54 protein-coding genes and 1 tRNA gene (1 of these 55 cut by a window edge) are annotated in these 57,351 nt (G+C 69.0%); 43 read left to right on the top strand and 12 right to left on the bottom strand.

The annotated features are described in order from the left end of the window. The 14 genes from pta to DTO57_RS09680 form a co-directional block, all read left to right on the top strand. Positions 1–164 carry the final stretch of a phosphate acetyltransferase gene (gene pta, locus DTO57_RS09745; RefSeq protein ID WP_114118360.1) on the top strand. Its footprint begins 1,942 nt before the window's first position, so 164 of the gene's 2,106 nt are visible here — the last part of the coding sequence; its start codon lies off the left edge, out of view; it ends in the stop codon at positions 162–164. Between the two features lies 1 nt (position 165). Further along, complete coding sequence (locus DTO57_RS09740; protein WP_114118043.1) at positions 166–1,359, top strand: acetate/propionate family kinase; 1,194 nt, start codon at positions 166–168, stop codon at positions 1,357–1,359. A gap of 51 nt (positions 1,360–1,410) precedes the next feature. After that, a complete protein-coding gene (locus tag DTO57_RS09735) occupies positions 1,411–2,151 on the top strand; it encodes an HAD family hydrolase (protein ID WP_114118042.1) in 741 nt (246 codons plus the stop codon). After that, a complete protein-coding gene (locus DTO57_RS09730) occupies positions 2,148–4,613 on the top strand; it encodes a glycoside hydrolase family 65 protein (protein WP_114118041.1) in 2,466 nt (821 codons plus the stop codon). The genes DTO57_RS09735 and DTO57_RS09730 overlap by 4 nt, the downstream gene beginning before the upstream one ends. 34 nt (positions 4,614–4,647) lie before the next feature. Further along, positions 4,648–7,551 (top strand): DNA polymerase III subunit gamma and tau, encoded by a 2,904-nt coding sequence (locus DTO57_RS09725; protein WP_114118040.1) that lies wholly within the window; start codon positions 4,648–4,650, stop codon positions 7,549–7,551. 15 nt (positions 7,552–7,566) lie between these two features. Continuing rightward, positions 7,567–8,160 carry a recombination mediator RecR gene (gene recR, locus DTO57_RS09720; RefSeq protein WP_114118039.1) on the top strand — a complete coding sequence of 198 codons (594 nt, stop codon included), beginning with the start codon at positions 7,567–7,569 and terminating at the stop codon, positions 8,158–8,160. An 86-nt stretch (positions 8,161–8,246) separates the two neighbouring features. Beyond that, on the top strand, positions 8,247–9,551 hold the full coding sequence (locus DTO57_RS09715; RefSeq protein WP_114118038.1) for an aspartate kinase: 1,305 nt from the start codon (positions 8,247–8,249) through the stop codon (positions 9,549–9,551). 76 nt (positions 9,552–9,627) lie between these two features. Continuing rightward, positions 9,628–10,083 (top strand): GNAT family N-acetyltransferase, encoded by a 456-nt coding sequence (locus DTO57_RS09710; RefSeq protein WP_114118037.1) that lies wholly within the window; start codon positions 9,628–9,630, stop codon positions 10,081–10,083. 209 nt (positions 10,084–10,292) lie between these two features. Beyond that, a complete protein-coding gene (locus DTO57_RS09705; protein WP_114118036.1) occupies positions 10,293–11,351 on the top strand; it encodes an aspartate-semialdehyde dehydrogenase in 1,059 nt (352 codons plus the stop codon). Positions 11,352–11,418: 67 nt separating this feature from the next. Further along, positions 11,419–12,864: a malate dehydrogenase (quinone) gene (gene mqo / locus DTO57_RS09700; protein ID WP_114118035.1), complete on the top strand. Its 1,446-nt coding sequence runs from the start codon at positions 11,419–11,421 to the stop codon at positions 12,862–12,864. Positions 12,865–13,011: 147 nt separating this feature from the next. Then, a complete protein-coding gene (locus DTO57_RS09695) occupies positions 13,012–13,674 on the top strand; it encodes a thymidine kinase (protein ID WP_114118034.1) in 663 nt (220 codons plus the stop codon). A gap of 9 nt (positions 13,675–13,683) precedes the next feature. Further along, a complete protein-coding gene (gene galE, locus DTO57_RS09690; RefSeq protein WP_114118033.1) occupies positions 13,684–14,703 on the top strand; it encodes a UDP-glucose 4-epimerase GalE in 1,020 nt (339 codons plus the stop codon). Between the two features lie 214 nt (positions 14,704–14,917). Then, entirely contained in the window at positions 14,918–15,313 is a 396-nt protein-coding gene (locus DTO57_RS09685) for a helix-turn-helix transcriptional regulator (RefSeq protein ID WP_114118358.1), read from the top strand. Positions 15,314–15,323: 10 nt separating this feature from the next. Further along, entirely contained in the window at positions 15,324–15,737 is a 414-nt protein-coding gene (locus DTO57_RS09680) for a VOC family protein (RefSeq protein ID WP_114118359.1), read from the top strand. Positions 15,738–15,816: 79 nt separating this feature from the next. Here DTO57_RS09680 and DTO57_RS09675 read toward each other — a convergent pair whose 3' ends face one another. After that, the gene (locus DTO57_RS09675; protein WP_114118032.1) at positions 15,817–16,674 is read right to left on the bottom strand and encodes a dihydrodipicolinate synthase family protein; all 858 of its coding nucleotides are present in this window, start codon (positions 16,672–16,674) and stop codon (positions 15,817–15,819) included. Between the two features lie 201 nt (positions 16,675–16,875). Between DTO57_RS09675 and DTO57_RS09670 the strand changes: the two genes are divergently transcribed. The 4 genes from DTO57_RS09670 to DTO57_RS09655 all read left to right on the top strand — a co-directional run bounded on the left by DTO57_RS09670 (position 16,876) and on the right by DTO57_RS09655 (position 20,093). Next, complete coding sequence (locus tag DTO57_RS09670; protein ID WP_162785730.1) at positions 16,876–18,138, top strand: MFS transporter; 1,263 nt, start codon at positions 16,876–16,878, stop codon at positions 18,136–18,138. Further along, on the top strand, positions 18,135–19,136 hold the full coding sequence (locus DTO57_RS09665) for a nucleoside hydrolase (RefSeq protein ID WP_114118030.1): 1,002 nt from the start codon (positions 18,135–18,137) through the stop codon (positions 19,134–19,136). The genes DTO57_RS09670 and DTO57_RS09665 overlap by 4 nt, the downstream gene beginning before the upstream one ends. Positions 19,137–19,266: 130 nt before the next feature. Then, on the top strand, positions 19,267–19,419 hold the full coding sequence (locus DTO57_RS09660; protein ID WP_114118029.1) for a ribbon-helix-helix protein, CopG family: 153 nt from the start codon (positions 19,267–19,269) through the stop codon (positions 19,417–19,419). Then, positions 19,416–20,093 carry a hypothetical protein gene (locus DTO57_RS09655; RefSeq protein ID WP_114118028.1) on the top strand — a complete coding sequence of 226 codons (678 nt, stop codon included), beginning with the start codon at positions 19,416–19,418 and terminating at the stop codon, positions 20,091–20,093. Before DTO57_RS09660 ends, DTO57_RS09655 begins: the two co-directional genes overlap by 4 nt. Before the next feature lie 459 nt (positions 20,094–20,552). On the opposite strand, the gene DTO57_RS09650 is transcribed toward DTO57_RS09655, so the two are convergent. The 6 genes from DTO57_RS09650 to DTO57_RS09625 are packed head-to-tail and all read right to left on the bottom strand — an operon-like array spanning position 20,553 to position 27,260. Then, positions 20,553–21,131, bottom strand: a complete 579-nt coding sequence (locus DTO57_RS09650; RefSeq protein WP_114118027.1) for a CoA-binding protein — start codon at positions 21,129–21,131, stop codon at positions 20,553–20,555. Positions 21,132–21,165: 34 nt separating this feature from the next. After that, entirely contained in the window at positions 21,166–22,500 is a 1,335-nt protein-coding gene (locus tag DTO57_RS09645; protein ID WP_114118026.1) for an O-acetylhomoserine aminocarboxypropyltransferase/cysteine synthase family protein, read from the bottom strand. Then, on the bottom strand, positions 22,497–24,443 hold the full coding sequence (gene acs / locus DTO57_RS09640; protein WP_114118025.1) for an acetate--CoA ligase: 1,947 nt from the start codon (positions 24,441–24,443) through the stop codon (positions 22,497–22,499). Before acs (DTO57_RS09640) ends, DTO57_RS09645 begins: the two co-directional genes overlap by 4 nt. Continuing rightward, on the bottom strand, positions 24,443–25,252 hold the full coding sequence (locus DTO57_RS09635; RefSeq protein WP_114118024.1) for an ABC transporter permease: 810 nt from the start codon (positions 25,250–25,252) through the stop codon (positions 24,443–24,445). The genes acs (DTO57_RS09640) and DTO57_RS09635 overlap by 1 nt, the downstream gene beginning before the upstream one ends. Beyond that, entirely contained in the window at positions 25,249–26,322 is a 1,074-nt protein-coding gene (locus tag DTO57_RS09630; protein WP_114118023.1) for an aliphatic sulfonate ABC transporter substrate-binding protein, read from the bottom strand. Before DTO57_RS09630 ends, DTO57_RS09635 begins: the two co-directional genes overlap by 4 nt. Then, positions 26,319–27,260: an ABC transporter ATP-binding protein gene (locus tag DTO57_RS09625; RefSeq protein ID WP_114118022.1), complete on the bottom strand. Its 942-nt coding sequence runs from the start codon at positions 27,258–27,260 to the stop codon at positions 26,319–26,321. Before DTO57_RS09625 ends, DTO57_RS09630 begins: the two co-directional genes overlap by 4 nt. A 128-nt stretch (positions 27,261–27,388) precedes the next feature. Here DTO57_RS09625 and DTO57_RS09620 point away from each other — a divergent pair, with 128 nt between their 5' ends. Both DTO57_RS09620 and DTO57_RS09615 read left to right on the top strand, forming a co-directional pair. Further along, entirely contained in the window at positions 27,389–28,078 is a 690-nt protein-coding gene (locus DTO57_RS09620) for a FadR/GntR family transcriptional regulator (protein WP_114118021.1), read from the top strand. Between the two features lie 13 nt (positions 28,079–28,091). Next, positions 28,092–29,324 (top strand): alpha-hydroxy acid oxidase, encoded by a 1,233-nt coding sequence (locus tag DTO57_RS09615; protein WP_114118020.1) that lies wholly within the window; start codon positions 28,092–28,094, stop codon positions 29,322–29,324. Between the two features lie 127 nt (positions 29,325–29,451). On the opposite strand, the gene DTO57_RS09610 is transcribed toward DTO57_RS09615, so the two are convergent. Next, positions 29,452–29,525 (bottom strand) — tRNA-Pro (locus tag DTO57_RS09610). Between the two features lie 119 nt (positions 29,526–29,644). On the opposite strand from DTO57_RS09610, the gene DTO57_RS09605 reads away from it, so the two are divergent. The 14 genes from DTO57_RS09605 to DTO57_RS09540 all read left to right on the top strand — a co-directional run bounded on the left by DTO57_RS09605 (position 29,645) and on the right by DTO57_RS09540 (position 43,266). Further along, positions 29,645–31,309, top strand: a complete 1,665-nt coding sequence (locus tag DTO57_RS09605) for a GspE/PulE family protein (protein WP_162785729.1) — start codon at positions 29,645–29,647, stop codon at positions 31,307–31,309. Positions 31,310–31,428: 119 nt separating this feature from the next. Continuing rightward, positions 31,429–32,550: a type IV pilus twitching motility protein PilT gene (locus tag DTO57_RS09600; RefSeq protein WP_162785728.1), complete on the top strand. Its 1,122-nt coding sequence runs from the start codon at positions 31,429–31,431 to the stop codon at positions 32,548–32,550. Beyond that, positions 32,547–33,770 carry a type II secretion system F family protein gene (locus DTO57_RS09595; protein WP_114118017.1) on the top strand — a complete coding sequence of 408 codons (1,224 nt, stop codon included), beginning with the start codon at positions 32,547–32,549 and terminating at the stop codon, positions 33,768–33,770. The genes DTO57_RS09600 and DTO57_RS09595 overlap by 4 nt, the downstream gene beginning before the upstream one ends. A gap of 8 nt (positions 33,771–33,778) precedes the next feature. Then, on the top strand, positions 33,779–34,978 hold the full coding sequence (locus DTO57_RS09590) for a hypothetical protein (RefSeq protein ID WP_162785727.1): 1,200 nt from the start codon (positions 33,779–33,781) through the stop codon (positions 34,976–34,978). Positions 34,979–35,013: 35 nt separating this feature from the next. Next, entirely contained in the window at positions 35,014–35,439 is a 426-nt protein-coding gene (locus DTO57_RS09585) for a type IV pilin protein (protein ID WP_229730385.1), read from the top strand. A gap of 70 nt (positions 35,440–35,509) precedes the next feature. Further along, the gene (locus tag DTO57_RS09580; RefSeq protein ID WP_114118015.1) at positions 35,510–35,920 is read left to right on the top strand and encodes a type IV pilus modification PilV family protein; all 411 of its coding nucleotides are present in this window, start codon (positions 35,510–35,512) and stop codon (positions 35,918–35,920) included. Further along, entirely contained in the window at positions 35,917–36,534 is a 618-nt protein-coding gene (locus DTO57_RS09575) for a type II secretion system protein (RefSeq protein ID WP_114118014.1), read from the top strand. The genes DTO57_RS09580 and DTO57_RS09575 overlap by 4 nt, the downstream gene beginning before the upstream one ends. Next, a complete protein-coding gene (locus DTO57_RS14385; protein WP_162785726.1) occupies positions 36,512–39,121 on the top strand; it encodes a hypothetical protein in 2,610 nt (869 codons plus the stop codon). The genes DTO57_RS09575 and DTO57_RS14385 overlap by 23 nt, the downstream gene beginning before the upstream one ends. Continuing rightward, positions 39,118–40,128, top strand: a complete 1,011-nt coding sequence (gene pilM, locus DTO57_RS09565; RefSeq protein WP_114118013.1) for a type IV pilus assembly protein PilM — start codon at positions 39,118–39,120, stop codon at positions 40,126–40,128. Before DTO57_RS14385 ends, pilM begins: the two co-directional genes overlap by 4 nt. Beyond that, positions 40,118–40,816, top strand: coding sequence for a PilN domain-containing protein (locus DTO57_RS09560; protein WP_114118012.1), 699 nt, complete (start codon positions 40,118–40,120; stop codon positions 40,814–40,816). The genes pilM and DTO57_RS09560 overlap by 11 nt, the downstream gene beginning before the upstream one ends. After that, positions 40,813–41,391 carry a hypothetical protein gene (locus tag DTO57_RS09555; RefSeq protein WP_114118011.1) on the top strand — a complete coding sequence of 193 codons (579 nt, stop codon included), beginning with the start codon at positions 40,813–40,815 and terminating at the stop codon, positions 41,389–41,391. The genes DTO57_RS09560 and DTO57_RS09555 overlap by 4 nt, the downstream gene beginning before the upstream one ends. Continuing rightward, positions 41,384–41,851: a hypothetical protein gene (locus tag DTO57_RS09550; protein WP_114118010.1), complete on the top strand. Its 468-nt coding sequence runs from the start codon at positions 41,384–41,386 to the stop codon at positions 41,849–41,851. Before DTO57_RS09555 ends, DTO57_RS09550 begins: the two co-directional genes overlap by 8 nt. Then, positions 41,848–42,606: a prepilin peptidase gene (locus DTO57_RS09545; RefSeq protein ID WP_229730384.1), complete on the top strand. Its 759-nt coding sequence runs from the start codon at positions 41,848–41,850 to the stop codon at positions 42,604–42,606. Before DTO57_RS09550 ends, DTO57_RS09545 begins: the two co-directional genes overlap by 4 nt. A 57-nt stretch (positions 42,607–42,663) precedes the next feature. Then, positions 42,664–43,266, top strand: a complete 603-nt coding sequence (locus tag DTO57_RS09540) for a GTP pyrophosphokinase (RefSeq protein WP_114118008.1) — start codon at positions 42,664–42,666, stop codon at positions 43,264–43,266. Here the strand turns inward: DTO57_RS09540 and DTO57_RS09535 are convergent, their stop codons facing one another. After that, positions 43,267–44,187 carry a metallophosphoesterase gene (locus DTO57_RS09535; RefSeq protein ID WP_114118007.1) on the bottom strand — a complete coding sequence of 307 codons (921 nt, stop codon included), beginning with the start codon at positions 44,185–44,187 and terminating at the stop codon, positions 43,267–43,269. Continuing rightward, complete coding sequence (locus DTO57_RS09530) at positions 44,160–46,850, bottom strand: transglycosylase domain-containing protein (protein ID WP_114118006.1); 2,691 nt, start codon at positions 46,848–46,850, stop codon at positions 44,160–44,162. Before DTO57_RS09530 ends, DTO57_RS09535 begins: the two co-directional genes overlap by 28 nt. A 109-nt stretch (positions 46,851–46,959) precedes the next feature. Between DTO57_RS09530 and sp36 the strand changes: the two genes are divergently transcribed. Together sp36 and DTO57_RS09520 are read left to right on the top strand one after the other, a co-directional pair. Then, entirely contained in the window at positions 46,960–47,181 is a 222-nt protein-coding gene (sp36, locus tag DTO57_RS09525; protein WP_114118005.1) for a Sp36 family protein, read from the top strand. After that, complete coding sequence (locus DTO57_RS09520; RefSeq protein WP_114118004.1) at positions 47,181–47,648, top strand: RidA family protein; 468 nt, start codon at positions 47,181–47,183, stop codon at positions 47,646–47,648. Before sp36 ends, DTO57_RS09520 begins: the two co-directional genes overlap by 1 nt. A gap of 93 nt (positions 47,649–47,741) precedes the next feature. Here DTO57_RS09520 and acs (DTO57_RS09515) read toward each other — a convergent pair whose 3' ends face one another. Beyond that, complete coding sequence (gene acs / locus DTO57_RS09515; protein WP_114118003.1) at positions 47,742–49,712, bottom strand: acetate--CoA ligase; 1,971 nt, start codon at positions 49,710–49,712, stop codon at positions 47,742–47,744. 222 nt (positions 49,713–49,934) lie between these two features. Between acs (DTO57_RS09515) and DTO57_RS09510 the strand changes: the two genes are divergently transcribed. The 7 genes from DTO57_RS09510 (at position 49,935) to tmk (ending at position 56,332) form a co-directional block, all read left to right on the top strand. Then, positions 49,935–50,951, top strand: a complete 1,017-nt coding sequence (locus DTO57_RS09510; protein ID WP_114118002.1) for a TadA family conjugal transfer-associated ATPase — start codon at positions 49,935–49,937, stop codon at positions 50,949–50,951. Then, positions 50,948–51,862, top strand: a complete 915-nt coding sequence (locus tag DTO57_RS09505) for a type II secretion system F family protein (protein WP_114118355.1) — start codon at positions 50,948–50,950, stop codon at positions 51,860–51,862. The genes DTO57_RS09510 and DTO57_RS09505 overlap by 4 nt, the downstream gene beginning before the upstream one ends. A 44-nt stretch (positions 51,863–51,906) precedes the next feature. After that, positions 51,907–52,071, top strand: a complete 165-nt coding sequence (locus tag DTO57_RS09500; RefSeq protein ID WP_114118001.1) for a DUF4244 domain-containing protein — start codon at positions 51,907–51,909, stop codon at positions 52,069–52,071. Continuing rightward, positions 52,068–52,406 (top strand): TadE family type IV pilus minor pilin, encoded by a 339-nt coding sequence (locus DTO57_RS09495; RefSeq protein WP_229730383.1) that lies wholly within the window; start codon positions 52,068–52,070, stop codon positions 52,404–52,406. The genes DTO57_RS09500 and DTO57_RS09495 overlap by 4 nt, the downstream gene beginning before the upstream one ends. Positions 52,407–52,410: 4 nt before the next feature. Beyond that, entirely contained in the window at positions 52,411–52,728 is a 318-nt protein-coding gene (locus DTO57_RS09490) for an Rv3654c family TadE-like protein (protein ID WP_114118000.1), read from the top strand. A gap of 88 nt (positions 52,729–52,816) precedes the next feature. Continuing rightward, positions 52,817–55,648: a type I DNA topoisomerase gene (gene topA / locus DTO57_RS09485; RefSeq protein ID WP_114117999.1), complete on the top strand. Its 2,832-nt coding sequence runs from the start codon at positions 52,817–52,819 to the stop codon at positions 55,646–55,648. Between the two features lie 69 nt (positions 55,649–55,717). Next, positions 55,718–56,332, top strand: a complete 615-nt coding sequence (tmk, locus tag DTO57_RS09480) for a dTMP kinase (RefSeq protein ID WP_114117998.1) — start codon at positions 55,718–55,720, stop codon at positions 56,330–56,332. Between the two features lie 10 nt (positions 56,333–56,342). On the opposite strand, the gene DTO57_RS09475 is transcribed toward tmk, so the two are convergent. Next, positions 56,343–57,215, bottom strand: a complete 873-nt coding sequence (locus DTO57_RS09475; RefSeq protein WP_229730382.1) for a carbohydrate kinase family protein — start codon at positions 57,213–57,215, stop codon at positions 56,343–56,345. Positions 57,216–57,351: the final 136 nt, after the last annotated feature.

The following is a 57,351-nucleotide window of genomic DNA, read 5'->3' as shown; positions in this document are numbered from 1 at the left end:
GCAACAACACCTACAAGGCCGTGCAGCGCTCGGCCGGCGCCGTCGCGATCGGCCCCGTGCTGCAGGGCCTCAACCGACCCATCAACGACCTGTCTCGCGGCGCGCTCGTCGACGACATCGTCAACACCGTCGTCATCACCGCCATCCAGGCACAGGAGAGCTGACATGTCTGTCGTCCTCGTCGTCAACAGCGGCTCGTCGTCGTTCAAGTACCAGCTCATCGAGATGGACGGCGAGCGCGTGCTCGCGTCCGGCCTCGTCGAGCGCATCGGCGAGGCCGCGGGCCACGCCGAGCACAAGACCGCGGGGGAGCCGTTCGAGATCGAGCGCCCCATCCCGAACCACACGGCGGGCTTCCGCCTCATGCTCGACGCGTTCGCGAACCACGGGCCCTCGCTGACCGAGCACGCGCCCGTCGCGGTCGGCCACCGCGTCGTGCACGGCGGTGCGCGCTTCTTCGAGGCGACGCTCATTGACGACCTCGTCGAGATCAACATCGACGACCTGTCGTTCCTCGCGCCGCTGCACAACCCGGGCGCGCTCCAGGGGATCCGCGCCGCGCGCCGCGCGTTCGACGCCGTGCCGCACGTCGCCGTCTTCGACACGGCGTTCCACCAGACCATGCCGCCGGAGGCATATACCTACGCGCTCGAGCGCGAGACGGCCGAGAAGCACCGCATTCGCCGCTACGGCTTCCACGGCACGAGCCACAAGTTCGTCAGCGAGGCGGCCGCGGCCTACCTCGGCCGGCCGAACTCCGAGCTCAAGCAGGTCGTATTCCACCTGGGGAATGGAGCGTCGGTGACGGCCGTCGACGGCGGCCGTTCCGTCGACACCTCGATGGGCTTCACGCCGCTCGAGGGGCTCGTGATGGGCACGCGCACGGGCGACATCGACCCCGCCGTGCTCATCCACCTGCAGCGCCGCGCCGGCCTCACGACCAACGAGCTCGACGACCTCGTGAACAAGCGCAGCGGACTCGTTGGCCTCGCCGGCGCGAACGACATGCGTGACCTCACGGCGCGCGCGCAGGCGGGCGAGGCCGAGGCGCAGCTCGCGATCGACGTGTACACGCATCGCCTGCGTGCCTACGCCGGTGCCTATCTTGCGCAGCTCGGCGGCGCCGACGTCATCAGCTTCACGGCCGGGGTCGGCGAGAACGTCGCCCACATCCGCGCTGCGGCGCTGCGCGGGCTCGAGTTCGCGGGCGTCGAGATCGACGCCGAACGCAACGAGAACGCGAAGCGCGGCGAGATCACCCGGATCTCGTCCGACGCCTCGCGCGTCGCGGTGCTCGTCGTGCCAACGGATGAGGAGGTCGAGATCGCGCGCCAGACGTTGGCCGCGGCGCAAGAATGACCCCTATGCTGGGCACCAAGGCAAGCTGACTCCTCCGACGGGAGAAAACCCGTGACTGACCACCTCGCCACCAGGCTGACGAACTTTGACGCCGTGCTCTTCGATCTCGACGGGGTGATCACCCCGACGGCCGACGTGCACATGCGCGCCTGGCAGACGATGTTCGACGCGCTCTTCGCCGCCTGGCAGATCTCGCCGCCCTACACCGACGACGACTACTACGCGTACATCGACGGCAAGAAGCGCTATGACGGGGTCTCGGCGCTGTTGCGTAGCCGCAACGTCGAGCTGGCGTGGGGCCACCCCGACGATCCGCCCGAGCACGACACCGTGTGCGGCGTCGGGAATCGCAAGAACGGCGCGTTCCTCGCGGTGCTCGAGCGCGAGGGCATCGCCCCGTACCCCGGCTCGCTGGCCCTCGTGATCGAGCTGCAGGCAGCCGGGATCCCCGTCGCGATCGTGTCGAGCTCGAAGAACGCCCGGCCCGTGCTCGAGGCCGCCGGCATCATCCACCGCTTCCCCGTGATCGTCGATGGCGTCACCGCCGAGACGAAGCACCTGCCGTCGAAGCCCGCGCCCGACGTGTTCCTCGAGGGCGCGCGCGAGCTCGGCGTGGATCCGGCCCGCACGGTCGTCGTCGAAGACGCGATCGCCGGCGTCGAATCGGGCGTCGCGGGTGGCTTCGGGCTCGTCATCGGCGTCGATCGCGGCGCCGGGGCCGATGCCCTCCGCGCCGCGGGCGCGCACCTCATCGTGAATGACCTCTCCGAACTGCTGGAAGGAACCGAATGATCGACCGCGAACGCTTCCCTGTTGACCCCTGGCGGCTCGTCGAGACGCGCTTCGACGAATCGGATCTCGGGGTCACCGAGACCAACTTCGCGGTCGGCAATGGCTACCTCGGCATGCGCGCCGACTACCCCGAGGGGCGTCACGCGCACGAGTACGGCACGTACATCAACGGCTTCCACGAGACATGGCCGATCCGTCACGCCGAGAACGCCTACGGCTTCGCCGAGGTCGGCCAGACGATCGTCAACGTGCCCGACGCGAAGATCATGCGCGTCTACGTCGACGACGAGCCGATGTCGATCGACATCGCCGAGATCACCGAATACGAGCGCAGCCTCGACTTCCGTGACGCGACGCAGAACCGCCGGATCCGCTGGACCACGCCCTCGGGCAAGGAGGTCCTGCTCGAGTCGCGGCGCATGGTGTCGTTCGAGGAGCGCCACCTCGCCGTGCTGCAGATGAAGGTCACGGTGCTGAACGCCGACGCGCCCGTCGTCGTCAACTGTCACATCATCAACCGCCAGGATGGCGAAGACGTCTACGGGGGCCGCCCCGCGGCCGCGCACGCCGCCGGCACCGCCGGGGTCGCGGATCCGCGAAAGACCGAACAGATCTCCGAGCGCGTGCTGATCCCGCAGGAGCACTGGCAGGTCGGCTCGCAGTCGACGCTGTCGTACCGCACGGCGTCGAGCGGCATGACCCTCGCGGTCGTCGCCGACCACGTCGTCGACACCGAGAACGAGTACGAGTCGCGCGGCCTTATCGAGCCCGATATCGCGAAGAACGTGTTCCGGATCAACGCGAAGGCCGGCGTGCCGATCACCGTCACGAAGTACGTGTCGTACCACACGTCGCGCGGCGTGCCGGCGGCCGAGCTGATCGACCGCGGCCGCCGCACGATCGACCGCGCGTTGGTGTCGGGCATCGACGAGATCATCGCCCGCCAGCGCAGCTGGCTCGACGCGTTCTGGGACCGCTCGGACGTCAAGATCGAGGGCCACGACGATCTGCAGCAGGCCACCCGCTGGTGCCTCCTGCAGGTCGCGATGGCGTCGGCACGCGCCGACGGCTGGGGCGTGCCCGCGAAGGGCATGACCGGGTCCGGATACAGCGGTCACTACTTCTGGGACACCGAGATCTATGTGATGCCCTTCCTCGACTACACCTCGCCGTGGTGGGCGCGCAACGCGCTCCGCGCGCGGTTGGCGATGCTCCCGGCCGCGCGCCGGCGGGCGGCGCAGGTCAACGAGGCAGGCGCCCTCATCCCGTGGCGCACCATCAACGGCGAGGAGGCATCGGCGTACTACGCCGCCGGTACCGCGCAGTACCACATCAACGCCGACGTCGCCTATGCCCTCGTGAAGTACGTGCGGGCGACCGGCGACGAGGAGTTCCTCGCCAACGAGGGCATCGACCTGCTGGTCGAGACTGCCCGCCTCTGGCAGACGCTGGGTTTCTGGCGCGACGAGTCGTTCCACATCCACGGCGTCACGGGGCCCGACGAGTACACGACCGTCGTCAACGACAACCTCTTCACGAACGCGATGGCGCGCTTTAACCTGCGCGCCGCGGCCTACGTCGTGCGCGAGCTCGAGCACCGCGACCCCGCCCGCTATCGCGCGATGGCCGATCGCCTCTCGCTCGAGCCGGACGAGGCCGAGCACTGGGCGGCCGCGGGGCACGCGATGCACATCCCGTTCCACGAGGACTCGGGCATCCACCCGCAGGACGCGCTCTTCCTCGAGCGCGAGATCTGGGACGTCGAGAACACCCCCGTGTCGCAGCGCCCGCTGCTGCTTCACTTCCACCCGCTCGTGATCTACCGCTTCCAGGTGCTGAAGCAGGCCGACATCGTGCTCGCCGAGTTCCTGCTCAGCGGCGAGTTCACGCAGGCCGAGAAGCTCGCCGACTTCGAGTACTACGACCCGCTGACGACGGGCGACTCGACGCTGTCGGGCGTCGCGCAGTCGGTCATGGCGGCCGAGGTCGGGTACCAGGATCTGGCGCGCGACTACTTCGAGCACTCGCTGTTCGTCGACCTCGCGAACCTGCACAAGAACTCGTCTGACGGCGTGCACATCGCCGCGGCCGGCGGCGCCTGGATGAGCCTCGTGTGCGGCTTCGGCGGCATGCGCGACGCGGGGGGAGAGCTGAGCTTCGACCCGCGCCTTCCCGCCGACTGGCCGGAGCTGTCGTTCCCGCTCGCGTGGCACGGCACGACGATCGACGTCTCGATTCGCCGCGAGGAGATCGAGGTCTCGGCGCGCGAAGAGGGCACCGGATCCGGTGTGCCGTTCGCCGTGCGCGGCGCGCGTTACGAGGTCGCGCCGGGCGAGACCGTCGTGATCGAGCTTGCCGACCAGGGCCCGGTCCGCGAGGGCAAGCCGACGCTGCGCCGCCCCGTGCTCGACGACGGCACCCGCCCGAACGCGATTGTGCCGCCGTGGATGGAGGAGCTCTGACTCGTTTGTCGGACGTCCCCCGTAGGCTGGATTCGTGAGCACAGCCCTGTATCGCCGCTACCGGCCCGAGACCTTTGCCGAGATGATCGGTCAATCGCAGGTGACCGATCCGTTGATGACGGCTCTGCGCAATGACCGCATCGGTCACGCCTATCTGTTCTCGGGCCCGCGCGGGTGCGGTAAGACGACGTCGGCGCGCATTCTGGCGCGTTGCCTGAACTGCGCCGAGGGTCCGACCGACACCCCGTGCGGCGTGTGTCCGAGCTGCGTCGAGCTCTCGCGCGGCGGCGGCGGTTCGCTCGACGTCGTCGAGATCGACGCGGCGAGCCACGGTGGTGTCGACGACGCCCGCGACCTGCGCGAGCGGGCGATCTTCGCCCCCGCGCGCGACCGCTACAAGGTGTTCATCATCGACGAGGCCCACATGGTCACGTCGGGCGGTTTTAACGCGCTGCTGAAGCTCGTCGAAGAGCCGCCGCCGCACGTCAAGTTCATCTTCGCGACGACCGAGCCCGAGAAGGTCATCGGCACGATCCGCTCGCGCACCCACCACTATCCGTTCCGGCTCGTGCCGCCGGCGGTCATGCTCGAGTACGTCGAGAAGCTCTGCGCCGAGGAGGGCATCACGCCCGACCCCGGCGTGCTGCAGCTCGTCGTGCGCGCCGGCACCGGCTCGCCGCGCGACACGCTGTCGATCCTCGACCAGCTGATCGCCGGATCCGAGGGCGCCACCGTCTCGTACGCCCGCGCCGTCTCGCTCCTCGGCTACACGCACGGCGAGCTGCTCGACGAGGTCGTGAACGCCTTCGCGGCGGGCTCGCCCGCGGCCGCCTTCGCGGCGGTCGATCGCGTCGTGCAGACGGGGCAGGATCCGCGGCGCTTCGTCGACGACCTGCTCGAGCGGCTGCGCGACCTCATCGTCATCGCCGCCACGGGCGACCAGGCAGCCACCGTACTGCGAGGCCTGCCCGCCGACGAGCTCGAGCGCATGGCCGGTCAGGCCGCGGCGTACGGCGTCGCGCGCCTCTCGCGGGCCGCCGACCTCGTGAGCGCCGCGCTCGACGGCATGGTCGGCGCGACGTCGCCGCGCCTGCAGCTCGAGCTGATGATCGCGCGCGTGCTGACAGCGGATGGGGCTGTGGGGTCTCCTGTTGTTGCTGCTGGTGCCGTGCCTTCGCCTGCTCCTGCGGCTTCGTTGGCGGCTGGGCCCGCGGCGACTCCCGTTGCCGCACCCGCGACTTCTTCCGTGGCCGCTCCGGTCGCGGCTCCCGAGGCTGCTCCGGTAGCGGCCCCGACGGCTGCGCCCGCGGCTCCGACGGCTGCGCCCGCGGCTCCGACGGCTGCGCCCGTTGCGGCACCGGCCGCCGCGCCTTCGGCTGCCCCCGTGGTCGACTCGGTCGCCGCTCCGACGCCCGACGCAGTAGATGCTCCTACGGCAACTCCGGTCGCGGCGCCTACGGCAGCTCCGGTTGCGGCACCGACGGCTGCTCCGGTAGCAGCTCCGACGGCTGCTCCTGCGGCTGTTCCGGTCGCTGCTCCCGCGGCTTCGCCCGTTGCAGCACCGGTCGCCGCCCCTTCGGCTTCGCCTGCGGCGGCACCTGGTGCAGACGCGAGCGAGGTTCCCGCGCAGGCACCGACCGCCGACGCAGAGCCGGATGCTCAGACTCAGGCCGAGCTCGCGTCCGAGGCCGGCCCCGAATCCACCGCACCGCAGGCTCCCGCCGGCCCGCCCGAGTCCGACGAGGTCCCGGGCGCCGCCTGGGCGACCGCAGCACCGGGGCAGTCCGCGGAGGCGGCCCCGCAGTCAGAACCCGCGCCGAGCGAGGCCGAGCAGTCCGAGCCCGACCAGTCCGCGCCCCCGTCCGTGCCGGAGGAATCCGCGCCGGTCGGCGAGCCGCCCGCCGACGAGTCGGCGGAAGAGGAGCCGGCGGATGACGCCGCGCCGGCCGCGGATCCGGAGCCGTTCACGGGCGAGTCCCTGCGCGCCGCATGGCCACGGATCCTCGCGGATGTCGAGAAGTCGAACCGCGCGACCTGGCTCGTGCTGCAGGCCGCGGCGCCCGCGGGCGTGCAGGACGACATCGTCCGCCTCGCGTTCACGAACCCCGGCGACCTCGCGCAGTTCAAGACGCGCGCCGCCGACGGATCCGGCCCGAGCGCCGACCTGCGCGACGCGATCGAGAAGGTCTTCGACATCCGCGTGCGCTTCGTCGCGAAGCACATCCCGGGAGACGGCGGCCCCGGTGGATCCGCGCCCGCACCGCAGGGACCGCCCGCCGGTGGTGGCGCCGCCGCGCAGCCGGCCCCCGCCGCACGACCCGAGCCCCAGGCGGCACCGACAACGGGATGGGCCGTCGCACAGATCCCCGGAGCCGCACCCGCGGCCGCACCCGAATCGGCCGCGGCCGCGGCGCGGGCCGCCGAACCTGGCGCGGCCCCCTCGGGATCCGCGGCACCGTCGTCGCACGCGTCTTCCGCGCCCGCGGAGACCGTGTCCGCGCCTGCCGGCACCGGATCCGCGGCCCCCGCGTCGGTCGCGACGGCTCCCGCCGCCCCCGCATCCGCCAGCCCGGCATCGCTCGCGACCGCTCCCGCATCCGCGCCGGCCGCAACCGCACCCGCTGCTCCCGGATCCGCCGCCCCGGCCTCGCTCGCGACGGCACCCGCGGCGCCGGCCGCCCCCGGATACGGCGCCCCCGCCGTCGCGCCGCCGCCGTTCTCGGGCGGCGCGGACGCGATTCCGGACGACGAAGTGCCGCCGGATCCGTACGACGAGTACCCGCCGGAGGAGCCCGCCTACACGGGCCCGACGGTGCAGTCTCGTCAGATTCAGCTTGACGAGGGCGTGCAGCGCTACGGCGAGGCCGTCGTGCGCCAGAAGCTCGGCGCGACGTTCCTCCACGAGGAGGACTACACGCCTCCGACGCGGTTCCAGTAACCAGAAAGACCACCCATGTACGACGGAATCGTCCAGGAACTGATCGACGAGCTCGGGCGTCTGCCCGGCGTCGGCCCGAAGTCGGCCCAGCGCATCGCGTTCCACATTCTGCAGACGCCGAGCTTCGACGTCTCGCGCCTCGCCAAGCTCCTCGCGGAGGTCCGCGAGCGCGTGAAGTTCTGCGAGCGGTGCGGCAACGTGTCCGAGGCCGAGCTGTGCGCAATCTGCCGCGATCCGCGCCGCGACCAGACGCTGATCTGTGTCGTCGAAGACGCGAAGGACGTCTCGGCAATCGAGCGCACGCGCGAGTTCCGCGGGCTTTACCACGTGCTCGGCGGCGCGATTAACCCGATGGCGGGCGTCGGCCCGAACGAGCTGCGCATCCGCGAGCTCATGACGCGCCTCGCCGATGGCACGGTGCAGGAGATCATCCTCGCGACGAACCCCAACCTCGAGGGCGAGGCGACCGCCGCGTACCTCAGCAGGCTCATGGGCGACATGGAGATCGCGGTGACGCGGCTCGCATCCGGCCTCCCCGTCGGCGGCGACCTCGAGTACGCCGACGAGGTCACTCTCGGCCGCGCCTTCGCGGGCCGCCGCTCGGCATAGGCCGATTCTGAGCTTGCCGGTCGCACGGCATAAACTAACCAGGCGCGCGATTCCGCGCGCATTCTGATCACTCCAGGAGCGTCATAGTGGCATTGATCGTGCAGAAGTTCGGTGGTTCGTCGGTCGCGGATGCGGAGAGCATTAAGCGCGTCGCGAAGCGAATCGTCGACACCCGCCGCGCGGGCAACGACGTCGTCGTGGCCGTCAGCGCGATGGGCGACACGACCGACGACCTTCTCGACCTCGCCGGCGCCGTCGCCCCGACGCCCGCCCCGCGCGAACTCGACATGCTGCTCTCGAGCGGCGAGCGCATCTCGATGGCGCTCCTCGCCATGGCGATTCACGGCATGGGCTACGAGGCGCGCTCCTTCACGGGCAGCCAGGCGGGCATGATCACGACCGCCGAGCACGGCCACGCCCGCATCCTCGACGTCACGCCCGTGCGCCTGCGCGAGGCACTCGACGAGGGCGCGATCGTCATCGTCGCCGGCTTCCAGGGCTTCAACCGCGACACCCGCGACATCACGACCCTCGGTCGCGGCGGATCCGACACGACCGCCGTCGCGCTCGCCGCGGCCCTCGAGGCCGACGTCTGCGAGATCTACAGCGACGTCGACGGCATCTTCACGTGTGACCCCCGCGTCGTGCCGCTCGCCCAGAAGCTCGACACCATCGACGCCGACGAGATGCTCGAGCTCGCCGCCAACGGCGCCAAGGTTCTCTACATCCGTGCCGTCGAGTACGCTCGCCGCCACAACGTCCTCATTCACGCTCGCTCGACCTTCACGTCGAACGAGGGCACGTACGTTCTCGGCAAGGGCATGACCGCGCCGAACCACTCCAAGGGAGAAGAAATGTCCGACGTCATCGGTAAGGAAGAGCCCGTCGTCGCGGGCGTCGCGATCGACCGCAGCCAGGCGAAGATCACGCTCGTCGGCGTTCCCGACGTGCCCGGATCGGCGTCGGCGATCTTCACCCGCGTCGCGAAGACCGGCGCGAACATCGACATGATCGTGCAGAACGTGCAGTCGGCGAGCCGCGGCCGCACCGACATCTCGTTCACCCTCCCGAAGGAGGAGGGCGCGGCCGTCGCGAAGCAACTCCAGGCAGAGCAGGATGACCTCGGCTACGAGCAGGTCGTGTTCGACGACCAGATCGGCAAGCTCTCGGTTGTCGGCGCCGGCATGCGCTCGCACTCGGGCGTCTCGCTCACGCTCTTCGAGGCGCTCTCGAGCAACGGCATCAACGTCGAGATGATCTCGACGAGTGAGATCCGCATCTCGGTCGTCCTCCGCGACACCGACCTCGACGGCGCCGCCCGCGCCGTCCACACGGCCTACGGCCTCGACAGCGACATCGAAGCCACGGTCTACGCCGGCACCGGCCGCTAAACCGACTCGCGAAGACGCCGCCCCGTTCCGACGGGGCGGCGTCTTCGCGTTCCCGCCACCGGCTACTCTGGACCGCATGACTGCCGAGATCGCTATCCGCACCGTCACCTCCGACGATAAAGAGGCATGGGGCCGCTTGTTCCGCGGGTATCGCGATTTCTACGGCATGGAGCCGGACGAGCGTGTGATCGAGACCGTATGGGGCTGGCTGACGGATCCGGCGCACGAGCTCGTTGGCCACATTGCCATCCACGATGGTCGTCCCGCCGCAATCGCGCACTGGCGCCGGTTCGCGCGCCCGTCGCGAGGAGCGACGGCCACCTTCCTCGACGACTTGTTCACGGATCCGGAGCTGCGCGGGGAAGGGATCGGGTCCGCGCTGATCGCCAACCTGCAGCGCGTCGCGAGCGAAGAAGGCCTGAGCGAGGTTCGCTGGATCACTTCGGAGGCGAACACCGATGCGCAGCGCCTCTATAACCGCGTCGCCGACCGAGTGCCGCTCTACACATACATCGCCGCGCCAAAGCCGTAGCCCCGAACCGCCCCGGCCGCCGGCCCCCCGTACACAACGACGCAAATTTTTCGCTGAATTGCGGTGAATGCCGGGGTAGAGGCCACCTCGGCGCAAAATTTGCGTCGTTGTGTACACGGGGGCAGGGGCGCCGGGTGGGGAGGGGACGGTGTGGGCCCCAGAACCGGTAGAATCAAGGGAATTTCCGTCACTGAACCACGAGGATACCCATGGCACGCATTGCTGAATCCGGAGTTTCGCTCGCCGTCGTCGGCGCTACCGGTCAGGTCGGTGGCAAGCTGCTCGAGATTCTCGACGAGCGCGATTTCCCAATTCGCGATCTGCGCCTGTTTGCCTCGCCGCGTTCCGCCGGCAAGACGCTCAGCTACCGCGGCGTCGAGGTGACGATCGAAGACATTAACAGCGACGAGCTCGGCGGCATCGACGTCGCGCTGTTCTCGGCCGGTGGCGGCCCCTCGAAGGAGCACGCCCCGCGCTTCGCCGCGGCCGGCGCGACCGTCGTCGACAACTCGAGCGCATGGCGTGGCGACGACGAGGTTCCCCTCGTTGTCAGCGAGGTCAACCCGCACGCGATCAAGAACGCCGTCAAGGGCATCATCGCGAACCCCAACTGCACGACGATGGCGGCCATGCCCGTTCTGAAGGTGCTCGACGCTGAGGCCGGCCTTGAGCGCCTCATCGTGTCGACCTACCAGGCGGTTTCCGGATCCGGTCTCTCGGGTGTCGAGGAGCTCGCGGGCCAGGTCGAAAACGCGGTCGCGCAGGGCACGATCCGCCAGCTCGCGCACAACGGATCCGCGGTCGACTTCCCCGCGCCGAACAACTACGTTGCTCCGATCGCGTTCGACGTGATCGCGCTCGCCGGCAACCTCGTCGACGACGGCCTCGGCGAGACCGACGAAGAGAAGAAGCTGCGCAACGAGAGCCGCAAGATCCTCGAGCTCCCGGAGCTGCGCGTCTCCGGCACCTGCGTGCGTGTACCGGTGTTCACGGGCCACTCGCTCAACATCAACGCCGAGTTCCGCGACGAGATCTCGGCCGATCGTGCCCGCGAGATCCTCAGCACCGCGCCGGGCGTCCAGCTCGCCGACGTGCCCACGCCGCTCGAGGCTGCGGGCAAGGACGCGAGCTTCGTCGGCCGCATCCGCCCCGACCAGTCGGCGCCGGAGGGCAAGGGCCTCTCGCTGTTCATCTCGAACGACAACCTGCGCAAGGGCGCGGCGCTGAACACGGTTCAGATCGCCGAGCTCGTGGTCGCACAGGCGTAAATCGCGCACCCCTGGGCGCCTGGACGTGGAACTCACGCCCAGGCGCCCAGGAGTAGGGTTATAGACCGTGACTGAATCCGTAGATGTCGTGCTGATCGGCGGCGGCGTGATGTCCGCCACCCTGGGCACTCTCCTCAATGAACTGCAGCCCGATTGGAAGATCGTGGCGTTCGAGCGCCTGGGCGATGTCGCGCTCGAGAGCTCGAACCCCTGGAACAACGCGGGCACCGGACACTCGGCGCTCTGCGAGCTGAACTACATGCCCGACGCATCCGACCCGTCGAAGGCCGTCGGCATCAACGAGCAGTTCCAGGTGAGCCGCCAGCTCTGGTCGAGCTTCATCGACAAGGGCATCCTCAAGGAATCTTCGACCTTCATCAACTCGACCCCGCACATGACCTTCGTGCAGGGCGAGAAGGACGTCGCCTACCTGAAGGCACGCTACGAGACGCTGAAGAAGCAGCCCCTCTTCAAGGGCATCGAGTACAGCGAAGACTCGCGCGTCATCAACCAGTGGGCGCCGCTTCTCATGCAGAAGCGCAAGAAGGGCGAGGTCTTCGCCGCGACGCGCGTTCCCGCCGGTAGCGACGTCGATTTCGGATCCGTCACCCACCAGCTCTTCGACCACCTGCGTTCGCAGGGTGCCGAGGTTCGCCTCAACCACGAGGTGAAGAAGCTGAAGAAGAAGGCCGACGGCACGTGGGACATCACGTTCCGCAACCGCATCGGCAGCGGCCCGGGCCGCATCAACGCGAAGTTCGTCTTCGTCGGCGCCGGCGGCTGGGCCATCAAGCTCCTGCAGAGCTCGGGCATCCCCGAGATCAAGGGCTACGGCGTCTTCCCGATCGGTGGTCAGTTCCTCAAGACCTCCGACCCCAAGCTCGTCGCGCAGCACCAGGCGAAGGTCTACTCGCAGGCCGCGGTCGGTGCCCCGCCGATGTCGGTCCCGCACCTCGACGCCCGCCGCGTCGACGGCGAGGGCTCGCTCATGTTCGGCCCCTTCGCGACATTCAGCCCGAAGTTCCTGAAGACGGGTAGCTGGCTCGACATCGTGCGCCAGGTGCGCGTGTCGAACCTGGGCTCGATGCTCAAGGTCGGCGCCACGAACCTCGACCTCGTGAAGTACCTCGTCTCCGAGCTCATGAAGAGCCGCGAGAAGAAGATCGAGAGCCTCCGCGAGTTCATGCCGACCGCCGACGGCGCCGACTGGGAGCTCATCCAGGCCGGCCAGCGCGCGCAGGTCATGAAGGGCGGCAAGCTGCAGTTCGGCACCGAGGTCGTCTCGTCGGCCGACGGGTCCATCGCCGGCCTCCTCGGCGCCTCGCCGGGCGCATCGACGGCCGTGTCGATCATGCTTAACCTGCTGAACACCTGCTTCCCCGAGCACAAGGGCGAGTGGGAGCCGAAGCTGAAGGCCCTGATCCCGACCTATGGCGTGACGCTGAACGACAAGACGTCGCTCGCGATCGAGACCGAGGCCGGCACGGCCGAGAAGCTCGGCCTGCAGGTCTGATCCACGTAAGAATCGCCGTCGGGTACGCCCGGCGGCGATTCTTCGTGCGCCGGAACTGCGGAGATGGCCCCGAACTGCGGATCCTTCGGGGCCTGCGGTCCGCACTTCGGGGCCATCTCCGAAGCACGGGATCGCTAAAGTAGTCCGGTGGCCAAACTGTATTTCCGCTACGGCGCGATGAACTCCGGCAAATCGACCGCGCTCCTGCAGGCCGCGTACAACTACGAGGAGCGCGGCCAAGCCGTCCTCCTCGCCAAGCCCGCGATCGACACGAAGGGCGCCGAGAAAATCGAGTCGCGCCTCGGCGTCACGCGCGACGTCGACTTCCTCGTCGCCCCCGATGCGAGCGTCCGTGAGCTGTTCGCGAGCGAACGCGAGCGGATCCAGAACCGCGGATCCCATGCCCTCTTCGAGGGCGAGACGCGCGAGGACGTCGCGTGCCTACTCGTCGACGAGGCGCAGTTCCTGTCGACGCGGCAGGTCGACGACCTGTTCCGCATCGCCGTCGAAGACGGCATCCCGGTGATGGCCTACGGGATCCGCACCGACTTTCAGACCGAGGCGTTCCCCGGATCCGCGCGCCTGCTCGAGATCGCGCACTCGCTCGAAGAGCTCAAGACCATCTGCCGCTGCGGGCGCAAGGCCCTGTTCAATGCGCGCAAGATCGGCGGCGAGTTCGTGTTCGATGGGGATCAGGTCGCGATCGACGCCGCCACGGCAGCGGTGCGGGATGAACACTTCGTGACATATGAGTCGCTGTGTGGCACCTGCTACCTCGAAGAATCTGGGGGAGTGCTGACGCCCCGGTAGGGTGGAGGCATGCGAGTACTTCTAGCCGGCGGAGCCGGATACGTCGGAACCCACACCGCGATCGCACTCATCGAGGCCGGGCACGAGCCCGTGTTGCTCGACGACCTGTCGAACACCTCAGCCGTCGTCACCGAGCGCATCGCCGAGATCACCGGCACCTCCATCCCGCTCGTCACCGGCGATGCCGCCGACGACGAGGTCGTCGAGAGCGCGTTCGACGCTCACGGCCCGTTCGACGCGATCATCCACTTCGCGGCGCTCAAGGCCGTCGGCGAGTCGGTGCAGAAGCCGCTCGAGTACTACGCCAACAACCTCGACACCACGTACGCGCTGCTGCGCGTCGGCCTCGCCCGCGGCATCTCGTCGTTCGTGTTCTCGTCGACGGGGACTGTCTACTCGGATCCCGCCGACCTGCCCTTCACGGAAGAGGCGACCCGCAACCTCGTCGCGCTGTCGAACCCCTACTCGAAGTCGAAGCTCATGAACGAGGTCGCCCTGACCGACATTCAGAAGGCCAACCCCGAGATCAACGTCACCCTGCTGCGCTACTTCAACCCGGTCGGCGCGCACGAGTCGGGCCTCGTCGGCGAAGACCCCAAGGGCATCCCGAACAACCTCATGCCGTTCGTCGCCCGCGTCGCCGTCGGCAAGCTGCCCGAGATCGGCATCTTCGGCAACGACTACGACACCCCCGACGGAACCGGCCAGCGCGACTACATCCACGTCGTCGACCTCGCCGAGGGCCACGTCAAGGCGCTCGAGAAGGCCGAGGCCGGCCTCGTCTCGTACAACCTCGGCACCGGCAACCCTGTCAGCGTGCTCGAGCTCGTCGCCTCGTTCGAGAAGGCCGCAGGCAAGGAGCTGCCCAAAGCCATCAAGCCGCGCCGCGAGGGCGACCTCGCCGCCACCTACTGCACCCCGGCGAAGGCAGAGCGCGAGCTCGGCTGGAAGGCCACCCGCACCATCGACGACATGACGCGCGACGTGTGGAACTGGCAGCAGAAGAACCCGGGCGGCTACGAGGGCTAGTTTTTCGCCCGCGGTCGGAAGATAGTTTTGCTTCGGTCGCTCGCGGGCGCCCAGTCACGAAAGGGGATCCGTGGTTTTTTACCACGGATCCCCTTTCGTGACAGCCCGAGGCTCCCTCTCGCAAAACTATCTTCCGACCGCTCATCTTCGACGGGTACTTTTGCGTGTGAGAGGGAGGGGTGGGCAGGTGGAGCTGAATCCTGATCTTGTGGCGATGCGTCGGGTGCGCGATGCGATGGATCGCGATTATGCGCAGCCCCTCGATGTCGAGCAGCTCGCGCGCCTCGTGCACATGTCGGCGGGGCACCTCAGCCGAGAGTTCAAGCGCGCGTATGGCGAGTCACCCTATTCCTACCTCATGACGCGGCGCATCGAGCGCGCGATGGCGCTCCTGCGCCGCGGCGACGTGAGCGTGACCGAGGCGTGTTTCGCCGTCGGATCCTCGTCGCTCGGCACCTTCAGCACCCGCTTCCGCGAGCTCGTCGGGATGTCGCCGAGCGAGTTCCGCGAACGCGCGAAGACGGATCCGCAACACCTGCCGTCTTGCGTCGTGAAGCAGGCCGCGAGACCGGTCAGGAATCGAGAAGCGCCGCCGCTCGCACCCCAATAGCGTGGTTGTCATGACGAACATGACGATTCACACCACCGCCCTTCCGCTCGTCGACGCCGAGGCCTCGCTGGTCTTCTGGCGCGACGCCGTCGGCTTCGAGGTGCGCAGCGAGGTGGGCCAGGGCGATATGCGCTGGATCACCGTTGGCCCCGCCGGAAAGCCCGACACCTGCATTCTGTTGCAGCCGCCGTTCGCGGATCCCGGAATCTCCGATGGCGAGCGCCAGGCCATCAGCGACCTCATGGCGAAGGGCAGCTTCGGCTGGATCCTGCTCGGCTCCGACGACGTCGACACCGACTTCGCGCGGATCCAGGCGCACCCGTCGGTCGAGGTCATCCAGGAGCCGACCGACCAGCCCTACGGCGTGCGCGACTGCGCCTTCCGCGACCCGGCCGGCAACACCGTGCGCCTCCGCCAGGTCTAACTCCACAGGGTCTAACTTCGAGGGTCGCCAAAAAATGCCGCCCCGGGGCACCCGGAGGCGGCATTTTTTGGCGACCCAACTACATGCCGAGGTGCGCGAGGATGTCCGCCAGCCGGGCGCGCTGCGGATCCGTGAGCCCGATGAGCGGGCGCGGGAGGCACGCGGGCGCGGCCCAGCCATTCTGCTCGGCGATGGCGGCCATCACGCGGAGCCCGCCGCCCGCCTCGGCGAAGAGATCCCACAGCGGATTCAGCGCGGCGTCGTCTCCCGTCTCCCAGACGCGAAGCGCGATCTCGGGCAGCGTTCCCGCGAGCACCGAATACCAGGCGTCGTAGCCCGCCTCGCGGCACCCGACCGCGAACCCGTCGCCCGAGAATCCAACCGATACGTGCGGCGGCACCAGTGACCGGATCCGCTCGAGCAGGGGAGCGGCCTCGGCGAGCGGACGCCCGGGAACCTTGATCGACGCGATGCGCGGCAGCTCCGCGACGCGCGCGTACATCTCGGGTGTGAAGGTGTACCCGGTTGTGCGCGGATTGTCGTAGATGACGATGGGGAGGTCGGTGGCCGAGGCCACGTCGCGGAAGAGGCCGAAGACCTCGTCGTCGCCGAGCGGCTGATACGACACCGGAGCGAGCAGCAGTGCGGCGGCTCCCGCCGACGCCGCGTCGTCGGCGTGCTCGATGACGTGGCGCGTGCGGGTGGCGCCGATGCCGGCGAGAACGGGCGTCGCACCCGCGTTCTCCACTGCGATCGCGATTGCGGCCGCGCGCTCGTCGCGGGAGCAGTATGCGTAGGATCCCGTGGACCCGAGCGCCGTCACTGTCGCGACCCCCGACGCCACGACGCGCGCAACGAGCGCCGCGTACGCGGCCTCATCCAAGCGATCCTCGTCCAACGGGGTGAGGGGAAAGGCGCTGACGCCGCGGTGTTCCATTCCCCGAGCGTACTTCAGAGGGTCGCCAAAAAATGCCGCCCCGGGGCACCCGGAGGCGGCATTTTTTGGCGACCCAACGTTCGTTCCCAGGAACCGGAGATGCAAACCGGTTGACCAATCGTTTAGACTCGCAGAGTTAATACCGAGGAACGTTTGGTTTCCGTCCGTGGAATGCCATCCGGTCGCGCTCGAAGGAGAGTCATGTCACAAGCCCGCACTGCCCGAAGCAGCTGGTGGTCCGCCACGATCGCCGGAATGGCGTCGTATCTCGACGGTGCGATCACCGTCGGTACCGGATCCGCGCTGGTGCTGTATCAAGACGACTTCGGCCTCTCGGGCAACCAGATCGGGCAGCTGAACGCGCTCCTCACGGTCTGCTTCGCGATCGGCGCGCTGACGGGCGGACGCCTCGGTGACCGCCTCGGCCGTCGCCGCGTGTTCTCGGCGACGATGATCCTGCTCGTCATCGGTGCGGTGCTCATGAGCTTCGCGATCAACCCGGCGATGCTCTACGCGGGCGTGATTCTGCTCGGCGCCGGCGCCGGAGCCGACCTCCCCGTGTCGCTCGCGATGATTGCCGAGACGGCGCCCGAGGGCAAGGTCGGCAAGATGATCACCTACTCGCAGTACCTCTGGCTGATCGGCATCGTCGCGGTGCTGGTGATCGGATCCGTGTTCGGCGGGCTCGGCACGCTCGGCGGCCGCATCTACAACATCCACGTGCTGGTCATCGCGGCGCTCGTGCTCATCTTCCGCATGGGCCTCCCAGAGTCTAAGACCTGGACCGAGACGCAGAACATTGCCCTGAACGCGGGCGCGAAGCCCCAGCAGGCAACGCTCCGCGACCTGTTCAGCAGCCGCTTCCGCTGGCCGCTCATCGCGACCGCTCTGTTCTACGTGCTGCTGATGATCGCCCTCAACACCAACGGCCAGTTCTCGAGCTACGTGTGGGTCGAGGCAGCCGGATCCACCGTGCAGATCGCGTCGCTCTTCTCGCTCGTCGGCCTCGCCGTGAGCTTCATCGGCACCGGCATCATGATGCGCATCGTTGACACGAAGTGGCGAAAGATCGCGTTCGTGATCGCGACGATCGTCAATGTCGGATCCTTCGCCGTCGTCGCCATCTTCGGCGCCCACGTCTGGTCGCTCGTCGCCCTCGGTGTGCTCTTCTCGCTCGGTGGTGCGATCGCGGGCGAGCCCATGTACAAGGTCTGGTCGCAGGAGCTCTTCCCGACCCAGTTCCGCGCGACGGCCCAGGGCATGACGATGTTCGCCGCGCGCCTCGTCGCCGCGCTCGTCGCCCTCGTGACCCCCGCGCTCATCGCCTGGAACGTCAACGGCTTCTACTGGGTGCTCGCCGGAGTCACGCTGCTCTCGTGCCTCGTGGGCATCTTCTGGATCTTCCGGATCCCCGCCGCCGACGACTCCGAGGTCGACGCCGCGCCGGTCGAGGTGCGCGCATGACCCGGGCGCGCGTGATCGTCGATAACGACTTTTCCGCGGATCCGGACGACCTCGTACAGCTCGCCCACCAGGCGCTCTCGCCCTCGGCGGATCTGCGGTTCGTGATCGGATCCCACCTCCGCCCGGGCGACGGATTCGACCCGAGCGCGACGCAGGCGGCGAACGCCGCCGCGATCGCGCGCGACCTGCTCGCGCGGTGCGGGCGCGACGACGTTCGGGTGCTCACCGGATCCGAGATCGCGCTCGTCGACGGATCCGCGCACGACACCGAGGCCGCGCGGGCGATCATCGCGGAGGCTCTCCGCGACGACACCGACGCTCCGCTGTACTACTGCGCGGGCGCGGGCCTCACCGACCTCGCGAGCGCGCTGCTTCTCGAGCCGTCGATCGCGAGCCGCATCACGCTCGTGTGGATCGGCGGGCTCGAGTACGAGCACGCGACGCCGCCCCCGCAGGCGGATCCGGTCGAATACAACCTCGCGATCGACATCCCCGCGGCGGGCGTCGTCTTCGACCAGCCCGAGATTACGATCTGGCAGCTGCCGCGCGACTCGTACCGCCGCGCGCTGATGTCGTTCGCGGAGATCAACACGCGGATCCGGCCCCACGGCGAGCTCGGTGCGTACCTCGCCGACTCGCTCGCGTCGGTCGCGGCGATGGTCTCGCGGCACGGCATGGATCTGGGAGAGACGTACGTGCTGGGCGACAGCCCGCTCGTGCTGCTGAGCACCCTGCAGTCGTCGTTCCAGCCCTCGCCGTCGTCGTCGACGTTCCACGACTACCACCGGCCCGCGATCGCTGCTGACGGCACGTACGCGCCGCGCGCGGCGACGGATCCGGCGGCCGAGTCGTTCGTGCGGGTCTACGACCTGATCGACAACCGGCTGATGTTCGACGACCTCGTCGCGAAGCTCGCGCTCCACGCCGCCGGCAACATCGCTGCCGCGGCGCCCGCGTATGTGGGGTATCGCCTGGCCCACCACGCCCTCCTCGCCTAAGTTTGGGTCGCCAAAAAATGCCGCCCCGGGTGCCCCGGAAGCGGCATTTTTTGGCGACCCTTGGTGTGCGTGAGGTTTGTCGACGGGCCCTGGCGTTGCGCCCACGAGAAGCGATTGCTAAATTGCTAGCATGATAGCAAGCGATAAGGCGCAGTTCAACGTGTACCTGCCGAAAGACCTCGTGCGCGAGGTCAAGCATCGCGCGATTGACGAGGGCATCAGCCTGTCTGCCCTCGTCGAGCGGGTGCTGCGCGCCGAACTCGAGGAAGAGGCGGAGAAATGACCGCGGTTCAGCAGATTGTCTACGCGCGTGACACCGCGGCGTGGCACCGGATGGCCGAGGCAATGGGGCTCGTCGCGCCCTACCCGGCGACGCCCGAGTGGGCCGAGTTTCATGGGCAGGGCTCGCTTGCGATCCATCACGCGACCGACGCGCACCCCGCCGGATCCGTCGACCTGCACCTGCTCGTAGACAGCCTCGACGACGCCGAAAGCGCGCTTGCCGACTGGGGTGTCACCCGTGAACTCATGGAGGGCGTCGGCGACCTGCTCAAGGTCCCCGGGATCACGATCGCGGAGGGATCCGTGCCCGCTCGCGAGGGTGCGCTGGCGATGCAGCCGATCTGGTTCGCCCCCGATATCGACCGCCCGCGCCGGATCTTGGAGGCGCTCGGGCTGCGCGCGAGCATCGCCGCCGACCGCGGCGGCTGGGTCGATTTCGCGAGCAACTCCGGATCCGTCGGTCTTCACCACGCGGACGCGGAGTCGGTCGGCCCCTCGTTTGTCGCGCTCGAACTCGAGCACCTCGCGGCGTCACTGCGCGACGCGGGTTTCGATGCCGCGATCATCGACGAGGCCTACGGTCGCACGGTCCGCTTCCCGGATCCCGACGGCATCGGCGAGGTCTGGATCAACGAGCCGCAACTCGACATGCACGGCTACCACCGCGAGGACTGACCCCGAACTGCGGAAGTGGCCCTGATCTGCGGATCCGGGCCGAGGGATCCTCCGCAGTAAGGGTTCATCCCCGCAGCTAGGGCTCGGCGGGTTGCTGACCCGTAGCTGCGGAGGTGGCCCCGATCTGCGGAACAAGATCGAGGGATCCTCCGCACTTTGGGCTCATCTCCGCAGTACGGGACCAGGGCCCCGCGCGGTACAGGCCTGGAGGCGGGTAGGTGGTCCCGAACTGCGGAAGTGGCCCCGATCTGCGGAGCCGGCCGGAGGAATCCTCCGCAGTAAGGGTTCATCCCCGCAGCTAGGGCTCGGCAGGCTGCTGACCCGAAGTGCGGAAGTGGCCCCGATCTGCGGAACAATCCCGAGGGATCCTCCGCAGTTAGGGGCCAACTCCGCAGCACCGGACCAAAGCCCCACCCAACACGAAGGGCCCGCCGAAGCGGGCCCCACGAATGACAAGAACTACCGCGAAACGACCTGGCGCTTCGACGAGATGACTCCGGTGTCGAAGCCCGACAGGTGCAGGCCGCCGTGGAAGCGGGCGTGCTCGATCTTGACGCAGCGGTCCATGACGACCGATAGGCCGGCGTCTTCGGCGATGGCGGCGGCCTCCTCGTTCCAGGATCCGAGCTGCAGCCACAGCGTCTTCGCGCCGACCTCGACGGCCTCGCGGGCGACGCCCGGCAGGTCATCATGCTTGCGGAACACGTCGACGATGTCGGGAACGACCGGCAGGTCCTGCAGCGACGCGTAGGCGGGCTGGCCGAGGATCGACGTCTCGCGCGGGTTCACGAAGTACACGTCGAACGGCGAGCTCGACAGCAGGTAGGTGCTGACGAAGTAGCTCGCGCGCGCCGGGTTGTTCGATGCGCCGACGATCGCGATCGACTTCGTGCGGCGAAGGATCCCGAGGCGGGCTCCCGCGCCCGGGCCCTGCCAGGTGCGCCCGGCGTGGGCGGGATCCACGTCGGTGGAGACGGGCGTGGGCGGCGTGAACGCGCAGGCGTCTGCCGGGGGAGTGAACTCACATGCATCGGTCATCGGATACCTCCTGCAAGGGTCAACGCGCGGGCGTTCATCGGGATTCCCCCGTGGCGATCGTGAGGGCCTGGTCGAGGTCCCAAATGATGTCTTCCGGATCCTCGAGGCCGACCGAGAAACGGATCAGGTCGGCGGGGGCGCCGGCGGCCGCGAGCTGCTCGGGCGAGAGCTGCTGGTGGGTCGTGGTGGCGGGGTGCAGGATCAGCGTGCGGGCGTCGCCGACGTTCGCGAGGTGGCTCGCGAGCTGCACGGATTCGATGAGCTTCTCGCCAGTCGCGCGGGCGGCGACCATGCGCTCCTCCTCGGAGGCGAACTCGCCGGAGGGGCGCACGCCGAACGCGAAGACGGATCCGGGGCCGAGGGGGAAGTACTTCTGCGCGCGCTCGAAGTGCGGGTGCTCGTCGAGGCCCGACCACGTGACGTACGAGATGCGGGGATCCGAGGCGAGCCATTCGGCGACGGCGCGCGCGTTCGCGACGTGCGCGTCCATGCGCTGCGGCAGCGTCTCGACGCCCTGCAGCAGGATGAACGCCGACTGGGGGCTCAGCGACGGACCGATGTCGCGCAGCTGCTCGCTGCGGAGCTTCGTGAGGAATCCGTACTCGCCGAAGTTGTCCCACCAGCGGATGCCGCCGTACGACTTGACCGGCTCGGTCATCGTCGGGAACTTGCCGTTGCCCCAGTTGAACTTTCCGGACTCGACGACGACGCCACCGAGGGTGGTGCCGTGGCCGCCGATGAACTTCGTGGCCGAGTGGATCACGATGTCGGCGCCGTGCTCGATCGGGCGCAGCAGGTAGGGGCTCGCGAGGGTCGAGTCGACGACGAGCGGGATGTCGTTGTCGTGCGCGACCTTGGCGAGGCCCTCGAGGTCGGCGACCTCGCCGCCGGGGTTCGAGATGACCTCGGCGTAGACCACCTTGGTGTTCTCGCGGATCTCCTTGCGGAAGTCTTCGGGGTCGTCGCTCTCGACGAACGTCGTCTCGATGCCGAGGCGGCGCAGGGTCACGTCGAGCAGCGTGACGGTGCCGCCGTAGAGCTGCGCCGACGCGACGACGTGGTCGCCGGCGCCGAGGAGCGCCGTGAAGGTGATGTACTCGGCGGCCATTCCGCTGGCCGTGGCGACCGCGCCGATGCCGCCCTCGAGCGATGCGACGCGCTCTTCGAAGGCCGCGACGGTCGGGTTGCCGATGCGCGAGTAGATGTTGCCGTACTTCTGCAGCGCGAAGAGGTTCGCGGCGTCCTTGGCGTCGTCGAACACGAACGACGACGTCTGGTAGATCGGCACGGCGCGCGCGCCGGTCGTGGCGTCGGGGGTGCCGCCGGCGTGCAGCGCACGCGTGCGGAAGCCGAACTGATGCTCGCTCATGAGTTCTCCTTCTGGTGGGTCGCAACGGCGAGCTTCACGCCGTCAACGGCCCAGGGGTTCTGCAAACTCGTCGTATCGCCGAGCGTATCGCCCTGCCACACCTGCGCGAGCAGGCGGCGCAGGATCTTGCCCGAGCGCGTCTTGGGAATCTCGTCGACGAAGACGATGTAATTCGGCTTCGCGATCGGGCCGATGTCGTGTGTCACCTGGCGGCGAAGCTCGTCGGGGTCGGCGGTGCCCGCGGATCCTGCGGTCACGAACGCGACCACGGCCTGTCCCGTAAGGGGATCGTGGACGCCCGCGACGCCGGCTTCGCCGACGCCGGCGTGCGAGACGAGCGACGACTCGATCTCGATCGTCGAGAGCCGGTGGCCCGAGACGTTGACGACGTCGTCGAGGCGGCCGAGGATCCAGATGTAGCCGTCCTCGTCGATCGTCGCGCCGTCACCCGCGACGTAGTAGCCGCGGTCGGCGTACTGCGACCAGTACGACTGCTTGTAGCGCTCGGGGTTGCCCCACACGGTGCGGGCCATGCCGGGCCACGGGTGGCGCGACACGAGGGTGCCGGAGCGACCGGGGGCGACGGGGTCGCCGGCCTCGTCGACGACGGCCATGTCGATGCCGGGGAGCGAAACGGTCGCGGATCCGGGCTTCAGCGTCGTGACGCCGGGAAGCGGAACGATCATCGCGGCGCCGGTCTCCGACTGCCACCACGTGTCGATGATGGGGCACTCGCCGCGGCCGTAGTTGCGGTGGAACCACACCCACGCCTCGGGGTTGATCGCCTCGCCGACGGTGCCGAGCAGGCGCAGCGACGAGATGTCGTAGTCGGTCGGGATGTTCTCGCCGAACCACGTCATGAAGGTGCGGATGAGCGTCGGCGCCGTGTAGTAGACGGTGACGCCGTAGCGCTCGATGACCTCGAGGTGGCGGGCCTGGTGCGGCGTATCGGGCGTGCCCTCGTAGATGACCTGCGTGAGGCCGTTCGACAGCGGGCCGTAGATCTCGTAGGTGTGGGCCGTGACCCACGCGAGGTCGGCGGTGCACCAGTGCACGTCGTCGGGCTTGGCGTCGAAGTGTGCCCAGTGCGCCCAGCTCGTGTGCGTCAGGTATCCGCCGACGGTGTGGACGAGGCCCTTCGGCTTACCGGTGGTGCCCGAGGTGTAGATGATGAACAGCGGGTGCTCGGAGTCGAACGCCTCGGCCTCGTGGGTGTCGGGCTGCGTCTCGACGACGTCGTGCCACCAGACGTCCCGCCCGTCGGTCCACGGCACGTCCTGGCCGGTGCGGCGCACCACGAGGACGTGCTCGAGGTCGGGCAGGTCTGCCGCGGCCTCGTCGGCGGCGCTCTTGACCTCGACCTGCTTGCCGCGGCGGTTCTGGCCGTCGGTCGTCACGAGCAGCTTCGCGCCCGTGTCTTCGAGGCGGAAGCGCACGGCGTCGGCCGAGAAGCCGCCGAAGACGAGCGAGTGCACGGCGCCGATGCGGGCGCAGGCGAGGGCGATGACGACGGTCTCGACGAGCACCGGAAGGTAGACGACGACGCGGTCGCCGGGGCCGATGCCGAGCGACAGCAGGCCGTTTGCGGCCTGCGCGACGCGGCGCTGCAACTCGGCGTAGCTGACGGCCTCGCGGTCGCCGGGCTCGCCCTCGAAGTACAGCGCGACCTTGTCGCCGTTACCCGCGACGACGTGGCGGTCGACGCAGTTGTAGGCGACGTTGATCTTGCCGCCGACGAACCACTGCGCGGCCGGGATCGACGGATCCCACGTGTGCGCCGTGTGCCAGGGCTCGGCCCAGTCGAGGCGGCGGGCCGCGCCCTCCCAGAAGGCGACCGGATCCGCGTTTGCGGTCTCGTAGATCGACGCGTCGACGTTCGCCTGCGCGGAGAAGGCCGCCGGCGCCGGGAAGGTGCGCGTCTCGTTCAGGCGAAGCTCAGTCATCACAACCACCTTTTCAGAACGGCCTTCTCGAACATGACGAGGATCGCGTTCGAGATGGTGCCCAGGAGGGCAAGCAAGACAATAGCGAGCAGGATCCGGTCGACGCGACCGGTCTGCTGGGAGTCGTTGAGCATCCAGCCGAGGCCCATCGAGGCGCCGAGGAGCTCGGCGGCGACGAGGAACAGCCAGGCCTGGGCGAGCGCGAGGCGCAGGCCCGAGACGACCGAGGGCACGACGGCGGGAAGCTGCACGGTGCGGAAGAGGCTCCAGCCGCGGAGCCCGAACGAGCGACCGGCCTCGACGAGCTGCGGGTTCACGTGGCGCAGCGCGTCGGCGACGGTCGTGTAGACGGGGAAGAACGCACCGATCGCGACGAGGGTGATCTTCGATTCCTCGCCGACCTGCAGCCAGAGGATGAGCAGCGGAACCCACGCGAGCGAGGGCACGGCGCGGAGGGCCACGAGCGTCGGGGCGAAGAGCACGCCGCCGACCTTCGAGAGGCCGACGATCGCGGCGAACGCGAGCGCGATGACGGACCCGACGAGGAAGCCGACGACGACGCGCTGCGTCGAGATCGCGATGTGCAGCCAGAGGTCGCCGCGCTGGATCTGCTCCTGCGCGGCCTCGACGACCGACCACGGCGTGGGAAGGCGATACGGGGGAACGAAGCCGCCGACGGTCGCGATCTGCCACGCCGCGATGATGACGATCGGCACGACGAATCCGCCGGCGATCTTCACCCACGTACGCGACCACAGGGGCGTGAGCTGACGCTCCGCCCCTGTGGCCTGAAGTTGGTCGTGCGTCACGAAGTCGCCTCGACCGCGAACTCGTCGAAGACGATCTCGCTGATCGCCTTGTCGAGGACCTCCTGGCCGCCCGAGACGTCGCCCGACTCGGCGATGATCGGCGCGATCGTGTTCAGCACGTCGACCTGGGCCTGGCCGGGAACGCCCGAGACGTCGAGGTTCGAGCGCTCGTTGATCACGGTCTTCGCGACCTCGATGTCGATCGTCGCGGCGTCGGCGAGCAGCTGGGCCGTCTCGTCCGGGTTCTCGAGCGCCCACTCGCGGGCCTCTTCGTACGTGTCGACGACGACCTGCGCGAGGTCGGCGTGGTTGTCGATGAAGTCTTCCGTCGCGTTGAGGAAGCCGTAGGTGTTGAAGTCGACGTTGCGGTAGATCAGCTGGTCGCCCGACTCGAGTTCGGCCGCGCCCATGATCGGGTCGAGGCCCGCCCACGCGTCGACGGATCCGCCATCGAGCAGCGCGCGGCCGTCCGCGTGCTGCACGTTCTGCACCGTGACGTCGTCGAGCGAGAGGCCGCCGGCCTCGAGCGCCTGCAGCAGGAAGAAGTAGGGGTCGGTCGCCTTGGTCGCGGCGACCTGCTTGCCCTTGAGGTCTTCGATCGAGGTGATGTCGCTATCGGGGCCGACGACGATCGCCGACCACTCCGGCTGCGAGTAAATGTCGATGACCTTGATCGGCGAGCCGTTCGCGCGCGCGAAGAGCGCGGCGGATCCGGCGGTCGATCCGACATCGACGGATCCGGAGCGCAGCAGCTCGTTGGCCTTGTTACTGCCGGCCGACTGCAGCCACTCGACCGTGACGTCGTCGCCGAGCTTGTCCTCGAGCAGACCCTGCTCCTTGATCACGAGGCTCAGCGGGTTGTAGGTGGCCCAGTCGATCGAGAGGGTGTCGCTCGACCAGCCGCCCTCGGGCGCCTCGACGGAGCCCTCCGCGGGGGCGTTGTCGTTCGTCTCGGCGGCCGAGTCGGTCGATGCGTCGCTGTTCTCACCCTGCACGCAGCCGGCGAGCATCATTGCCATCACACCGGCGACGGCGGTCGCGGGAATGAAACGGCGGGAAATGGTGCTCATGCGTTCTCCTTGGAGGTGTGGGTGTTGTGGTGGTGCACGCCGAGCCCGTCCAGCAGGCTCGAGCGCAGGTCTGTGATGGCGCGCGCCGCGCGGTCGCGCGGGCGCTCGCCCGGCACGGTGATGACGCGGGCGACGGATCCGCTGCGGTCGGGCGCGTGAGCGACCTGGTGCGCGGTCGACTCGTGGGCGCCGGCGGATCCGGCCGCGCCGATCGCGGCCCCGGATCCGAGGGCGACGACCTGCGCGCGCGGGCGCTCGGGCGCCGCGGCGTGCAGGTTGCGGAGCAGCAGGACGCGGTCGGCGAGATACAGGGCCTCCTCGACGTCGTGCGTCACGAGGAGGATCGTCGTGGGCTGCGCGCGGTGGATTTCGAGCAGCAGGTCGTGCATCTTGAGGCGCGTGAGCGCGTCGAGGGCGCCGAACGGCTCGTCGAGCAGGAGCACGCGGGGGCTGCGGGCGAGGGCACGGGCGAGCGAGGCGCGCTGCGCCATGCCGCCGGACACCTCGCGCGGGCGCTGGTCGGCCGCGTGCGTCAGGCCGACGAGCTCGAGCAGCTCGGCGACGCGCGCCTTCGCGTCGGCCTTCTTCGTGCCGCGGGGCAGCCCCAGGGCGACGTTCTGGGCGATGGTGCGCCAGGGCAGCAGGCGCGGCTCCTGGAACGCGATCGCGGTCGATTCGTCGTGCGCGTGCGTGACGGATCCGTCGAGGGTGATGGATCCGGCGGTCGCGCGGTCGAGGCCGCCGACGAGGCGAAGCAGCGTCGACTTGCCGCAGCCCGAGGGGCCGACGACGGCGACGATTTCGCCCGGCGAGAGCTCGATGTCCACGTCGCGCAGGACAGTGCGGGCGCCGTCCTTCGTGGGGAAGGTGCGCTCGACATCGGTGAGGCGAACGGCGCCTGCGGGCGCGCTAGAACGCGTGATATCGAGTGTGGACATGCCTTCCAGGATGAGTGATCATACGCGCTCGCTCCAAAACGGCCCGCAATATGGCGACACATGCCCGTTTGCTCACCGGGTGTGAGTGGCGTTACTGTGGTCAGACCACACCACATCGGGAGGATCGCATGGCGGAAGCCAAGGCGTGGCGCGTCGTGCTGTCGCACGTCGAGCGCCAGCTTCGATCCGGCGACCTCGGCCCCGGCGACCGGCTGCCGGGGGAGCGCGACCTCGCGACCCAGCTCGGCGTCGGTCGCTCGAGCGTCCGCGAGGCGCTACGCGTTCTCGAGGTGATGGGCGTGCTGCACACGGCAACCGGATCCGGACCGCGCTCGGGCGCGGTCATCACGACCGCGGCCGCCTCCGGGCTCGCCCAGGTGCTCGGCCTGCAGGCGGCCGCGCAGGCGTTCGACTTCGACGATGTCGTCGAGACACGCCTCGTTCTCGAAACGTCCGTCGCCGCGAAACTGGCGGCCGCGCGCCGCGCGCCGGCCACCGGATCCGAGCTGCTCGACGCGATGGACGACGAGACGCTCACCCCCGACGAGTTCCTGGCGCTCGACGCCAGGTTCCACGGCCTCCTCGCGGAGGAGACCGGCAACGCGGTCTTCGCCGCGATCATGACCGGCCTGCGCGCCGCGATCGAGACGTACGTGCAATCGCGTGCGCACGAGATCGACGACTGGGAAGCCGCGCGCGCACGGCTTCAGCGCGAGCACCGCGGCGTGCTCGACGCGATCTCCGCTGGCGATGTCGACGAGGCACGCACGCGGATCCACGACCACATCAACGGTTATTACGCGCAGACGCGCGCATAAGGAAGGTATCCATATGGTCCAGCGCCAATTCCCGAAGCCCACCGAGGTGATGGAATTCCTCAAGATCAAGCTGCCGGAGTTCGGTAAGGACGCACGCCTGAAGAAGGCGTACACGATCTACGACCTGCGCACCATCGCGAAGCGCCGCACCCCCGCGGCGGCGTTCGACTACACCGACGGTGCGGCCGACCAGGAGCTGTCGATGCAGCGCGCCCGCCAGGCGTTCGAAGACATTGAGTTCCACCCCGACATCCTGAAGCCCGCCGCCAACGTCGACACGACGACCGAGATCCTCGGCGGCACCTCGGCGCTGCCGTTCGGTATCGCGCCGACGGGCTTCACCCGCCTGATGCAGACCGAGGGCGAGACCGCCGGCGCCGGCGCCGCGGGCGCCGCGGGCATCCCCTTCACGCTCTCGACCCTCGGCACCACGTCGATCGAGAACGTGAAGAAGGCCAACCCCGACGGCCGCAACTGGTTCCAGCTCTACGTCATGCGCGACCGCGAGATCTCGTACGGCCTCGTCGAGCGCGCCGCGAAGGCGGGCTTCGACACCCTGCAGTTCACGGTCGACACCCCGATCGCCGGTAACCGCCTGCGCGACGGCCGCAACGGCTTCTCGATCCCGCCGCAGCTCTCGCTCGGCACGATCGCCAACGCCCTGCCCCGCCCCTGGTGGTGGATCGACTTCCTCACGACGCCGAAGCTCGAGTTCGCGTCGCTGTCGACGACGGGCGGCACCGTGGGTGACCTGCTCAACTCGGCGATGGATCCGACCATCAGCTACGAAGACCTCAAGGTCATCCGCGAGATGTGGCCGGGCAAGCTCGTCGTGAAGGGCGTGCAGAACGTGCCCGACGCGGTCAAGCTCATCGATGAGGGCGTCGACGGCATCATCCTGTCGAACCACGGCGGCCGCCAGATGGACCGCGCGCCCATTCCCTTCCGCCTGCTGCCGCAGGTCGTGAAGGAGGTCGGCAAGGACGCGACCGTCATGGTCGACACCGGCATCATGAACGGCCAGGACATCGTCGCCTCGATGGCCCTCGGCGCCAAGTTCACGCTCGTCGGCCGCGCGTACCTCTATGGCCTCATGGCCGGTGGGCGCGAGGGCGTCGACCGCATGATCGAGATCCTCTCGAGCGAGGTGCGCCGCACGATGGCTCTGCTGGGTGTCTCGTCGATCGAGGAGCTCGAGCCGCGCCACGTGACGCAGCTCACGCGCCTCGCCCCGGTGCAGAACTAACCCCCCACTCTGCAATTCTCCGCCAACTCATCAGCGAATCGCTGATGAGGGCGCGGAGAATTGCAGAGTTGTGCGTTGGGTGGGCGCACGAAAAAGGCCGGAGCGTTATGCTCCGGCCTTCGTATTGTCGGGATAACAGGATTTGAACCTGCGACCTCCTCGTCCCGAACGAGGCGCGCTACCAAGCTGCGCCATATCCCGCGACAACTCAATTAGTCTACATGCGCCGTCGATTCAGCGCGAATCGCGGGCGACTCCCGCGCGTGGCGGATGCCGCGCTTCGATATCCTGACTCAAAACGTGGGGGCGTAAGGGAGATCATGGCGGGGTTGCGGACGGCTCGAATTCTGCTCGAGCAGCTGGGCACGACGTCGCCCGACCGCGTCGAGGCCGCGGAGGCATCGCTCGCCCAGGCGGCCGAACGGGGCAAGGATCCGACCGATGTGCTCGTCGCCGACGGCCTCGTCACGAGCCTGGACGTCGCGCGCGCGGTCGCGCAGGAGTGGCGCCTCGAGGTCGTCGATCTCTCGGCGGGGGAGGCCGACCCGGTCGCGATGCGCGAGCTCCCGCTCGCCCTCTCGCGTAGGCACGGCGTTGTGATCATCGCCGCCACCGAAGACAGCGTGACGGTCGCGACCGCGGATCCGGGCGACGTCGTCGCGATCGATGATGTCCGCGCGGCGACGGGCCGCGAGCCCCGCCTCGTCGTGGCGCCCGCTGACGACCTCCGCCGCGCCCTCGACGGCTATAGCCAGTCGCAGAACGCGCTCGGCTTCGCGGGCGATGGATTCGAGGCACCGAGCGACGCGCCCCTCGTCGAGAGCGACGAGCCCGTCATCCGCTACGTATCCGAGCTCCTGCGCCGCGCGATTGGCAACGGCGCGAGCGACGTCCACATCGAACCCCTCGACGACGAGGTTCGGGTGCGATTCCGCATCGACGGCGTGCTGCACGAGGTCGAGTCGATGCCCTCCGGCGTCGTGCGCGCCCTCATCACGCGCCTCAAGGTCATGGCCTCGCTCGATATCGCCGAGCGCCGCATGCCGCAGAACGGCCGCATCTCGTTCCCGCATGACGGCCGCGTCGTCGACCTGCGCCTCGCGACGATGCCGACGGTGCGCGGCGAGAAGGCCGTGCTGCGCGTGCTCGACAACGAGCAGGGTGCTCGCCGCATCGACTCGCTCGGCCTCACGAAGCGCCACGGCCGGCTGCTGCGCACGGCGCTCGAGAAGCCCCACGGCCTCATCCTCGTGACGGGCCCGACCGGATCCGGAAAGTCGACGACCCTCTACGCGGCGCTCCAACAGCTGAGCAGGCCAGAGGTGAACATCATCACGGTTGAGGATCCGGTCGAGTACCGACTCGACGGCGTCAACCAGATGCAGATCAACCCGAAGGCCGGGCTGACGTTTGTCGAGGCGCTTCCCGCGCTGCTCCGCGCCGACCCCGACGTGCTGCTCGTCGGAGAGATCCGCGACCGCCAGACCGCGCAGCTCGCGATCGAGGCGGCACTCACGGGCCACCTCGTGCTGACGACGCTGCACACCAACGACGCACCGAGCGCCCCGACGCGCCTGCGCGAGATGGGCATCGAGCCCTTCCTGCTGGGCGCCTCGCTCGACCTCGTCGCGGCCCAGCGCCTCGCGCGGCGCCTGTGCACGTGGTGCCGCGAAGAGTACGCGCCGACTCCGGAGGAGCTTGACCGCATCGGGTGGCCGGCCGATCGCATCGGCGTGCCCGACACCCTCTTCGCCCCGGTGGGGTGCCGTATGTGCGCCGAGACGGGCTACCGCGGCCGCGTAGCCCTACACGAGATGATGGCCGTGAGTGAGGAGATCGAGGGCATGATCGTCAGCGGCGCCTCGACGCTCGAGTTGCGTCGCGCGGCAGAAGCCGAGGGGATGCGCTCTCTGCGCGACGACGGCTTCATCAAGGCGAGGGACGGCGTGACGACCGCGCTCGAGGTGCTGCGCGTCGCGCGATGACCGCGAATGCGCGGTGGTAGACGTCATATCGGCTCCGCTAAGATGGCCTGCAGATACCGCTCCACCACGTGGCTCCACCGCGTGTCGTATCAATCGAGGACCATTTGCTTGCTACTGCTGTGCCCACAACGCGCGCGCACGCGACGCAGCGACGGGCGCTCCGCGACCCCGCGGCGCTCGTCGAGCTGTTGCGCGTCGCACTGGCGCAGGGGGCGAGCGACCTGCACCTCGCGGCGGATCAGACGCCGATGGTCCGCGTCGACGGCGAGCTCGTGCCGCTCGCGCTCGACGGATCCGCGGAGCTCACCTCCGGCGACATCGCGTCGCTCGTGCGGCCGTGCGTCGACGACGCCGGCTGGGCCGACTTTGAGGCGCATCACGAGCGCGACTTCGCCCTCGACATTCCGGACCTCGCCCGCTTCCGCGTGAACCTGCATCTCGAGCGCGGCCGCGTCGGGGCCGTGCTCCGCGCGATCCCGCACGAGGTCCCGCGCCTCGAGCGGCTCGCGGGCCCCGCCGCGCTCGGCGACGTCACCCGCATGCAGCGCGGCCTCGTGCTCGTGACGGGGCCCACCGGATCCGGGAAGTCGACGACGCTCGCCGCGATCGTCGACGAGATCAACCGGTCGCGGGCGGTGCGCGTCGTGACGATCGAGGATCCGATCGAGTTCGTACACCGCCATGGTCGCGCCGTCATCAGTCAGCGCGAGGTGGGCGTCGACACCGAGGGGTTCGCGACGGCGCTGCGGCACGCATTGCGGCAGGACCCGGACGTGATTCTCGTGGGCGAGCTTCGCGACGTCGAGACGATTCGTGCAGCGATCACGGCGGCCGAGACCGGCCACCTCGTGCTCGCGACCCTGCATACGAGGGGTGCCGCCGAGGCGATCGACCGTCTCATCGATGTCTTCCCGGCCGAGCAGCAGGCTCAGGCGCGCACGCAGCTGGCGGCGACGCTGCAGATGGTGATCTCGCAGACGCTCCTGCCGCGCACCGAGGGCGCGGGGCGCCAATTGATCGCCGAGGTGCTCACGGGCACGCCGGCGGTGCGCAGCCTGATCCGCGAGGCGAAGACCCACCAGCTGCCGACGATGATGCTCGCCGGTCGCGAGCACGGTATGACGACCTTCGACCAGGCGCTTGCCGAACAGGTAGCGCGCGGCACGATCAGCTACCGGCGCGCGTACGACGCGGCGCACGACGGCGCAGAGCTTGCCCGCATGACGGGGCGTGGCGGATGACACCGCGCGCCTATAAGTACGAGGCCCGCGACATGACGGGCCAGAAGATCGCGGGCGAAGTGCAGGCAGAGTCTGCCGACGCCGTCGCGACGAAGCTGCAGGCCCAGGGTGCCATCGCGACGTCGATCGCCGAGTCGGGTCGTGGCCTGCAACGTGAGATCCACCTCCGCCCCGGCGGCGCGCGCCCGTCGCGGCGCGACGTCGTGCTGTTCATCCGCCAATTCGCGACGCTTGTCGCGGCCGGCGTTCCGCTCGTGCGCAGCCTCGATATCCTCGCGGATCAGTCGGAGCGGCCATCGATGCGCGCCGCCGTCGAGGCGGTACGCGAGGAGGTCGTCGCCGGTAGCTCGCTGTCGGACGCGTTCTCGGCACAGCCCGACACTTTCCCGGCGATCCTGCGCCACATGGCGCGAGCGGGTGAAACCGCGGGCTTCCTCGACCAGGCGCTCGCGCGCGCCGCGACGGTCCTCGAGAACGAGCAGAAGCTACGCCAGAAGGTGCGCAGCGCGATGACCTACCCGGCCGTCGTCCTCGGGATCATGGTCGTCATCGTCACGGTCATGCTCGCCTTCGTCGTGCCAATCTTCGAAAACATGTTCGCCGATCTCGGCGGAAAGCTGCCGTTCGCGACGCAGGTTCTCGTGACCCTCAGCGATAACCTCTGGTGGATCCTGCCCGCCGTCGCGGCGCTCGCGATCGCCGCGGTGCTGCTGTTCCGTCGGGCCCGGCAAATCCCGGAGCAGCGGCGCGCGCTCGACGCGCTCGCCCTGTGCCTGCCGGTGTTCGGCGCGCTCAACCAGAAGGTCGCGATGAGCAGGTTCTCGCGAAACCTCGGCATGCTCCTCGGCGCGGGCGTTCCGGTGCTCGAGGCGCTCGACGTCGTCGCCGCGACGGTCGGAAATCAGCGCGTCTCCGACGTTGTCGCCCTCGTGCGCGACTCGGTGCGCGACGGTAATTCGCTATCGGGGCCGATGACCGAGCATGCCAAGATCTTCCCGCCCATGGTCGCGCACATGCTGCGCGTGGGCGAAGACAGCGGCCAGGTCGAGCAGATGCTCGAGAAGGTTGCCGAGTTCTACGACGACGAGGTCGAGACCACGACCGACGCGCTCACCTCGCTGCTCGAGCCTCTGCTGATCGTCGTGCTCGGCGTCGTCACCGGCGGAATGGTGATCGCGCTGTACCTGCCCATGTTCTCGATTTACGGCCAGATCTCGTGAGGTTCGCGATGAAGAAGTTTCTGCAGCGGGTGCTCGCGCCGGTCGTGGTCGTGGCGATGCTGGTGGGGGTGGTGGCGCCTGCGGCGGCCGCGGAGACGGAACCCGGATCCGACGCGACCGCGAGCTCGACCGGCTGGCAGGTCAACCGCGGGAGCTTCGGTCTCGAGGTGTCGCTGCCGCCAGACTCGCTCGTCGGCGGGCTGCTCGGGTGGGCGCTGAACCCGATCATCAACAACATCCTGACGCCCGTGACTTCGGCGCTCAACGGTATTCCCGCGGCTGTGGTGAACCCGCTCCTTGGCGCCGTCGCGGGCGACTCGACGGCCGGGACTCCGACGTCGGAGAGCCCCTCGCGCGAGCCGTTCGCGCTCGCCGCGGGGAGCAGTCCGTCGAGCGGGAACCCCGCGAGTTGCACAGATACGAGCGGCACCTGTTATGCATCGCCGATCACGGTCGGCGCGGATCTAGGCATCCTGAAGCTCGCACTCGGAACCGTCCACGGCCTCACCGAATCCGTCTCGACGGCGTCCGGCTACGACCTCGTGGCGCAGTCGCAGGTTGCCGGCCTCGACCTCGGGTTGCTCGGCATCGACCTACTGAGACTTGACGCCCTGACATCGTCGACGACCTGCACGGTCGTCGGGGAGGGGGTGCCCCGCGCGGCCGCCTCGTCGGCGGGTCTGAGCCTGCTTGGCGGAGTCGTCACCGTTGGCGTCGCCGAGGGCACGGGAGCGCTCGACGTGAGCATCGCCGGGCAGCCCGTCGTCGGCCTCGGCGCCGTTGACCTCACGACGTTCGACGGCAACCTCGGCCCGCTGGCAGACGTCTCGCTTGACGAGCACCTGCTGCGCGTCGGAGTTGGGCTGTCGGTTGAAGACCTGCTGCGGGGGCTCGGCGTGCCCGGTCTGTGGGACCTGCTGCGCACGCTCGTGCTCAAGAAGGCCGACGCGAAGATCGTGCTCGAGATTTCCAACGGCCTGCACTCCGATGAGACCTCGGCCGATGCCTCCGGCCTGCACATCGGGGTGGGGCTCTACGTGAACATCGAGGCCAACCTGCTGCGGCTCGTGGGCGCGCGCATCGCGACGGCGGGATCCGCCGCGGACGCCGCGAACAACCTCGTCTCAATCGACCTTGCCCGTACGAGCTGCGCGTCGACGGCGACGCCCGGCGCCGGCGACGACTGGGTCGCCCCGGGCCTGACCTGATATCTCCTTGCATCCCCCACACCAGAAAGACACACATGCAGCTCCACAACACCCCCGCGATGAAGCGCCTCCGCGGCGACAAGGGCTTCACCCTTGTTGAGCTTCTCGTCGTCATCGTCATCATCGGCATCCTCGTGGCGATCGCCGTGCCGATCTTCCTCAACCAGCGCGAGGCCGCCCAGAAGCGCGCCGTCGAGTCGGACGTGCGCAACGCCATCCCTGTGATGGAGACGTACTACTCGGAGAATGGCGTCTACGTCGACGGTCAGTACGGTGAAGACGATGAGACGCCCGGCCCGCTCGAGATCACGACGTCAGACGGCGTCACGCTCGAGATCACGGTCGAGGACGACCGCCAGACCTACGACATCACGGGCACGCACAGCGCACTGGCTGGCGACGGGCAGGTCGACTACGACAGCACCCAGGGCGGCTCCGTGAAGTGGACTGACAAAGAGTAACCCCCCGAGCCACGTGCCGGGCGGGGAGCTCCACCCCCTCCCGGCACGTCCTTTCCTCGCAGGACACCAGATGCGCTTTCGCGACGACGAGGGGTTCACCCTCATCGAGGCGGTCGTGTCGATCGCGATTTTCGCGATCGTCGCCACGGCCGCCACTTTCGCGATCGTGAGCTCGGCGCGCGCGGCGTCGGCGACCGAACTGCGCGTGGCGGCGGGGGAGATCGCGCAGCAACAGCTCGACCGCGTCGTGCTCCTCGGCGCGGATCCCACACCGGCGCCGCAATCGGGAACGATCGCGTCGGGGGATCGCGACTTCGAGGTCGTCTTTGCGGCGACCCCCGGCTACGGCACCACCTGTGACGGCTACCGCGATGTCAGCGTCACGGTCTCGACGGTGGCGTCCGGCGACTCGCGCGTGACGGCGCGGCTGGACACGCGGGTCGCCTGCCCCCGGGGCTCGCTCGACGGGTTCGACGAGTGATCGCCCGGATCCGCCGCGACGACGGCATCACGACGACCGAGCTGATCATCGCGATGGCCATCACCGCGGTGCTGGGCGTCATGACCCTGACGGTGATCCTCGGGCTGAGCAGAGCCTCCGATGCCTCGACCGAGAGGTCGCAATCGGCGTCGGTCGCGCGCACGGCGCTCGAGTCGTGGGGATCCCTCCTCGCCGTTCGCGAGTCGCCCGAGCTCGATGAATCCGCGGACCCGTCGATCGAAACGATCACGGCCGACTCGATTGTCTTCTACGCGTCGATCGACAACCGGGCCCTCGACAGTAGCGAGACGACGAGCCCCACGCGCATCGAGATCACCGCCTCCGGAGAAGGCCTCGTCGAGCGCCGCTTCGAGCGCGACCACCCCGAGACGATGCTGACGGAGCGGCACCTGGTGCCGAACGGATCCCTCTCGGTGCGCGCGTACCGGGCCGACGGCCGGCAGATCGCGCTTCCCTCCTCGGCGGATAGCCCGCTCACCGTTTCCCAGCGCGCCGCCATCGACCGCGTCACCCTCGAAGTCACCGTGCGTGACGAGCGTGGCCGTAGCTACTCGTATGGAGGCGCGAACGATGTTCCGACGACTTCGGAATGACGACGGCCAGGGCCTCATCATGGTCCTCTTGGCGACGATGATGATCCTCGCGCTCGTCGTCGGCGCGACGACGATCATCGCCGCGCAGAGCATTCCCGCGCGCCAATCGGTCGACCGTGCGGCTGCGCTCGCGGCCGCCGAGGGCGGTGTGCAGGACTATCTCGCGCAGCTTGCGGGCCAGTGCCGGTCGCTCGAAACGAGCTGCCATCTTCTGGACACCGAGGCGACCTCCGGCGAGCGGACAATCGGCGATGCCGGAGCCTCGTTCTCGTGGCGGGTCGTCTCGTCGAATAGCGCCGAGGGCACCGTGCGCATCGCGAGCACGGGCTCGTACTCGCGCGGCACGGGAAAGGCCGTCTCCCGAACTCTCGTCGCCGACCTTGTCGCGGGAGCCCAGCTCGGCGACTTCCTCTACTACTCGACGTACGAGACGCAATCCCCGAATCTCGTGAACGCGCAGAATCCCACGCGAGAGATCGCGCTCGGCACGGAGGCGAAGGATCTCGCGGGGGTGCCGGACGGCACAATCACATGGCTTGGCGCAGAAGCCTACGTGCCGCAATCGGGTGAGCCCTATCCGAACTCCAAAGTCTGCGGATCACTCTGGTACGGCGAGGAGAGCCGAGAAGAAGCGGGCGTGACATCGGCCGATAAAGACTGGGGTGAACGGTCCGCAGCATTTTCCGACGGCACGACCCTTACCCGCGGCGGCGACTGCGAGGTGATGTTCTCCTCCGCGACGGAGATGAACGGATCCGTGTACTCGAAGGACGCTCTCCTGCTGTCGTACAGCACCGCCTCCGGCAGCGGTCCGATGTTCCGAGGGAACGTCTGGACGGAGTGGAACCCCGAGAACAACGGCGGCCTCTTCTACCGCACGGTTCCCGAGCCGGTCGGCGGCGGCGTGGCCGTGGGCTCGAAGCTGCCCAAGCTTGCCCCCACAACGGTCACACTGCCCGGTTGGGAGACACCCGCCGACACCACGTGCACCTACCGGGGCGCGACCCAGATCTCGATCGTCACCGCCGAGAGCGGGGGACAGGAGCTGGTGATCACGAGCCCCCTGACCGACGAGGGCGAAGGCGAGTGCTACACCTCGAAGCCCGGCGACGGCCGCGAGGCGATCACCGCCGACGCCCGCGGCGTGTTCGAGGCCCACGTGCCGCTCACTCGCGACACGACGATCCTGGTCGAGAACGCGGATGACGAAGACACGGTCGTCGCCCCCGATTCCGCCACCGCTACCCGCAGCTCCGCCGACACGATCTTCGGGTGGAGGGGCGTCCCCGTGACCGACGTGCTCGATGCCCAGGTCGATTCATCCGCGGAAGAGCGGGCGGGTGGAGACACCGAGCTCCAACGGCTCCTGAAGACCTCAACAGAAAAGATCGACAAGAGCATCGGCGAGAGTTTCGGCGAGCTGTCGACCGACGAACGCAACGAGGCGTCGCTGCGCGAAACGCTCAACGAGGCGATCTACGCCGCACTGACGGCGGAACTCGGCAAACCTGCGGACGAGCCCGAACAGCACCCGCAGTACGTTCGCGTGCACGATCCGGAACTTGAGCCGGCAGAGGGCGAGGAGAATCCGGGCGCCCTGCAAGAAGTCGTGTACGCCTGGACGTTTACGTCCGAAAACACGCACGAAGCCGACGACGAGCCCTTCGCCGGCCCCGCCGCCGGATCCACCGATATCGCCTCGCTGACCGACGAGGTCTCGTACACCGTCGACACCGAGCACCTCACGGCGACGATCGTCCGCCTGAACTGCGCCGACCAGGCGTGCATCGACGACGCGGTCGCGGGCCTGGAAACCGACACCGTCCCCGATGACGCTTCGCCGCTCGTCACGGCCGAGGCGACGCGCCAGCTCGTGACGACGCAGACCACAAGGGTCTCGGCCTTCCCGCTGCCGGGCGACCGCACGGTCTATTCGCGCACCGCCGGCGACGCCTACATCGAGGGCGAGGTCTCGGGCGCCCTGAGCCTGGTCGCCGAGAACGACATCGTCGTGACGGGCGATCTGACGCAGAAGAGCGCAGACCTGGCCACCCCCGATAGCTTCACCTCGTCCGACGCCGTCGCCCTCGTCGCAAAGAACAACGTGATGGTCTACCACCCCGTCGGTTGCGCGGTGGGCACCGACGACTCGCTGATCGCCGCGACGACCGAGGGATTCTGCCCGAACGACCTCACGGGGCTCGTCGACGAGATCGCGGCGACCGATTCGCTGCACCCCTCCCTCCAATACGAGAACCTCGCCGAGACCCCGCCGACCCGCATAGACGCCGCGGTCTACGCCCTGGGCGGCTCCTTTGCTCTCGCGAACCACGACAAGGGCAAGGCCCTCGGCACGCTCAACCTCAACGGCGCCGTCTACCAGCAGCACCGGGGCGCGATGGGCGTCGAGTGGGCGATCACCATCGACCAGCGCGACCGCCCCCGCTCGGGCTACGCCCTCAACTACACCTACGACTCCACCCTGCCCTCCAAGACGTTCCCGTTCGTCCCGTCAGACGGTCGCACCCACGTGGGCGCGTGGACCCTCGTCGGCACGTCCGAGCTCGTGAAAGAAGGAACCCCATGATCGGCATCGATGTCGGATCCTCCGGCGTGCGCGTCGTCGACGTGCAGACCACCCGGGGCGGCGACCGCGTCCTCAAGCGCTACGCGCACGAGGCCCTCCCCGGCGGCGCCGTGCGCGCGGGCGTCGTGCACGACGAGGACGCGGTCGTGAGGGCGCTCAAGCAGGCGTTCCGCAGCGCACGGATCCACGGACGGCGCGCGTCGCTCGCCGCGACGAGCGCGCAGGCGGTCGTTCGCGAGATCAGCATGCCTCACCTCTCGCCAAAGGAGCGCGCCGGCGCCCTGCCGCACCTCGCGCGCGACGTCCTGCCGATCCCGATCGAGCGCGCCGTGCTCGATTTCGCCCCCACCTCGTCGCCCGCGGAGGGCCAGGTGACCGGCCTCCTCGTCGGCATGCCCGCCGACGTCGTGGCGGGGCTCGTCTCTGCGGTGGAGAAGGCGGGCGTCGCGGTCGAATCGGTCGACTTCGCTGCGTTCGCGGCGCTCCGCTCGCTCCCGCCCGCGCCCGTCGCGGCGGCGGCGTGCGTCACGCTCGACCTCGGCGCCTCGACCACGACCCTCGTTGTCGAACACGGCGGCTCCCCGCAGCTCGTGCGCGTGCTCGCCCGTGGCGGTGATGACATCACCTCGGCCATCTCCGAGCGCCTCGGCATCTCGCACGCCGAAGCTGAAGACCGCAAGCGCCACGCGAGCCTCGACAACGCCGGCGACGTCGCCGACGTGTGCCGCGACGCGCTGCGCCCGCTCATGAGCGAGATCCGCAGCTCGCTCGACTACTTCCGCTCGTCCCACCCGGGCGCGGGCGTTGGCAGCATGCGCATCGTCGGCGGCGGATCCAGCCTCGGCGGCATCCGCGCCGCGCTCGCCACGACGCTCGACCTGACGGTCGACGTCGGCGATCCGCTCCTGCTGTTCGCCGAGCGCCGCTTCGACTCAGAACGCAGCCTATTCGCGCCGCACGCGGCCGTCGCCGTCGGACTCACGAAGGAGGCCGCGAATGTCGCTTGACGATGCCCTCACCGAACCCGTGAACGCGGGTTTCGCGGTGATGCAGCCCCGCGTCAACCTGCTTCCGCAGCGGGTGAAGGATCGCCGCTCGATGCGCGGCCGCCGCCGCGGATCCATCATGCTCGTCATCATCTCGCTGATCGTCGTCGGCCTCGCCTACGGCGGCCTCACCGCCTATCAGCAGGTGCTGGAGGGCAGGCTCGACTCGCGCCTCGACACCCAGCAGGAGCTGCTCGCGGAGCAGAGATCGCATGCCGAGATCGCGGGGATCCTCGACGAGACCCAGCTCGTCGAGCGCCGCCTCGAAGAACTGCTCGCCGACGATATCGCCCCCGCCGAGATCACCCGGGCGCTGCGCGACGCGTTGCCCGACGGATCCACGCTCACGGGCCTCACGTTCTCGGTTCCGGGCGCGGACGGCGCCGAATCGAGCGCGCCGGGCGGCGCGAGCGCCGCGCTCGACGGATCCGGCGAGGTCGCGATCGGGCAGATCGAGATCACCGGAACGGGCCGCAACCAGCGCGAGATCCTCGCCTATAGCGAGAAGCTCGAGCAGATCGCGGGCCTGCGTCTGCCGTACATCGTGTCGACGCGCACCCTTGACGACGCGCGCGGTAATGCCTTCACGCTGCGCGTGACCATCACCGATCAGGCTCGCACCGGCCGCTATGCGGGAGAGAACGAATGACCATCGAACGCGATAAGGCCCGCCTGTGGATGCTCGGCGGGGTCGCCGCGGCCATCGTCATCCTGGCCCTCGGCTGGCTGCTCGTCGCCTCGCCCGTGCTCGCCGCGATTGCCGATACGAGCGCCGAGATCGCCGACGTCGAGGCGCAGAACGACACCGTCGCGACCCGTAACGCCGTGCTCGTGGAGGCGGAAGCGGACCGCGCGCGGCACGAGTCGGCGAACGCCGCGGCCCTCACGCGGATCCCGAACCTGCCCCAGACGGCCGAGTTCGGCGACCTGCTCGAGAGCTACGCCGATCAGCAGAGCGTGAGCCTCACGCGCTACTCGACCGGCGCTCCCGAAGAGATCGAGGCAGACGGTCGCACGACCTACCGCCTGCCCGTGTCGTTTACGGTGCGCGGCGGCATCGACCGCGTGCAGAACTTCCTCGACCAGCTGCAGCGCACCGAGGCGCGCGCGATGGTCGTCACAGGCGCCGAGGTGTTGCCTCTCGACGGCCAGCAAGACGGCAACCTCGAGGGCGACGTCGTCGCGAGCATCACGGGCGCCATCTGGGTGACGCCGGATGCGTAGGGCGCTCGCCGCGGTCGCCGCCGTTGTGTTCCTCGCGACGGGGTGCACCGCGGAAGACGCGGGCCCCGAGATCGACCGCTGGTGGAGCAACGGCGTCGACGAGGCCGGTTCGCCCATCCGCCCCGGCGACGCCGACAAGATCGAGCCCGACGAAGACCTCTACTGCGGCATGCTGCGTTCGACGAGCGAGGCGGGCGAGAGCATCCTCCCCGCCGACATCGACCCGAGCGACGAGGAGTACGTCGCGACCGTCACGGCGTTTTTCGACGAGGTCCAGGCGCTCGCGCCCGCAGAACTACAAGAATCGTGGGGCGAGCTCGCCGCGCTCGTCGATGCCCTCGTTGAGGCGGGCGACGACCTCGAGAGCCTCGACACGACGGGCATCGACGCGGAGGCCGTGCAGGCGGCCTCCGAGGCGATCACCGAGCACGCCGCGACGGTCTGCGGCCTGATGCCGTGATCGTCGCCCTCGCGGCGCTCGCGGGCCTGCTCCTCGGATCCTTCGCCAACGTCGTCATCTGGCGCGTTCCGCGCGGGAAGTCGGTCGTGTCGCCGCCGAGCGCGTGCCCGCGGTGCGGGGCGCGGATCAGGTGGTGGCAGAACGTGCCCGTGGTTTCGTTCCTCGCGTTGCGCGGCAGGTGCGCGCCGTGCCGCGCGCCGATCTCGTGGCGATACCCGCTCGTCGAACTCGGCACCGCGGCGCTCTTCGCGCTGACGGCGTGGTGGCGCGGCGCCGAGCTCGACCTGCCGGCGTTCCTCGCGCTCGCCTTCGCCGCGGTCGTACTGACGGCGATCGACATCGAGCACCGGCGGCTACCGAACGCGATCGTGCTACCCGCGATCCCCGTTGTCGGCGTCCTCCTGGCCCTGACGGGGGAGTGGGGCGACCTCCTCCGCGCCGCCATCGCGGCGGCGGCGCTCTTCGCGTTCTACCTCGCGATCGCGCTCATCGCGCCCCGCGGCATGGGCATGGGCGACGTGAAGCTCGCGGCGCTCGTGGGGCTCGCGCTCGGCTGGATCGGCTGGGACGCGCTCGTCGTCGGCGCCTTCGCCGCGTTCGTTTTCGGATCCATCGGCGGCCTCGTCGTGATGGCGCGCGGCGGATCCCGCAAGAGCGCGATCCCGTTCGGCCCGTGGATGTTGCTCGGCATGGCGGTCGGCCTCGTGGCCGGGCCCGCTGTGTCGGCGTGGTACCTCGGCATGCTCGGGTTCTGACGTCGAATCGCGCGCGGTATCGCGCGCTTCCGCGCGGCGACGCTCTAACCTTGAGGCATGGACATCGAGGCGCAGGTCAAGGACGCACTTCGCGAGTACGACCGTAACCTCGTGGAGTACCGCCGCCTGCGCGAGACGTGCGAGACCGAGATCCCCTCGCACCTTCGGCAGTGGGGCGTGCTCGACTTCCGCGTCGAGGCGCGCGTGAAAAAGCGCGGATCCTTCGAGCAGAAGGTGCGCCGGGATCCCGACCGCCCCGTGCTCGACATGGTCGGCCTGCGCATCATGACGTTCTTCCGTAGCGACATCCCGCAGGTCGAGAAGATGACGCGGCGCCTCTTCGACGTCAAGGAAGACTCGTACATCGACAAGGGCGACCTGCTGAGTGATGCGAGCTTCGGCTACCGCAGCGTGCAGTTCGTCGCGCACACGCGTGGCGACGGCGTGGGCGGCGACTTCGAGGCGGGCATCCCCGTCGAGGTGCAGATCCGCACGATGCTCGAGCACGTCTGGGCCGAGGTCGAGCACGACTTCCGCTATAAGCCCCAGCACGAGGCGCCGAGTGCCGACATCAACCGCCGCTTCGCCCTGACGGCGGCGCTGCTTGAGCAGGCCGACCTTAACCTCGACGACATCCGCGAGGAGCTCGAGGGGCGGTAGCTACGCGCGCGGCGCGAGCGTGATCAGCGAGACCTCCGGGCGGCAGCAGAACCGCACGGGGGCGTAGATGGAGTGGCCGAGGCCGGCGCTCACGTTCAGCGGAACGCCGCGCCACTCCGAGAGCCCGCGCGCCTGCTTCACCGGTAGGTCGCAGTTCGACACGAGCGCGCCGTAGAACGGCAGGCGCACCTGGCCGCCGTGCGTGTGCCCGGCGAGGATGAGATCGGATCCGCGGCTCACGAAGCCGTCGAGCACGCGCTGATAGGGAGCGTGCGTCACACCGATCGTGATATCCGCGGCAGGCTGGGCCGCGATTGACGTATCGAGCGCGTCGAAGTCGTCGAGCTTCAGGTGCGGGTCGTCGGTGCCGATGAACCGGATCCGGTGCCCGCGCACCTCGATCGTGTCTGACGCGTTGTCGAGGTTCGACCAGCCGAGCTCGCCCGCGAGGAAGGCATCGAGCCCCGCGGTGTCGAGCGGCGGCACGCGGTGCGGGGTCTTCGACGGGCCGAGGAAGTAGCGAAGCGGGTTGCGCGGCTTCGGCGACCACAGGTCGTTGGATCCGTGCACGTACACGCCCGTCGTGCCCTCGAACGACGCGAGCGCGGAGCGGATCGCGGGAAGCGAATCGGAGTGACCGAAGTGGTCGCCCGTGTCGATCACGAGGTCCGGGCGCATCGAGGCCAGGTGATTGACCCACTCGCGGCGCCGGTTCTGCCAGGGCGCGAGGTGCAGATCGCTGATGTGCAGGATCCGCACCGGGGCGGCACCCGGCTCCAGCACGCGCACCGTGTGGTGGCGCACCGTGTACAGGTGCCGCTCGATGCCGATGCCCCAGACGGCGCTCGCGGCACCAGCGGCCGCGAGCGCCCCGAGGGTGGTAGCGACGGGGCCTAGTCGTCGCTGTTGTCGTCGTCGCACGACTTGGCCTCGTAGTAGATGTCGATCCTGTCGCCATCGCTGAGGTAGGAACCAGCCGCAGGGTCGGTTCTCACGACGCGGCCCGCTTCGGGCGCATCGTCCTTCTCGGTACAGGCGCGCCACACGCGCAGCCCCGCATCGAAGAGCTGATCGTTGGCCTCGAGGTAGGTCTTACCCTTGATGTTCGGAACCTCGATCGATCCCTTACCGTTCGAGACCTTCAGCGTGATGAGACTGCCCGCGGGAGCCTCGCCCGAGGGGCTCGTGCTCTCGACGAGGCCGTCCTCCTGATCACCGTTGACCTTGTTGGGGTCGACGTAGACCGTGAAGCCCTTGTCTTTCAGCGTCTGGGTGGCCTGGTCGACCGACATACCCGCGACGCTCGGCACGGGGTGCTTCGTCGTCTTGATGAGGTTCGGATCCGGATCCGGGAAGTTGTCGCCGCCGAACTTCGCGTTCGCGGCGGCCTGGTTGGCCTTCGACAGCGAATAGCGCAGCTGCGACAGCTGGACACCGTTCGCATACGTCTGGAACAGGTCGCCCTGGTAGGCCTTGCTGTCGCCGTTCTCGCCGTTGACGTTCTTGCTGTACTGCCAGAGCAGGGCGCCGTTGTAGTCGGGGTCCGACTCGTAGACGGCATCGAAGTTTCCGACCCACGTCGCCGTCGTGACGTTGCGCGACGACTGAATCATCCAGCTCTGAATGTTCTGGTGGGTACCGGTCTTACCGAAGGTCTGAATGCCGTCGCCGACGCGGGCCGAGGCACCGGATCCCTGCGAACCCTCCATGACCGAACGCATGTCGTAGGCGGTCGTGTTGGCGATGTTCTCGTCGAGCACGTTCGCGCACTCGTTCTCGGGCATCGGCAGCTCGTTGCCGTCGGCGTCGGTCGCGCTCACGATGGCGGTCGGCTCGCAGCGCGTGCCGCCGTTTGCGACGGCGGCGTAGATCGCGGCCATGTCGATCGGCGCGATGTTCTTGGAGCCGAGGATGCTGTAGGCGCCGTCGTCGGACGAGGCGATGGGCTCGCCGTCGCCGCGCGTCAGGCCCATGTCGGTGGCGACCTGGTGGATCTCGCAGACGTCGAGCTGCGAGGCCATGGCCCAGAAGCCCGAGTTGAGCGAGAGCTCGGTGAACTTCTGCACCGTGCCGACGAGGCCGCCGTTGCCCGCGAAGTTATCGCCGCGGGTGGGGGTCGCCGACCCGATGGGGCTTCCGTTACACGTCATCGGCATCGTTCGGCCCACGCGGCCGTCGAGCACCTCGTTGACGCTTCGGCCGTTCTTCAGCCAGTCGATGATCGTGAAGATCTTGTAGGTCGAACCGGCCGAGAAGCCGGTACCGGCGCCGTGCGTCTGATCGGCGGCGAAGATGACGGCGCTCTCGCCCTTCGTCTTATCGCCGAGCTCGCTGAACCTGGTGTTCTGCGCGAGCGTCAGGATGTTGCCCGTCTTGTTATCGAGCTGCACCGTCGTCGCGCCGAAGCGGATGTTGTCGATGTACTGCGGCGCGTTGTTCGCCATCGCCTGCTGTGCCTCGTACTGCAGGCTGTTGTCGAGCGTCGTGTAGATCTCGAGGCCACCGCGGCGCAGGATGTTCTGGCGCTCGGTGTTGTCGCCGTCGACGATCTCGCCGAACGCGTCGTCGTAACGCGTGTCGTTCAGCACCGTGTTCGTGACGTACTGGCAGAAGTATGCCGAGCCGCCGGCCGCGCTGCAGCCCTTGATGCGCTCGGTGATCTTCGGCTCGATCGCCTCGTCGATCGTCTCGTCGTACTGCTTCTGCGAGATCGTGCCCTCCGCGAGCATGCGGCCGAGCACCTGGTCGCGGCGGTTCTTTGCCGCGGCGTAGCCGTTGTCGGCACCGTTCGTCTCGCTATCGGGGTAGTCGAGGCGGAGGATGTTGGGGTTGTTGACGATGCCGACCAGGGTCGCGGCCTGGCTCAGCGAGAGGTCCTTGGCGGTCGTGTCGAAGTAGTACTGCGCCGCGGCCTCGATGCCGTAGGTCGAACCACCGAAGTTCACGAGGTTCAGGTACCCGATGAGGATCTGCTCCTTCGAGTACTCCTGCTCGATGGTGATGGCGTACCGCATCTCCTGAAGCTTGCGCTGGTAGCCCTCGACGCCGTCGGCCGTCGCGGCCGCGCTGGCGCACTTCGCGAGCTCCTCGTCGTCGGTGGCGGTGCGCTCGCACACCTGCAGCTGCACGCCCTTGACGTACTGCTGGCTGATCGACGAACCACCCTGCGTGTCGTCGGAGACCGCGTTACTGAGAAGCGCGCGGCCGGTACCGATCAGGTCGACGCCGCCGTGCTCGAAGAAGCGCGGATCCTCGGTGGAGAGCAGTGCGTCGTAGACGTACTGCGACACCTGGTTGTACTCGACGGGCTCGCGGTTCTGGTCGTAGAACGACGCGAGCTCGTAGTACTCGCCGCTGCCATCGCCCTTCTGGGCGTAGATCGTCGTCGGCTCCATGGGGCGGTCGATCTGCAGGTTGCCCGGCAGGCTGTCAAACAGCGAAATCGCGCTGGAGGCGGCATACCCAGACACGGCAATGGCCGGGGTGACGGTCGCGGTCACGAGAATTCCGGCGATCGCACTGAGACCGACGAGTCCTAACAACCCGCCGAGCACGCCACCGAACGTCCTTTTCGCATGAGGCATAGGCTTGATGCTAGGGGAAAACCCTGTGTGCGCCACGCGCGCGCCCGGCATATCCGCCGATCCACCTCGCAATTTCGCATTGCGTTCCGCAGTACCGACGGGAGAACTCGTGACCACCTGGGAATACCTCACCACCCCGCTGATGATTCACAACACGGCGGCGATCTTGAACAACTGGGGCAAGCAGGGCTGGGAGCTCGTGCAGGTCGTGCCGAACGCCGAGGGCGGCCTCGTGGCCTACCTGAAGCGTCCCGCGGGCGGCGGCGAGCAGAACGCCGGCCTCGCGCACGCGGCCGAGGCCGCGAAGCAGTTCGAGGGCGAGGCCGCGTAATGAGCATCTCGAAGCGCATTGCCGAGCTCGGCCTCGAGCTCCCCGAGGTCGCGGCCCCCGTCGCGAGCTACATCCCCGCGAAGATCCACGGCGACATCGTCTGGACGTCGGGCCAGCTTCCCTTCGTCGCGGGCGCCCTGCCCGCGACCGGCAAGGTCGGCGACGGCCACGGCCTCGTCCCCGCGGCAGACGCACACGACTACGCCAAGATCAGCGCGCTCAACGCCATCGCGGCCGCGGCTGCCGCAGTCGGCGGCGTCGACCGCCTCACCGGCGTCTTCAAGGTGACGGGCTTCGTCGCCTCCGACCCGTCGTTCACCGGCCAGCCCGGCGTCATCAACGGCACCAGCAACCTGCTCGGCGAGATCTTCGGCGAGGCCGGCGCGCACAGCCGCTCCGCCGTCGGCGTGCCGGTGCTGCCGCTCGACAGCCCCGTAGAGGTTGAGGTCGCCTTCACCTTCGCGTGACGCGGCCCGCAAGTGCGCAAATGAGCCGGTACTGCGGATGATTCCCTCTCGGGGATCCGCAGTACCGGCTCATTTCCGTAGAACGGGGCCGACCTACTTGACCTGCTTGGCGATGGTCGACATCACCATGGTGTCTGCCAGCGTCTGGGTGTCGCCGACCTCGCGGCCCTCGGCGACGTCGCGCAGCAGGCGGCGCATGATCTTGCCGGATCGGGTCTTCGGCAGCTCGCTCACGATGAACACGTCGCGCGGGCGGGCGATCGGGCCGATCTGCTGGCCCACCCACAGGCGCAGCTGCTCGGCGAGGCCCTCGGCGCCGTGTTGCTTGAGGAAGCTCTCCTTGAGGATGACGAAGGCCACGACGGCCTCGCCCGTCATCTCGTCGGAGGCGCCGACGACGGCGGCCTCGGCGGTGGCCTCGTGGGCGACGAGCGCCGACTCGATCTCGGCGGTCGACAGGCGGTGGCCCGAGACGTTCATGACGTCGTCGACGCGGCCGAGCAGCCAGATGTCGCCGTCCTCGTCGCGGCGGGCGCCGTCGCCGGCAAAGTAGAAGCCCTTGTCGGCGAACATCTTCCAATAAGTGTCGACGAAGCGCTCGGGGTCGCCCCAGATGCCGCGCAGCATGCTCGGCCACGGCTCGGTCGCGACGAGCAGGCCGCCCGCGTCGTTGCCGACGGGCTCGCCCTTGTCGTCGACGACATCGATGGCGATACCGGGCTGGGGCACCTGCGCCGAACCGGGCTTCAGCGTCGTCACGCCCGGGAGCGCCGAGATCATGATCGCGCCGGTCTCGGTCTGCCACCACGTGTCAACGATGGGCGTGACGCCCGCGCCGATGACGTCGCGGAACCACATCCATGCCTCGGGGTTGATCGGCTCGCCGACGGATCCGAGCAGGCGCAGCGACGAGAGGTCGCGCTTCTGCGGGATCTCTCGACCCTGCTTCATGAAGCTGCGCACGGCGGTCGGAGCGGTGTAGAAGATGCTGACGCCGTACTTCTCGATGATGTCCCACCAGCGGCCCGGCTCCGGGTGCTCCGGCGTTCCCTCGTAGAGCACCTGGGTCGCGCCGTTCGCGAGCGGGCCGTAGACGGCGTAGCTGTGCCCCGTGATCCAGCCGATGTCGGCGGTGCACCAGTAGACGTCGGTCTCGGGGTGCAGGTCGAAGATGTTCTTGTGCGTGAACGCGGCCTGCGTCAGGTAGCCGCCGGACGTGTGCAGGATGCCCTTGGGGTTGCCCGTCGTGCCCGAGGTGTACAGGATGAACAGCGGGTTCTCGGCGGGGAACGACTCGGCCGTGTGCTCGGCGCTCGCCTGGGGAACGACGTCGTGCCACCACACGTCGCGCTCGTCGTTCCAGTCGACGTCCTGCCCCGTGCGGCGCACCACGAGCACGCGCTCCACGCTCGCCTGCTCACCGGATCCGCGATCGGCGAGCGCCTGATCGACCGCCGGCTTCAGCGCGGTCGCGCGGCCCTTGCGGTATCCGCCGTCGGCGGTGATGACGAGCTTCGCGCCGGCGTCGTCGATGCGCGAGCGCAGGCTGTCCGAGCTGAAGCCGCCGAAGACAACGGAGTGCGCGGCGCCGAGGCGCGCGACGGCGAGGACCGCGGTGATCGCCTCGGGGATCATCGGCATGTAGATCGCGACGCGGTCGCCGCGCTCGATGCCCCAGCCCGAGAGCACGTTGGCGACGCGCTTGACCTCCTCCGTGAGGCTCGCGTAGGTGATCGTGCGGGTGTCGCCCGGCTCACCCTCGAAGTGGAAGGCGACGCGGTCGCCGAGGCCCGCCTCAACGTGGCGGTCGAGGCAGTTGTATGCGACGTTCAGCTCGCCATCGTCGAACCACTTCGCGAACGGCGGGTTCGACCAGTCGAGTACTTGGGTGAACGGCTTCGCCCAGGTGAGAAGCTCGCGAGACTGGTCGGCCCAGAAACCCTCGCGGTCGCGCGCGGCGGCCTCATAAAGCTCGGCACCCGCGATGGCGGTCGCGGCGAAGTCGGGCGACGGGGCGAATTGGCGGGCTTCTTCGCTGGCGAGGTGATCGATCGACTGAGACATAAGGCGCTCCTTTGCGGCGTACGTAGTGCGAGCAGCGATCGCTCGGCGACCCTGCCGGGGATGACGTTACGCCGATTCTCCGACAAACGTCGACCTGGGACGGCGGCATGGGCGTGTCGGCACCCGGGTCAGCGTGTCCACAGGTCCGAATTCGGGGAAGTTATCTGACGATCGAGCGGATCCGCGAGCGGCGCGGGCGCGCTCCTGCGTACCGTCGCGGGCATGTCGGATCCATTCATCGTTAGCCGCCGCGGCGGCGCGGGCAGCGCGGGGGAGGCGGCCGCGCTGTCGGCCCCGCGGCGCCTGCGCGACGCGGAGGCCTTTGGGCCGCTCGCGCCCTACGTCGCGGACGAGAGTGTGACCGACATCTTCGTCAACGGATCCGCGGGGCTGTTTATTGACCGCGGGTCCGGCGCCGAGCGGGTCACCGAGTGGCGCGCGTCCGAGCGCGAGGTGCACGACCTCGCCACCGACCTCGTCGGCGTCGGCGGTCGCCACGTCGACGACTCCTCGCCGCTCGTCGACGTGCGCATGCCGGGCGGCGCCCGCGTGCACGTCGCGCTCTCGCCGATCGCGACGGCGGGCACGGCCATCTCGATCCGCCTGGCGCGCCTCGCCGACGTCGACCTCGACGGGCTACGCGAGGGCGGAGCCTTCCCGGCAGCCGCGCGCGAGTGGCTCGGATCACTCGTCGCCCGGCGCGCGAACATCCTCGTCACGGGCGGCGCCGGTTGCGGCAAGACGACGCTTCTCTCGGCGCTTCTCGGCGCCGCGCCCCGGCACGAGCGCATCATCACGATCGAAGACGTCGCCGAGCTTCGCCTCAACCACCCGCACCACATCAGCCTCGAGGCGCGGCAGGCGAACCGTGAGGGCGCCGGCGCCGTGGGGCTCGCGCGGCTGGTGCGCGAGAGCCTGCGCATGCGGCCCGATCGCATCGTCGTGGGCGAGTGCCGCGGCGAGGAGATCCGCGACCTGCTCACGGCGCTCAACACGGGTCACGACGGGGGAGCGGGCACCCTCCACGCCAACGGCCTCGCCGACGTCCCCGCGCGCCTCGAGGCGCTCGGCGCGCTCGCCGGGTGGGACGACCACGCCGTCGCCCGCCAGGCCTCGAGCGCCTTCGACGTCGTGCTTCACCTCGCGCGAGACGCCGCGGGCGATCGCCGGCTCGTCGCGGTGGGCGAGTTTCGGCAGACCGGCGGCCGCCTCGAGATCGAACAGGTGCAGCCGTGGTGACCCGGGCGCGCGCCGTCGACGCGGATCCGTCGGGCACCCTGCTCTCGCTCGCGGTTCTGCTCTCGGCGGGCGGCGGCCCGACGGCATCGTGGCGGCACCTCGCCGAGAGCGGCGACGAGCACGCCCGCGAGGTCGTGCGGCTCATCGACCGGGGCGAGGCTGTGCCCGACGCGATCGCCGAGAGGGCCACGCAGACGGGCGACGAGAGCTGGGGCGACGTCGCTGCCGCGTGGTCGGTCGCCGAGACCGTCGGCGCGCCCCTCGCCGACACGCTGCGGGTCGTCGCCGACTCGGTGCGCGACGACGTCGAGCTTCGGGCCGACGTGCGCGTCGCGCTCGCCGAGCCCACGGCGTCGGCGCGGCTCATGATGTGGCTCCCGCTCCTCGGCCTCATCGTCGGCGCGGGCCTCGGCCTCGACACCATCGGGGTCCTCTTCCGCACCCCCGCGGGCGCGGCCTGCCTCGTCACGGGCGTCGTGCTGATCCTGCTCGCCCGCCGCTGGACCAAGCGCCTCGTGCGCGCCGCGCAGCCGGATCCGGGGACCCCCGGCATGCACGAGGAGCTGCTCGCCGCGGCGCTCTCTGGCGGCGTCTCGGTGCGCCGCGCTCGCGAGGTGCTCGCGATGTGCGACGAATACACGCCGAGCGCGACCCGCGGATCCGCCGATGCCGACCGCGTGCTCGAGCTCTCTCACGCCGCCGGCGTGCCGGCCGTCGAACTCCTCCGAGCCGCAGCGCTCCGCGCCCGCTCCCTCGCGAGGGCCGACGGGCGGATGCGGGGCGCACGGCTCGGCACGCGCCTCCTCATCCCCATGGGTGTGTGCACTCTGCCCGCCTTCCTCCTGCTCGGCGTCGCGCCGATGCTCATCAGCATCGTCACGTCGACGCCGCTCCCGACGTTCGCCGGATAGGCCGGTGAACCCCATGAAACACCCCTATAAGAAAGGACACCATCATGACCGATCTCTGGAACGACGAGACCGGCGCCTCGACCGCGGAGTACGCGATCGTTACCCTCGCGGCGGTCGCCATCGCGGGAGTTCTGGTCGCGGTGATGCGATCCGGGGCAGTGCAGTCGCTGCTCCAGAACCTCATCGAATCCGCACTTCAGGCGCCGTGATCCACCCCAATCCCCGCGACCGCGGCTCCGTCTCGGCGGAGTTCGCGGTCGCGGTGCCCGCGATCCTCATCGTCATCCTGCTGGCGATCGGGGCGCTCGGCGCCGGATCCGTGAAGGTGCGGTTGCAGGACGCCGCGGCCGACGCGGCCCGGCTCGCCGCGCGCGGCGACGGATCCCGCGCCGCGGGCGTCGTGAGCGTCGCGGTCGCGGGAGCTCGCACGGCGATCGGAACCCGCGGCGACCTCGTCTGCGTGACCGCGAGCACCGAGGTGCGCATCGCCGTATTCACGGTTCCGGTGTGGGCCGAGAGCTGCGCGCTCGAGGGAGGGCTCTAACACAATGGCCGGATCGATCGCCACCGCCGGAGTCGTCTGCGCCGTCGGCATCGCGGCCGCCGCGCTCGTCGGAATCGGCGCCGCAGCGGCCGAGAGCCAACGCGCCGCCGGAATCGCCGACGCGGCAGCGCTCGCCGCGGCCGACACGCTCGCGGGGTTCGCGGCGGGGGATCCGTGCTCGAGGGCCGGCGAGATCGCCGCCGCGCAGGCGGGAAGCGTGACCGCCTGCGACATCGACGGCCTCATCGCGACGGTCACAATCGAGACGCGATTCGGCGCGATCCCCGTGACGGCGATCGCGCGCGCCGGGCCGCCCCTATAAAGTGCTCGAGACACGGCTCCGCGATGCGGATCGAAATACGACGCACAGTCTGCGGTGTGTATGGTGTGCTTCGAAGAAAGGACCCGCTTTGGCAGACGGAAAGAAGCTCGTCATCGTCGAGTCGCCCACGAAGATGCGCTCGATTCAGGGCTATCTCGGCGACGGATACGAGGTGCTCAGCTCGGTCGGACACATCCGCGATCTCGCCGACAAGCGCGACATTCCTGAGAAGGATCGCGCGGCGTTCGGTAAGTACTCGATCGACGTCGATCACGGGTTCACTCCTTACTACGTGGTCAGCGATCGCAAGACCAAGACGGTCACCGAGCTGCGCAGAGCACTGAAGGGAGCGAGCGAACTCGTGCTCGCGACCGATGGCGACCGCGAGGGCGAGGCCATCGCGTGGCACCTTCTCGAGACGCTGAAGCCGAAGGTTCCGGTCAAGCGCATGGTGTTCCACGAGATCACCAAGGACGCGATCCAGAAGGCCGTCGACGACACGCGCGAGCTCGACACGTCGCTCGTCGACGCGCAGGAAACCCGCCGCGTGCTCGACCGCCTCTACGGCTGGGACGTTTCGCCGGTTCTCTGGCGCAAGGTCGGATCCGGTGCCGGCGGCCAGGCGCTCAGCGCCGGCCGCGTGCAGTCGGCCGCGACCCGCATGGTCGTCGACCGCGAACGCGAGCGCATGGCGTTCGTGTCCGCCAACTACTGCTCCATCGTCTCGGTCGCCGAGCGCAGCGGATCCGCGTTCTCGATCCGCCTCGCCCGCATCGACGGCGCGAATCTCGCCTCCGGCCGCGACTTCAACGACCTGGGTGAGCTCACCCGCGCCGTCGTCGTGCTGTCGGAGGGCGACGCGACCGCGCTCGCCGCGGCCGTCGACGCCGTCGGATCCGCGACGGTACAGAAGGTCGAGGCCAAGCCGGGCACCCGCCGCCCCTACGCGCCGTTCACGACCTCGACGCTGCAGCAGGAGGCCGGCCGCAAGCTCGGCATGACCGCGAAGGTCGCGATGAGCGTCGCGCAGAGCCTGTACGAGCGCGGATTCATCACCTATATGCGTACCGACTCGACGAACCTCAGCGCGCAGGCCGTTCAGGCCGCCCGCTCGCAGGCGGTCGCGCTCTATGGCGACAAGGCGATCCCGGCGAAGCCGCGCGTCTACGCGTCGAAGTCGAAGAACGCGCAGGAGGCGCACGAGGCGATCCGTCCCTCGGGCGACACCTTCCGCACGCCGAAGGACGTCGCGGGCATCCTCGGCCGCGACGAGCACCGCATGTACGACCTCATCTGGAAGCGCACGGTCGCGAGCCAGATGAGCGACGCGAAGCTCGAGACGACCACGATCACGCTCGAGACCACCGCCGACGGCAAGAAGCTCGAGTTCACGGCGTCCGGCACCGTCTACACCTTCAAGGGCTTCCTCGAGGCCTACGAGGAGGGTGCCGACGAGAAGCGCCACAAGGACGACGCGGCCGACCAACAGCTTCCGCAGGTGACGCAGGGCGATGTGCTCGACCTGCACGACTCCGAGGCGAAGAGCCACGAGACCTCGCCGAAGCCGCGCTACACCGAGGCGACGCTCGTCAAGGCGCTCGAGGAGCGCGGCATCGGCCGTCCCTCGACGTTCGCGAGCATCATCGGCGTGATCCTCGACCGCGGGTACGTCACCAAGCGCGGCCAGGCCCTCGTGCCGACGTGGCTCGCGTTCAGCGTGATCCGCCTGCTCGAGCGCCACTTCGGTTCGCTCGTTGACTACGACTTCACCGCGACCCTCGAGGAAGACCTCGACCGCATTGCCCGAGGCGAGAAGGAGCGCGGCGCCTGGCTGCACGACTTCTACTTCGGCGGCGAGGGATACCCCGGACTGCGGACCATCGTCGACAACCTCGGCGAGATCGACGCGCGCGAGCTCAACGCGACCCCGCTGACCGAGACCGCGACCCTGCGCTTCGGTAAGTTCGGCCCGTACATCGACATCGTCGACCCCGAGAAGCCCGACGCCGAGCCCCGCCGCATCAACGTTCCCGAGGACCTCGCGCCCGACGAGCTGACGCCCGAGAAGGTGCAGGAGCTCATCGACGCCCCCGTCGCGGGCAACCGCGTGCTGGGCGAGAACCCCGACAACGGCAAGATCGTCGTCGTCAAGGACGGCCGCTTCGGCCCGTACCTCGAAGAGACGGATCCGGAAGACGAGCCGGAGGCGGATCCCGCGACCGGCGAGGTCGTCGAGAAGCCCGCGAAGAAGACGAAGAAGGCCGCGGCCGAGAAGCCGCGCCGCGCGTCGCTGTTCAAGTCGATGTCGCCCGAGACGATCGACCTTGCGACGGGCCTGCAGTTGCTCGACCTCCCGCGCACGGTGGGCATCGATCCCGAGTCGCAGGATCCCATCACCGCCCAGAACGGCCGCTACGGGCCGTACCTGAAGAAGGGCACCGACTCGCGCTCGCTCGACACCGAGCAGCAGATCTTCGACATCACGCTCGAGCAGGCGCTCGAGATCTACTCGAAGCCCAAGTACGGTGCCCGCCGCGCGGCGAGCGCCCTCAAGGACTTCGAGAAGGAGGATCCGACGAGCGGCAAGAACGTGCGGATCCGCGATGGCCGTTTCGGCGCCTACGTCACCGACGGCGAGACGAACGCGACGATCCCGCGCGGCACGAACGTCGAAGACGTCGACTTCGCCGCCGCGGTGCAGCTGCTCGCCGACAAGCGAGCGAAGGGCCCGGCCAAGAAGCGCACGCCCGCCAAGAAGGCTCCGGCTGCGAAGAAGGCCACGACGACGCGGAAGACCACCGCGAAGAAGGCCGCGCCGAAGACCGACGCCGAGAAGGCCGCCGCCCGCTCGGCCGCCGCGAAGAAGGCCGCGGCGACGCGCGCCGCAAACGCGGCGGCGAAGAAGGCACAGGGCGCGTAATCCCATGGAACGGCGCCGCGCCCTCGACAAGGTCGGCGCGGCGCCGCTCTTTGCGCAGAGAGAACACACATGAGCGACGGCCTCTGGATCACCTTCGAGGGTGGCGACGGATCCGGTAAGACCACCCAGGCGGAGCTGCTGCGCGACTGGTTCGAGCAGCAGGGGCGCACGGTCGTCCGCACTCGTGAGCCGGGCGGCACCGAGGTGGGCAAGACCATCCGCGAGATCGTGTTGCATTCGCGCGGCGTGCTCGGTGATCGCGCCGAGGCGCTGCTTTTTGCGGCCGACCGCGCCCACCACATCGACACCCTCGTGCGCCCGGCGCTCGAGCGCGGCGACGTCGTGATTCAGGATCGCTACCTCGACTCGTCGATCGCCTACCAGGGCGCCGCCCGCGCGCTCGGCGCCGACGAGGTGCGCGAGCTGTCGATGTGGGCGACCGGGGGAGCGCTGCCCGATGTCACGGTGCTGCTCGACCTGGATCCGGCCGTCGCGCGCCGCCGCCTCGACGCCGACGACAAGCCGTTCGACCGGCTCGAGGCCGAGAAGGCCGAGTTCCACGTGCGCGTGCGCGAGGCGTTCCTCGCCCTCGCCGCCGCCGAGCCCGAGCGCTTCCTCGTCGTCGACGCCACCCTCCCGCGCGAAGAGATCCAGAACCGGATTCGCGAACGGATTCGTCCGTGATAACGACTCGTCAGAGCACGCCGCTTGCCGGGAGGACGGACTCCAAGAGCGGGTGGAGATGCCGCGATGCCAGCACGGGAACCGTGGCTGCCGACGCGGCTTCCAGGGATTCGATGACGCCCCGGCCGTCGAGGCGCGCATTGAGCAGCCCTGCGAAGAACGCATCACCCGCGCCGTTCGTGTCGATCACCGTCGCGGACGGCGCGGGGACGTTGTAGACCCGTCCTGAATCGTCGACCGCGACCGCGCCATCCGCGCCGCGGGTGCATACGGCGAGCGATGCTCCGTTCTCAACGCATGAGCGAAGGAACTCTGTGGGTCGAGGCAGCCGATCCTCGCTGCAGAGAACGACGTCGGCCGCCTCCAAGAAGGGGCGGTGGAAGTCATCGCGGCCGTCGTAGTCGTGGAGGTCCACCCAGAGTGTCGTCTCGCGTTGCCTTTGTGCCGCGGCAATGAGACGGCGCCCTTCCGCTGAGAGATCGAGCACGATCGCGGCGGCTCTGGACATCGCCGTGAGCATGTCGTCATCGGGTGCGTCGCCCGACGAATCTGGCGTAGCCAGGTAGAGCGAGACGCGTTCTCCCGCAGGAGTCATGAGATTGAGATGGCGTTCTGTCTCGAGAGCCGGCACCACATCCAACTCGATGGTTGTCGTGGACAGTGCCTCGCGAATGCGCCTACCGGGGGCATCGTCTCCGAGGAGGGTGCGCAGATACACGGGGCGCCCGAGTCCGGCGAGGCTGAGGGCCTTACCCGCGCTCGTGCCACCGAGAGTCTGCCAGTCGCGCGTGGCGAACTGCATGTGCGGCACGGGTTCCGGCAGATGGTCCAGCATCACGAGTGTGTTCCATGACACGGGGCCGGCGATGAAGATGGGGCGCATGGATGCCATTATGGCGTCCCGCGGCGCTGTGTCCTGGCCGACGATAGACTGGAGCTGTACGCGGATCCTGCGTGCCGGACGGGACGACCCGGCCGACTTCCTGAAGTTCGGGGACGACCCCGGTGGGAGGATCCGC

Origin of the sequence: Microbacterium sorbitolivorans (assembly GCF_003327285.1) — a bacterium.
GTDB classification, from domain to species: Bacteria; Actinomycetota; Actinomycetes; order Actinomycetales; family Microbacteriaceae; genus Microbacterium; species Microbacterium sorbitolivorans.
The sequence above is the reverse complement of the archived record's forward strand: the minus strand, read 5'-3'. Positions and strand labels throughout refer to the sequence as shown.

Bases quoted from the DNA above. Each gene is read 5' to 3' on its own strand.
- DTO57_RS09740 (WP_114118043.1), top strand. From the start codon at position 166: ATGTCTGTCGTCCTCGTCGTCAACAGCGGCTCGTCGTCGTTCAAGTAC.
- DTO57_RS09730 (WP_114118041.1), top strand. From the start codon at position 2,148: ATGATCGACCGCGAACGCTTCCCTGTTGACCCCTGGCGGCTCGTCGAG.
- recR (WP_114118039.1), top strand. From the start codon at position 7,567: ATGTACGACGGAATCGTCCAGGAACTGATCGACGAGCTCGGGCGTCTG.
- DTO57_RS09710 (WP_114118037.1), top strand. From the start codon at position 9,628: ATGACTGCCGAGATCGCTATCCGCACCGTCACCTCCGACGATAAAGAG.
- DTO57_RS09705 (WP_114118036.1), top strand. From the start codon at position 10,293: ATGGCACGCATTGCTGAATCCGGAGTTTCGCTCGCCGTCGTCGGCGCT.
- galE (WP_114118033.1), top strand. From the start codon at position 13,684: ATGCGAGTACTTCTAGCCGGCGGAGCCGGATACGTCGGAACCCACACC.
- DTO57_RS09685 (WP_114118358.1), top strand. From the start codon at position 14,918: ATGCGTCGGGTGCGCGATGCGATGGATCGCGATTATGCGCAGCCCCTC.
- DTO57_RS09680 (WP_114118359.1), top strand. From the start codon at position 15,324: ATGACGAACATGACGATTCACACCACCGCCCTTCCGCTCGTCGACGCC.
- DTO57_RS09675 (WP_114118032.1), bottom strand. From the start codon at position 16,674: ATGGAACACCGCGGCGTCAGCGCCTTTCCCCTCACCCCGTTGGACGAG.
- DTO57_RS09670 (WP_162785730.1), top strand. From the start codon at position 16,876: ATGTCACAAGCCCGCACTGCCCGAAGCAGCTGGTGGTCCGCCACGATC.
- DTO57_RS09665 (WP_114118030.1), top strand. From the start codon at position 18,135: ATGACCCGGGCGCGCGTGATCGTCGATAACGACTTTTCCGCGGATCCG.
- DTO57_RS09660 (WP_114118029.1), top strand. From the start codon at position 19,267: ATGATAGCAAGCGATAAGGCGCAGTTCAACGTGTACCTGCCGAAAGAC.
- DTO57_RS09655 (WP_114118028.1), top strand. From the start codon at position 19,416: ATGACCGCGGTTCAGCAGATTGTCTACGCGCGTGACACCGCGGCGTGG.
- DTO57_RS09650 (WP_114118027.1), bottom strand. From the start codon at position 21,131: ATGACCGATGCATGTGAGTTCACTCCCCCGGCAGACGCCTGCGCGTTC.
- DTO57_RS09645 (WP_114118026.1), bottom strand. From the start codon at position 22,500: ATGAGCGAGCATCAGTTCGGCTTCCGCACGCGTGCGCTGCACGCCGGC.
- acs (WP_114118025.1), bottom strand. From the start codon at position 24,443: ATGACTGAGCTTCGCCTGAACGAGACGCGCACCTTCCCGGCGCCGGCG.
- DTO57_RS09630 (WP_114118023.1), bottom strand. From the start codon at position 26,322: ATGAGCACCATTTCCCGCCGTTTCATTCCCGCGACCGCCGTCGCCGGT.
- DTO57_RS09625 (WP_114118022.1), bottom strand. From the start codon at position 27,260: ATGTCCACACTCGATATCACGCGTTCTAGCGCGCCCGCAGGCGCCGTT.
- DTO57_RS09620 (WP_114118021.1), top strand. From the start codon at position 27,389: ATGGCGGAAGCCAAGGCGTGGCGCGTCGTGCTGTCGCACGTCGAGCGC.
- DTO57_RS09615 (WP_114118020.1), top strand. From the start codon at position 28,092: ATGGTCCAGCGCCAATTCCCGAAGCCCACCGAGGTGATGGAATTCCTC.
- DTO57_RS09605 (WP_162785729.1), top strand. From the start codon at position 29,645: ATGGCGGGGTTGCGGACGGCTCGAATTCTGCTCGAGCAGCTGGGCACG.
- DTO57_RS09595 (WP_114118017.1), top strand. From the start codon at position 32,547: ATGACACCGCGCGCCTATAAGTACGAGGCCCGCGACATGACGGGCCAG.
- DTO57_RS09590 (WP_162785727.1), top strand. From the start codon at position 33,779: ATGAAGAAGTTTCTGCAGCGGGTGCTCGCGCCGGTCGTGGTCGTGGCG.
- DTO57_RS09585 (WP_229730385.1), top strand. From the start codon at position 35,014: ATGCAGCTCCACAACACCCCCGCGATGAAGCGCCTCCGCGGCGACAAG.
- DTO57_RS09580 (WP_114118015.1), top strand. From the start codon at position 35,510: ATGCGCTTTCGCGACGACGAGGGGTTCACCCTCATCGAGGCGGTCGTG.
- DTO57_RS14385 (WP_162785726.1), top strand. From the start codon at position 36,512: ATGTTCCGACGACTTCGGAATGACGACGGCCAGGGCCTCATCATGGTC.
- pilM (WP_114118013.1), top strand. From the start codon at position 39,118: ATGATCGGCATCGATGTCGGATCCTCCGGCGTGCGCGTCGTCGACGTG.
- DTO57_RS09560 (WP_114118012.1), top strand. From the start codon at position 40,118: ATGTCGCTTGACGATGCCCTCACCGAACCCGTGAACGCGGGTTTCGCG.
- DTO57_RS09555 (WP_114118011.1), top strand. From the start codon at position 40,813: ATGACCATCGAACGCGATAAGGCCCGCCTGTGGATGCTCGGCGGGGTC.
- DTO57_RS09550 (WP_114118010.1), top strand. From the start codon at position 41,384: ATGCGTAGGGCGCTCGCCGCGGTCGCCGCCGTTGTGTTCCTCGCGACG.
- DTO57_RS09540 (WP_114118008.1), top strand. From the start codon at position 42,664: ATGGACATCGAGGCGCAGGTCAAGGACGCACTTCGCGAGTACGACCGT.
- DTO57_RS09530 (WP_114118006.1), bottom strand. From the start codon at position 46,850: ATGCCTCATGCGAAAAGGACGTTCGGTGGCGTGCTCGGCGGGTTGTTA.
- DTO57_RS09520 (WP_114118004.1), top strand. From the start codon at position 47,181: ATGAGCATCTCGAAGCGCATTGCCGAGCTCGGCCTCGAGCTCCCCGAG.
- acs (WP_114118003.1), bottom strand. From the start codon at position 49,712: ATGTCTCAGTCGATCGATCACCTCGCCAGCGAAGAAGCCCGCCAATTC.
- DTO57_RS09510 (WP_114118002.1), top strand. From the start codon at position 49,935: ATGTCGGATCCATTCATCGTTAGCCGCCGCGGCGGCGCGGGCAGCGCG.
- DTO57_RS09500 (WP_114118001.1), top strand. From the start codon at position 51,907: ATGACCGATCTCTGGAACGACGAGACCGGCGCCTCGACCGCGGAGTAC.
- DTO57_RS09490 (WP_114118000.1), top strand. From the start codon at position 52,411: ATGGCCGGATCGATCGCCACCGCCGGAGTCGTCTGCGCCGTCGGCATC.
- tmk (WP_114117998.1), top strand. From the start codon at position 55,718: ATGAGCGACGGCCTCTGGATCACCTTCGAGGGTGGCGACGGATCCGGT.
- DTO57_RS09475 (WP_229730382.1), bottom strand. From the start codon at position 57,215: ATGCGCCCCATCTTCATCGCCGGCCCCGTGTCATGGAACACACTCGTG.